This window comes from Myroides sp., assembly GCF_032073645.1.
Taxonomy (GTDB): domain Bacteria; phylum Bacteroidota; class Bacteroidia; order Flavobacteriales; family Flavobacteriaceae; genus Flavobacterium; species Flavobacterium odoratimimum.
Genome location: NZ_DAMANB010000001.1, coordinates 1 through 57,671, shown reverse-complemented (window position 1 = coordinate 57,671; position 57,671 = coordinate 1). Strand labels below are relative to the sequence as shown.

Annotated in this window: 49 protein-coding genes (1 of these 49 running past the window's edge); 21 read left to right on the top strand and 28 right to left on the bottom strand. The window is 31.8% G+C overall.

Features of this window, described 5'->3' with window-relative positions:
- The 4 genes from RT228_RS00245 to RT228_RS00230 form a co-directional block, all read left to right on the top strand.
- Window positions 1–259, top strand: the 3' end of a protein-coding gene (locus RT228_RS00245) for a hypothetical protein (protein ID WP_006266586.1). It extends 902 nt beyond the left edge of the window; the window shows 259 of its 1,161 coding nt (coding positions 903–1,161); its start codon lies off the left edge, out of view; its stop codon occupies window positions 257–259.
- A gap of 7 nt (window positions 260–266) precedes the next feature.
- Window positions 267–1,631 (top strand): S41 family peptidase, encoded by a 1,365-nt coding sequence (locus RT228_RS00240; RefSeq protein WP_006266587.1) that lies wholly within the window; start codon window positions 267–269, stop codon window positions 1,629–1,631.
- Between the two features lie 66 nt (window positions 1,632–1,697).
- Window positions 1,698–3,164, top strand: coding sequence for a DoxX family protein (locus tag RT228_RS00235; RefSeq protein ID WP_006266588.1), 1,467 nt, complete (start codon window positions 1,698–1,700; stop codon window positions 3,162–3,164).
- A gap of 78 nt (window positions 3,165–3,242) precedes the next feature.
- Entirely contained in the window at window positions 3,243–3,509 is a 267-nt protein-coding gene (locus RT228_RS00230) for a DUF6520 family protein (protein WP_036497217.1), read from the top strand.
- Between the two features lie 27 nt (window positions 3,510–3,536).
- Here the strand turns inward: RT228_RS00230 and RT228_RS00225 are convergent, their stop codons facing one another.
- From RT228_RS00225 to RT228_RS00215, 3 genes are read right to left on the bottom strand one after another with little or no spacing between them, the layout of a single operon-like run.
- The gene (locus RT228_RS00225) at window positions 3,537–6,098 is read right to left on the bottom strand and encodes an alpha/beta hydrolase family protein (RefSeq protein ID WP_006266590.1); all 2,562 of its coding nucleotides are present in this window, start codon (window positions 6,096–6,098) and stop codon (window positions 3,537–3,539) included.
- Entirely contained in the window at window positions 6,085–7,449 is a 1,365-nt protein-coding gene (locus RT228_RS00220; protein ID WP_006266591.1) for a RagB/SusD family nutrient uptake outer membrane protein, read from the bottom strand. Before RT228_RS00220 ends, RT228_RS00225 begins: the two co-directional genes overlap by 14 nt.
- Before the next feature lie 5 nt (window positions 7,450–7,454).
- Window positions 7,455–10,523: a SusC/RagA family TonB-linked outer membrane protein gene (locus RT228_RS00215; protein WP_313138337.1), complete on the bottom strand. Its 3,069-nt coding sequence runs from the start codon at window positions 10,521–10,523 to the stop codon at window positions 7,455–7,457.
- Window positions 10,524–11,710: 1,187 nt separating this feature from the next.
- Here RT228_RS00215 and RT228_RS00210 point away from each other — a divergent pair.
- Window positions 11,711–12,070 carry a helix-turn-helix transcriptional regulator gene (locus tag RT228_RS00210; RefSeq protein ID WP_313138336.1) on the top strand — a complete coding sequence of 120 codons (360 nt, stop codon included), beginning with the start codon at window positions 11,711–11,713 and terminating at the stop codon, window positions 12,068–12,070.
- Between the two features lie 401 nt (window positions 12,071–12,471).
- Entirely contained in the window at window positions 12,472–13,305 is an 834-nt protein-coding gene (locus tag RT228_RS00205) for an abortive infection system antitoxin AbiGi family protein (RefSeq protein WP_313138335.1), read from the top strand.
- Window positions 13,306–13,469: 164 nt separating this feature from the next.
- Here the strand turns inward: RT228_RS00205 and RT228_RS00200 are convergent, their stop codons facing one another.
- Window positions 13,470–15,764, bottom strand: coding sequence for a P-loop NTPase fold protein (locus RT228_RS00200; protein ID WP_313138334.1), 2,295 nt, complete (start codon window positions 15,762–15,764; stop codon window positions 13,470–13,472).
- Window positions 15,765–16,323: 559 nt separating this feature from the next.
- Between RT228_RS00200 and RT228_RS00195 the strand changes: the two genes are divergently transcribed.
- The 3 genes from RT228_RS00195 to RT228_RS00185 all read left to right on the top strand — a co-directional run bounded on the left by RT228_RS00195 (window position 16,324) and on the right by RT228_RS00185 (window position 20,109).
- Window positions 16,324–16,623: a helix-turn-helix domain-containing protein gene (locus RT228_RS00195; protein ID WP_313138333.1), complete on the top strand. Its 300-nt coding sequence runs from the start codon at window positions 16,324–16,326 to the stop codon at window positions 16,621–16,623.
- A gap of 97 nt (window positions 16,624–16,720) precedes the next feature.
- Window positions 16,721–18,034, top strand: coding sequence for a DUF3945 domain-containing protein (locus RT228_RS00190; protein ID WP_313138332.1), 1,314 nt, complete (start codon window positions 16,721–16,723; stop codon window positions 18,032–18,034).
- Between the two features lie 11 nt (window positions 18,035–18,045).
- Window positions 18,046–20,109, top strand: coding sequence for a DNA topoisomerase (locus RT228_RS00185; protein WP_313138331.1), 2,064 nt, complete (start codon window positions 18,046–18,048; stop codon window positions 20,107–20,109).
- Window positions 20,110–20,173: 64 nt separating this feature from the next.
- Here RT228_RS00185 and RT228_RS00180 read toward each other — a convergent pair whose 3' ends face one another.
- A complete protein-coding gene (locus tag RT228_RS00180; RefSeq protein WP_313138330.1) occupies window positions 20,174–20,365 on the bottom strand; it encodes a hypothetical protein in 192 nt (63 codons plus the stop codon).
- 183 nt (window positions 20,366–20,548) lie between these two features.
- Window positions 20,549–21,076 carry an antirestriction protein ArdA gene (locus tag RT228_RS00175; protein WP_313138329.1) on the bottom strand — a complete coding sequence of 176 codons (528 nt, stop codon included), beginning with the start codon at window positions 21,074–21,076 and terminating at the stop codon, window positions 20,549–20,551.
- A gap of 342 nt (window positions 21,077–21,418) precedes the next feature.
- Here RT228_RS00175 and RT228_RS00170 point away from each other — a divergent pair, with 342 nt between their 5' ends.
- Entirely contained in the window at window positions 21,419–22,624 is a 1,206-nt protein-coding gene (locus tag RT228_RS00170; RefSeq protein ID WP_313138328.1) for an SIR2 family protein, read from the top strand.
- A gap of 2 nt (window positions 22,625–22,626) precedes the next feature.
- The gene (locus RT228_RS00165) at window positions 22,627–24,363 is read left to right on the top strand and encodes an ATP-binding protein (RefSeq protein WP_313138327.1); all 1,737 of its coding nucleotides are present in this window, start codon (window positions 22,627–22,629) and stop codon (window positions 24,361–24,363) included.
- Between the two features lie 56 nt (window positions 24,364–24,419).
- Here the strand turns inward: RT228_RS00165 and RT228_RS00160 are convergent, their stop codons facing one another.
- Together RT228_RS00160 and mobC are read right to left on the bottom strand one after the other, a co-directional pair.
- Window positions 24,420–24,890, bottom strand: a complete 471-nt coding sequence (locus RT228_RS00160) for a JAB domain-containing protein (RefSeq protein ID WP_313138326.1) — start codon at window positions 24,888–24,890, stop codon at window positions 24,420–24,422.
- A gap of 200 nt (window positions 24,891–25,090) precedes the next feature.
- The gene (gene mobC, locus RT228_RS00155) at window positions 25,091–27,094 is read right to left on the bottom strand and encodes a conjugal transfer protein MobC (protein ID WP_313138325.1); all 2,004 of its coding nucleotides are present in this window, start codon (window positions 27,092–27,094) and stop codon (window positions 25,091–25,093) included.
- 166 nt (window positions 27,095–27,260) lie between these two features.
- Here mobC and RT228_RS00150 point away from each other — a divergent pair, with 166 nt between their 5' ends.
- The 3 genes from RT228_RS00150 to mobB all read left to right on the top strand — a co-directional run bounded on the left by RT228_RS00150 (window position 27,261) and on the right by mobB (window position 29,277).
- Window positions 27,261–27,728 carry a YbaK/EbsC family protein gene (locus RT228_RS00150; RefSeq protein ID WP_313138324.1) on the top strand — a complete coding sequence of 156 codons (468 nt, stop codon included), beginning with the start codon at window positions 27,261–27,263 and terminating at the stop codon, window positions 27,726–27,728.
- A gap of 109 nt (window positions 27,729–27,837) precedes the next feature.
- A complete protein-coding gene (locus tag RT228_RS00145; RefSeq protein ID WP_059051508.1) occupies window positions 27,838–28,275 on the top strand; it encodes a hypothetical protein in 438 nt (145 codons plus the stop codon).
- A 3-nt stretch (window positions 28,276–28,278) separates the two neighbouring features.
- Window positions 28,279–29,277, top strand: a complete 999-nt coding sequence (mobB, locus tag RT228_RS00140; protein ID WP_313138323.1) for a conjugal transfer protein MobB — start codon at window positions 28,279–28,281, stop codon at window positions 29,275–29,277.
- Between the two features lie 82 nt (window positions 29,278–29,359).
- Here the strand turns inward: mobB and istB are convergent, their stop codons facing one another.
- The 5 genes from istB to RT228_RS00115 form a co-directional block, all read right to left on the bottom strand.
- Window positions 29,360–30,091, bottom strand: a complete 732-nt coding sequence (gene istB, locus RT228_RS00135; RefSeq protein WP_258204726.1) for an IS21-like element helper ATPase IstB — start codon at window positions 30,089–30,091, stop codon at window positions 29,360–29,362.
- A 12-nt stretch (window positions 30,092–30,103) separates the two neighbouring features.
- Window positions 30,104–31,657, bottom strand: a complete 1,554-nt coding sequence (istA, locus tag RT228_RS00130) for an IS21 family transposase (RefSeq protein WP_038988475.1) — start codon at window positions 31,655–31,657, stop codon at window positions 30,104–30,106.
- Between the two features lie 221 nt (window positions 31,658–31,878).
- On the bottom strand, window positions 31,879–32,148 hold the full coding sequence (locus tag RT228_RS00125) for a hypothetical protein (RefSeq protein ID WP_313138322.1): 270 nt from the start codon (window positions 32,146–32,148) through the stop codon (window positions 31,879–31,881).
- Entirely contained in the window at window positions 32,138–33,211 is a 1,074-nt protein-coding gene (locus tag RT228_RS00120; protein ID WP_006257304.1) for an HlyD family secretion protein, read from the bottom strand. Before RT228_RS00120 ends, RT228_RS00125 begins: the two co-directional genes overlap by 11 nt.
- On the bottom strand, window positions 33,211–34,548 hold the full coding sequence (locus RT228_RS00115; RefSeq protein ID WP_058699282.1) for a TolC family protein: 1,338 nt from the start codon (window positions 34,546–34,548) through the stop codon (window positions 33,211–33,213). The genes RT228_RS00120 and RT228_RS00115 overlap by 1 nt, the downstream gene beginning before the upstream one ends.
- A 130-nt stretch (window positions 34,549–34,678) precedes the next feature.
- On the opposite strand from RT228_RS00115, the gene RT228_RS00110 reads away from it, so the two are divergent.
- Window positions 34,679–35,467 carry a helix-turn-helix domain-containing protein gene (locus RT228_RS00110; RefSeq protein ID WP_006257307.1) on the top strand — a complete coding sequence of 263 codons (789 nt, stop codon included), beginning with the start codon at window positions 34,679–34,681 and terminating at the stop codon, window positions 35,465–35,467.
- A 490-nt stretch (window positions 35,468–35,957) separates the two neighbouring features.
- Here the strand turns inward: RT228_RS00110 and RT228_RS00105 are convergent, their stop codons facing one another.
- Window positions 35,958–36,890: a hypothetical protein gene (locus RT228_RS00105; RefSeq protein ID WP_058699281.1), complete on the bottom strand. Its 933-nt coding sequence runs from the start codon at window positions 36,888–36,890 to the stop codon at window positions 35,958–35,960.
- 262 nt (window positions 36,891–37,152) lie between these two features.
- On the opposite strand from RT228_RS00105, the gene RT228_RS00100 reads away from it, so the two are divergent.
- The 4 genes from RT228_RS00100 to RT228_RS00085 all read left to right on the top strand — a co-directional run bounded on the left by RT228_RS00100 (window position 37,153) and on the right by RT228_RS00085 (window position 40,391).
- The gene (locus RT228_RS00100) at window positions 37,153–37,467 is read left to right on the top strand and encodes a hypothetical protein (RefSeq protein ID WP_058699280.1); all 315 of its coding nucleotides are present in this window, start codon (window positions 37,153–37,155) and stop codon (window positions 37,465–37,467) included.
- A 34-nt stretch (window positions 37,468–37,501) separates the two neighbouring features.
- Complete coding sequence (locus RT228_RS00095) at window positions 37,502–39,241, top strand: tetratricopeptide repeat-containing sensor histidine kinase (RefSeq protein ID WP_058699279.1); 1,740 nt, start codon at window positions 37,502–37,504, stop codon at window positions 39,239–39,241.
- Complete coding sequence (locus tag RT228_RS00090; RefSeq protein WP_006257311.1) at window positions 39,234–39,905, top strand: response regulator; 672 nt, start codon at window positions 39,234–39,236, stop codon at window positions 39,903–39,905. Before RT228_RS00095 ends, RT228_RS00090 begins: the two co-directional genes overlap by 8 nt.
- A 147-nt stretch (window positions 39,906–40,052) precedes the next feature.
- Window positions 40,053–40,391: a hypothetical protein gene (locus RT228_RS00085; protein ID WP_006260559.1), complete on the top strand. Its 339-nt coding sequence runs from the start codon at window positions 40,053–40,055 to the stop codon at window positions 40,389–40,391.
- 31 nt (window positions 40,392–40,422) lie between these two features.
- Here RT228_RS00085 and clpX read toward each other — a convergent pair whose 3' ends face one another.
- From clpX to RT228_RS00015, 14 genes are all read right to left on the bottom strand, one after another.
- Window positions 40,423–41,664, bottom strand: coding sequence for an ATP-dependent Clp protease ATP-binding subunit ClpX (clpX, locus tag RT228_RS00080; RefSeq protein WP_006257314.1), 1,242 nt, complete (start codon window positions 41,662–41,664; stop codon window positions 40,423–40,425).
- Window positions 41,665–41,667: 3 nt separating this feature from the next.
- Window positions 41,668–42,327, bottom strand: coding sequence for an ATP-dependent Clp endopeptidase proteolytic subunit ClpP (clpP, locus tag RT228_RS00075; protein ID WP_006257315.1), 660 nt, complete (start codon window positions 42,325–42,327; stop codon window positions 41,668–41,670).
- A 93-nt stretch (window positions 42,328–42,420) separates the two neighbouring features.
- Window positions 42,421–43,743: a trigger factor gene (gene tig / locus RT228_RS00070; protein WP_006257316.1), complete on the bottom strand. Its 1,323-nt coding sequence runs from the start codon at window positions 43,741–43,743 to the stop codon at window positions 42,421–42,423.
- A 97-nt stretch (window positions 43,744–43,840) separates the two neighbouring features.
- A complete protein-coding gene (locus RT228_RS00065; RefSeq protein ID WP_006257317.1) occupies window positions 43,841–44,197 on the bottom strand; it encodes a phage holin family protein in 357 nt (118 codons plus the stop codon).
- 32 nt (window positions 44,198–44,229) lie between these two features.
- Complete coding sequence (locus tag RT228_RS00060) at window positions 44,230–45,858, bottom strand: hypothetical protein (RefSeq protein WP_058699278.1); 1,629 nt, start codon at window positions 45,856–45,858, stop codon at window positions 44,230–44,232.
- Window positions 45,859–45,876: 18 nt separating this feature from the next.
- Window positions 45,877–47,130 (bottom strand): OmpP1/FadL family transporter, encoded by a 1,254-nt coding sequence (locus RT228_RS00055; protein WP_025125372.1) that lies wholly within the window; start codon window positions 47,128–47,130, stop codon window positions 45,877–45,879.
- A 321-nt stretch (window positions 47,131–47,451) separates the two neighbouring features.
- Window positions 47,452–48,231: a glutamate racemase gene (gene murI, locus RT228_RS00050; protein WP_058699277.1), complete on the bottom strand. Its 780-nt coding sequence runs from the start codon at window positions 48,229–48,231 to the stop codon at window positions 47,452–47,454.
- A gap of 69 nt (window positions 48,232–48,300) precedes the next feature.
- Window positions 48,301–48,816 (bottom strand): OmpH family outer membrane protein, encoded by a 516-nt coding sequence (locus RT228_RS00045; RefSeq protein ID WP_006257321.1) that lies wholly within the window; start codon window positions 48,814–48,816, stop codon window positions 48,301–48,303.
- 35 nt (window positions 48,817–48,851) lie between these two features.
- On the bottom strand, window positions 48,852–50,111 hold the full coding sequence (locus tag RT228_RS00040) for an OmpH family outer membrane protein (RefSeq protein WP_058699276.1): 1,260 nt from the start codon (window positions 50,109–50,111) through the stop codon (window positions 48,852–48,854).
- A gap of 32 nt (window positions 50,112–50,143) precedes the next feature.
- Window positions 50,144–52,810, bottom strand: coding sequence for an outer membrane protein assembly factor (locus RT228_RS00035; RefSeq protein WP_006257323.1), 2,667 nt, complete (start codon window positions 52,808–52,810; stop codon window positions 50,144–50,146).
- 12 nt (window positions 52,811–52,822) lie between these two features.
- Entirely contained in the window at window positions 52,823–53,563 is a 741-nt protein-coding gene (locus tag RT228_RS00030) for an isoprenyl transferase (protein WP_006257324.1), read from the bottom strand.
- The gene (locus RT228_RS00025; protein ID WP_016650181.1) at window positions 53,564–54,277 is read right to left on the bottom strand and encodes a DUF6089 family protein; all 714 of its coding nucleotides are present in this window, start codon (window positions 54,275–54,277) and stop codon (window positions 53,564–53,566) included. It abuts the gene before it with no gap.
- 138 nt (window positions 54,278–54,415) lie between these two features.
- Window positions 54,416–55,303: an NAD kinase gene (locus tag RT228_RS00020; RefSeq protein WP_006262819.1), complete on the bottom strand. Its 888-nt coding sequence runs from the start codon at window positions 55,301–55,303 to the stop codon at window positions 54,416–54,418.
- 1 nt (window position 55,304) lies between these two features.
- Window positions 55,305–55,973, bottom strand: a complete 669-nt coding sequence (locus tag RT228_RS00015; protein WP_058699274.1) for a CBS domain-containing protein — start codon at window positions 55,971–55,973, stop codon at window positions 55,305–55,307.
- A gap of 94 nt (window positions 55,974–56,067) precedes the next feature.
- On the opposite strand from RT228_RS00015, the gene RT228_RS00010 reads away from it, so the two are divergent.
- Together RT228_RS00010 and RT228_RS00005 are read left to right on the top strand one after the other, a co-directional pair.
- Window positions 56,068–56,781, top strand: a complete 714-nt coding sequence (locus tag RT228_RS00010; RefSeq protein ID WP_006262816.1) for a pyridoxine 5'-phosphate synthase — start codon at window positions 56,068–56,070, stop codon at window positions 56,779–56,781.
- Complete coding sequence (locus RT228_RS00005; protein ID WP_006257331.1) at window positions 56,781–57,551, top strand: alpha/beta fold hydrolase; 771 nt, start codon at window positions 56,781–56,783, stop codon at window positions 57,549–57,551. Before RT228_RS00010 ends, RT228_RS00005 begins: the two co-directional genes overlap by 1 nt.
- Window positions 57,552–57,671 lie beyond the last annotated feature (120 nt).

Here is a 57,671-nt window from a genome sequence, read left to right as displayed (position 1 = left end):
AAACAAAGATTTAATACCAAGAGGAAATTCTTTGTTATTTAATTTTCAGCGTTACCATATTTTAAAATTTAATACGGTGAATGTACTATTTGATAAATTAACCTTAGTAAGTATTGAAATGTCAAATGAGCTCTTCACATTATTAACCTATATTCAAAACAACCAAGTGAAAATCATGGATAGCTATTGTATTGATAATATTACGTATCAACAAAAAGCAATCGATGACCTATTAGAAAACCAAATCATACTAAAGTAAACCAATTATGAAATTTAAAATCTATATGAGAAGTCTTTTTTTACTTTTTTTCTCATCAATTACAGGATGTACAAAGGCTAATGTACCACAAGAGTGGCCTACAACGTTAAAAATGAAAGATATCGGTGTTGTACAAACCCATTTCGATTTTTCATTTAATAAACAAGAGAATACTTTTTTTGCTGAGAGCCCAAAAGGAAGTGATAAACTTATTTTAGGGGGAATGAAAGCAGGTGTGGCTCGTTTGTTTAATAAAAAGTTAGAGGGAGGGAGTTTAATAAAGATTCAAAAGGGAGAGATTAAGGGGGACTCTTTAAAAGGAGTTATGACCACAATGTTTGGTAATTTCTATTTTAGAGCTATTAAAACAAATGATAGGATAGAAGGGAAGTTACTCAATGGAAAAAAAGAAACAGTTGGTTTATTTAATTCAGATTTGAATCTAAAGATTAAAAAGAAAGATTATAAAGCAATTTGGAATGATATAGAAAAAATAACTCAAGATAAGATATATAATAGGTCTGTTTTAGATTCCAAGAAATGGCAGACTTTTAAAAAACATATGGACAATTCTTGTGAGAAGTTCAGAGATGATTTAGAATTTTTAATGGGGTTTTATTATTTCAGCAATGATTTAGGTTTTTCGCACTACAGTGCTTTTATTGCGTGGGAAGATTGGGATAAATATATAAAATCTCAAACTACAGATTTTTCACATAAGTTCTTAGATAGTGATACGTATTACCTAAAAATAAGCTCTTTTTCGGGCACTTCAGAAGATATGAATAAGGTTTTAGATCAAGTAGCTCAAAAGCAGTTTAAAAACCTTGTAATTGATTTAAGAGATAATTCCGGAGGAAGTATTGAGGCAGGAATGACTTTCGCAGAACGACTTGTGAAACAGGATATAGTAGGAGGGGTGTTTCTTACAAGAAAATACTACAATACAAAAAATAGTTTACCAACAAAGCAAGAACTGAATCAATATGATGTTTTTAGCAAAGCAAACTATGAGTTGCTCTTAAAGGGAATTTCAGAAAAAGAAGGTATTGTTTTAAAGGTTGAAGCTAAAAATACAATACCTTATCAAAAGCTTTATTTTTTGGTAAATCAAAAAACAGCAAGTACTTGTGAGCCTATTCTACAAGGCTTTAAAGAAAATAAAATGGCTATAATCATTGGCGAGAAATCAGCTGGTAAAATGCTAAACGCAGAGGAGTTTAAAATCAGAGATGGTTATACACTTTTTTTACCCACAGCAATGTATGTTACAAGTCAAGGAAAAGTACTTGATCAAATAGGTGTTGAACCTAATATTTTGGTGAAAGAAGAGCTTTCAGAAGATATCATACTAAAGTATATTAAAAATTAGGTAAAAACACGTATTGTTTTGGTATTTAGCTATTTGTAGGTTTGGATATCCCAAAATGCCAATACTATGAAAGCCAAATTCTCACTTATTGTACAATATTTCTTTGTATTACTTTTTGTTTATGCAGCTATAAGCAAACTCATCACTTTTGAAGCGTTTCAAGTTCAACTGACTCAGTCCCCACTATTAAGCGCTTACGCTACTACAATAGCTTATTTGGTTATTATTGTTGAACTTGTTATCGCTTTGTTCCTAACATTAAAACAGACTAAGACTTTAGGATTGTATCTTAGTTACGGATTAATGGTAGCTTTTACTATTTATATCTATTTGATATTAAACTACAGCGACTTTATTCCTTGCTCTTGTGGAGGCATACTTGAAAAGATGGGATGGACAGAGCATCTATGGTTTAATATCATCGTATGTATTTTGGGATTATTAGCCATCTACTTTCAAGAAAATGATAAAGAGAATAATAAAACAAACAAAAATCGTTTTATTATATCTTCTATATTACTAACTATACTAAGCATAGGTATCGTTATTCTACTGTTTCTCTCTTCAGAACACATCATAAAAAAAGAAAATCCATTTATCAGAAAATTTGCTTCCTATGCACTCAACTATGTAAATGAATACGATTTGGAATTAAATTCATATTATCTGATTGGACTACAAAATGATAGTATTTATCTTGGAAATAGTACAGCACCTCTTTTTTTAGGTAGTTTATCTACGAACTTAGATACATTAGTTTCTAGTTCACTACAATTAGAGGATAGTGAAAAAACTTATTATAAAACAAGGTTGCATATAATAGATTCTCTAGTTTACTTAACAGATGGAGTAGTTCCTTTCATTTATAAAGGTAGATTAAAATCGAAAAAACTAGAGAGACAATCTTCAAAGTATTACTTTTCTTTATCTCAGCCTATAGCCGAGAATAGTATAATTGTTAGAGCCAGAAGTAAATCAAAAGGGGCAGATGTCTTAGGGCTTATTGATCTTGAAAAATTGAGTATTGATCTAAACGATAGTTTACTTACTAAACAAATAGATGGAGTTTTTGATACCGATGGTACTTTATTATACAATCAGGAATTGAATAGAGTTATATACACTTATTTTTATAGAAATGAATATTTGGTTATTAAGCCAACATTAACCTTAGAATATGCTGGGAAAACAATAGATACCATTAGTAAAGCTCAAATAACAATTTCCTCTTTGCAACAAGAAAAACAGATGCTAACCCCTCCACTTACAACAAATATGGGAACAGCTACATTTGGTAACTATTTATTAATTAATTCAAATTTAAAAGGGAAGAATGAGGCTAAAATTAATTGGAGAAATACTTCTGTGATTGATGTTTATGATTTGAGGGATTCTAGCTACCAGTTTAGTTTTGTAATTCCAAATAGAAAAAATAACAAACTAGTTGAATTCATATTTAACGATCAGTATTTATTTGTTGTTTTTGACACCTATATTAGAAAGTATGAATTAAATCTTGATCGATTTAAATAATATTCCATGGCCAAGGACAGGGGGAAAGACTGAAAAACCTGTAAGAATAGAGTAGGTCATTAATCAAATTTATTTATTATGAAACCAACCATTAAAAATGTAGTAATGCCAGTAGCAGCATTTGCTATTGCAATTGTAGGTGCTTTTGCAAGTAATATTGATACAAAAGCTGATCCTAACGATAGAGATGGATATAGAGAAATAAATAATATTTGTACAAATACAAATATTACTTGTTCTCTAACTGAAAATGTACAAATGTGTAAGGACGGAACTCATGATCTATATTTATGGGAATCTGATACACAATGTGTGTTACCGTTATTCAAAAAAGTAGCTAATTAATAATAAAAGCGTTGGAGAAATCCAACGCTATTTTTTTAAGTTTTTCTCAAAAAAGGACATTATTCTATTTGATAGGTCTTTTTGATGTTCTGGTATAGTTAGAATATGCCCATCATTGGGATAAATTAGTAAAGTATGTTGTTTGTCTAAATTTCTCATAGCTAGGTGAAAAGCAATGCTTTGTTGTTTATTGACTGAATAATCATTTTCTCCAGTCCAGGATAATACGTTGGAATTTATGTTGTTGACAAAGAAAATAGGAGAGTTGTTGAGATAACCTAAGTAGTTATCTTGGGCACTAGTGGCCATTCTCATTTGATAGTTTAAGTACCTCCAAGTTTGATTAGTATAAGTATTGTTGTTATCTAAAGTAAGAGAAGCAAATATGATATCAAAGTTAGCTGCACCAGATACAATAGCATGGAATATATCTGTTTGTGTGGCTATAAAATTAACTTGATAGCCGCCAAAGGAATGACCAATTAGACCAAGGTTATTAAAGTCAATGTAGTCATTTACTTCTAATGCTTTTATAGCTGAGATTACACAGTCAACAGCTGATTTACCAACATTACCAATTTCATAGGCTATATCAGGAAAAAAGACAAAGTATCCATTAGAAGTATAATTAATGGAGTTAAACCCACTAGGATTATACAAAGTAGGTATGTGATAAGCTTGGTATTCAAAGTTTACCTGTTTTTCATAGACATGAGTTATCATAGGATACTTTTTATCTTTATTAAAAACAGTAGGGTACAGTAAGAGTCCTTTTAGGCTATCACCTTGAGAGTTGGTATAGTAAATAATTTCTTTTTTAGGATAAGTAAAGTCTTTTTGAAAATCATTGGTTTGTAGTAATCTATTATTATGCTTTTTATTTTTAAGATAGATTTCAGGTGCAAGGTTACTGTCTTGTATCCTATAGAGTACGCTATTAGGACTAATCTTTTTAACATCAACTAGCTTATGTGGTGTTTCAAGTATTTTCGTAAGCTGATTATTTTTATAGGTAAAGAGTGAGTGGTAAAAGTTTTTATTGATACCTGTAAAATAGAATCCTTGTTTTATATCAATTATAGGCTGATATGTCAAATAGAAGTTATTACTATATTTGAGATGATTAGCAAATTGTTTGATTGTCAAAGTATAATTTTGATGTTTTCTAGAAACAACTTTATGAATTTTACTTGTTTTAGGATTATATAACCAATAAAATTGATTTCCAGTTAACAAGAGTGTGTTATCTGTAGTCCATATAGCATAATCTAGTAATAAGCTATTATCAGGTTTGTATTGGTTTGCTGCAGTGAAGGAATCAAATTTGTTAATAGGGATTTTAGTTGTTGTCTGAGTACTTGTATTATAGATATTCCAATTGTCTTGCCAGTAGTAAGACAGGTACTGATTATTTGGAGATAAACTCAGATTTTTACTTAAGTTATTTATTGGAAAACGATTGACAAGTAAGTGTTTTGTTTGATTTTCTATATCCAGTATATATATATCGCTACTACCTAATCTACTGTATTTACTATCAAATTGATTTTGATAGTATTGTAAGGCAAAATTAGAGTTATTAAGAATTATTGTTTGTATGGAACTAGGTTGACTTAGAATATTAATATGTTCTTGTTTTAAATTGTAGCTTGATAGTATGGGAATGTTTTCAGGGTTCAATATCTTTTTTCTTGGGTATTCTAAGGTATCGTTAGCATGCCAGACTTGAACCTGGTTTGTTTGCACAGATTTGTTTGTTTTCTTTTGTATTGTAAATAGCAGAGAATTACTTTGTTCATTAAATTGAAGTGATTTGTAATTCAAATGGTCAACAATGAGGTATTGTCCAAATTCTTTGAAGGATTTTAAATCGATTGTACTATTAGTCAACTTTTGTAAATCTAAGATATGAATCCTATGAGACTTTAAAGTCCCATAAGATTCATTGTCTTCTTCTAAAAATGCTAGCATCGAATTTTGACTATTCATAGTTAGTCTTTTTCGTTTTAATCCACCTGCTTGACAAATAGTTTTAATCGCTAATTTATCCTTTATCATTTGTGCTATTTGTATACTATTATCAGATGTTATCCATATTAGTATATTTTTTTGTGCACTTACAAACAACTCTTCTAAGGATGCAGTTAGACTTACTTGATTACTACTTCTATTAAATAGAGAAATTGTTTTCTTTGCTTGATTGGTAGTAACTATGAACTGGTCATCAAAAATAAATTTAGCATCTTCTCCTTGCAAAATTTGCACTTTTCGATCCTCTAGATTTGTATAATAGGTTTGAGCGTTGTCATTTTGAATTAAAGCAAATTTTTGTTGGGCATCAAACGCTATTAGTTGACTGTTCCTAAAGGCTTGGATTTTATTATCATTTGTGTTTTTAATAAAAAGGGTATCTGTTATATTGGGGTAATTGATGTTCCAATAAAACCATTTTTCATTAGAGGAGATATCATAATTTAAAAGATTGCTCCAAAGCCTATAATCAGTTATTTGAATTTGTTTAGGCTCTTGTGAATAAGCAAGTATTGAAAATGTAAAAACCAGTATTAGAAGTGGATTAATAGCCTTCATTTTGAGGTAATAGATTAGGGTTAATACTTATTTCTTTTAAGGGGATAGGGAAAAGTTTATTATTAGTTTTCCAGTTATGTTTGTTTTTACTTAATATGGCATCTACTTGATTTGTTCTTATTAGGTCAAACCATCTGTGTCCTTGTTCAGAGAAGAACTCTAGTTGCTTTTCTTTAAAAATTGCTTCTTGAATATCAGTTTGATTAGTTAAAGTGATTTTTTGTGTATCAGACTTTAAATGAACGGTGTTCAAGTCTTGTAAAGCAAGATCTAGTGTGTGATTGCTTTTAGCATAAGCTTCAGCTCGAATTAAATAGAGTTCTTCAAGTCTTAAAACAATGGTATACTCTTTAGAGGTAGTAGTGTTTCCTTTAGCTTTATATTTGTAAGGAATTTTGAAATTGCCAATGTCTTTTGTCCAAAGTTTCAACCTTTGATCCCTGGAAGAAAAGCTGTTAATTAAATTTTCTGAAATTAAGTAGGTTACTGGTGGTGTTTCCAAGATAAATGACATCGCCTCTAGCGTATTATTTCCTGTATTACCTGATTGTAATTGCCAGATTGTTGAGCTACTTTCTTTTAAAAAGAGCTTGTCTATTGTTTCTAGTTGATACAAGGAGTTTGCATTAATGACCTTTGTAGCCCAAGAGATAGCTTCTGTCCAATTTTGCTGAAATAAGTAAACTCTAGCCAGTAGTGCTTGAGCACTAGACTTATTGATGCGTGTTTTTAATTGAGTAGGATAGGTTTCAAAGAGCAATTGCTCAGCTTGCAATAAATCTTGAGTTAATAGTCTGTATACTTGCTCTTGGTTAGTTCGTGAAACTTTATTATTAAGGGTATAATCTGTAGTTGTTATATAGGGAATATCTCCAAAAAGATTGGTCAAATTAAAATGTAAAAATGCTCTTAAGGTTAAGGCTTCTGCATATACTTGATTTTTATAGTTATCCTCAAGTTTTGAAGACTTTTCAATTCCTTCAATAAAGGAGTTTATAGAGTAAAGTATACTATAGTTTCTAGACCAAATAGAGTAGAAAATGTTTGTATTGGCAGTTATATTGTAGTTAAATAGATTCGAGTAATCATTTACCGAACTACTGTTATAAGTTAGATCATCCGCATATATTGAACAGATTTGAGTGGCACTTAATGAATTTCCTCCCATTAAACTATATTCTCTTATTTGTGAATAAATAAAATTTAAAGCACTTGTTGCAGTTTGTTGATCTTCAAATACAACGGGTCTTGTTAATTGATTTTTAGGTAAATCAATTTCAGTATAATCTTGGCAGTTAGATAGTAATGCAAGAATAATTATACTTATAGCTATATTGATTAAATGTTTCATAATTCTTAAAAATTTAGTTCAGCTCCAATTGTGAAGGTTCTTGTTGGAGGCAAAAAATTAAAGTTGGATGTTTCAGGATCAATTCCTTTAAAAGGAGAGATAGTTAATAGATTATATCCTTGAAAGTAGATTTTTCCCTGTATGTTATTATTTATAATTTTTGGAATCATATATGAAAGTTCAAGACTCTTGAGCTTAATAAAACTTGAGTTTTGAGCTAAATAGTCACTTTCAATAAAGTAATCATAATAGGCTTCAGTAAGTTTGGAGTCTCGACCAGAGGTGTATTTTTGAAAATCATTAGAAGGGGATTGATCAAAGTTGTTTTTCACCATTTTCGGTTGATTAATCATATCCCCAGCAACACCATTTGTTAGATTATATAAGATTGAGGTTTGCTTGCTAAAGGTGAATAAGAAACTTAAAGACCAGTTTTTGTAGCTTATATTATTGGTAATTCCACCATAGTATTTAGGATTTAAATCAATAAGTGATTCTCTATCATCTGTATAGGTTAGTTTTCCATCCTCATTAAAATCTTTGAACTTATATTGACCTGTAACTGGATCAACTCCTTGATAGTGATACATTTTTTGTATTTGAGTAGATTTACCAATCACATATTGGTTTGCATAAGGAGAAGATTCTAAGTTTGGAAATTTTAAGAGTTTGTTTTGTTCAAAAGAGACATTAAAAGAACTTGACCATTTCCAATCTTTTGTATCTATAATCTTACCAATAAGGTCTATTTCGAGTCCTGTGTTTTGAACCTTCGCATCTAGATTTGCTTGAATTGTATTAAAACCTGTTGTTGCAGCCAAAGGCAAACCAACTAACTGATTTGATGAAGTGTTTTTATACCAAGCGGTGTTTAGAACTATTTTATCATTAAAAAAGTTTAGATCTAATGCAACTTCAAACTTTCTATTGATCTCCCAGCCAAAGCTTGGATTGTATAATCTACTGGGTTGTATGGCTACACTACCATCGTAATAGGCTAAACTATTAGAGTTTACTGAGTAGGTATCTAGATATTGATAATCTCCAATTTGATCACTACCAGTTGTTCCATAACTAGCTCTTATTTTAGCAAAGTTTATAATATCTGAAGCCTTAATATTTTGATTGTTAATCAGAATCCAAGCAGCCCCAATTGCTCCAAAATTTGCAAAACGATTATTATCTCCAAAACGACTTGAACCATCTCTTCGGGCAGTTAAGTTAATGAAACCTTGATTTTTAAATTGATAATTTATTCTTGAAAAGAATGCTTGATATCTGTATTGATTTAATAAATGAGAGTTTACTCTTATACTATTAGCTGCCCCTATACTTTCAATTAGACTATTACTAATAAAATTGCTTGCAGTTAGATTTAGTATATCTGTGTTTTGCTGTTGAAAACTACCTCCTAATAGTACCTGTATATTGTGAATACCCCAACCTTTGTTCCAAGAAATTTGCGGCTCTGTAATTAGTGTATTTGTATTACCTTGGTTTAGATATAATGAAGAATTAGTACTTGTTCTACCATATTTAGGATTATATATGGTTGAGGGTAATGTATTGATTTCATAGTTATTGTAATTTATGTAACCAATATTAATTTTTGCAGTAATACTTGGAGATAATTGATAGCTTAGGTCACCACCAATTGTAAAGCTTTGAGTTTTATTTTTGTATATGCTATTGGTTCTTGCTAATGGATTTTCCCAAGTACCATCTTCCCAATTAAGAGTACCATCAACATTGTATAATTTAGGAGCATTAGGACTAAGTGAATATGCTTGTTTAGTTAAATCAATAGAGGGAAGTTTATTATCATTTTTTGAATAAGAAGTTGAAAATAATAATTTAAATCGTTCATCTTTTGATGTATGATTCATAGAGGAAAAAAAGCTTAGTTGCTTATAAAGAGTATTAGCTTTAAAAACAGACGATTCTTGTTTTGTTGTCGTACTGATTAAGAATCGGGTGTTTGCATTTCCACCAGTTACCTTTAGGTGTACCCGATTAAAATGAGCTGTTTCACCAAGTAGCTCCTTTCTCCAATTTGTATATCTATTTTTATCCCAAACGCCATTTACATCATATGCATCTACTGGATAGTCTAGTATATTATCATTAGTAAATGCTGTTTCTCGCATAGATAAATACTCTTGTGTATTCATCATTTTCATCCGATTAATTGTGTGTCCTACACCTGTAGAACTATTAAGTGTAAAATGTGTACCTCTTTCCTTGTTTTGTTTAGTTGTTATCAAGACTACTCCATTAGCTCCTCGAGAGCCATAAATAGAAGTAGCATCAGCATCTTTGAGTATTTCTATACTTTCAATATCTTCTAAGTTAATATTGTTTAGCGGTGAAATTCCCCCTTGAGGAATAGATCCTCCTGAGATTATTGAGCTACTCATATTATCTGAGGGTATAGGTATCCCATCTATTATGTATAATGGATTATTTGCAGAAGATCTAAGACTATTATTTCCTCTTATCTTTATTGAGTAGCCACTACCAGGTACACCAGATTTTTGAGAAACTTGTACTCCTGTTATTCTACCTTGTAAAGTTCCTATAAAGTCTTTAACAGGTGTTTTCTCAATATCTGTTTGCTTAATTTTAGCAATACTACCTGTACGCTCACGATCCTTAACGGTATAATATCCTGCATTAACCACTATCTCGTCAAGTGTATTATTATCTTCACTAAGGGTAATATTAAGTGAACTACCACCAGTGTACACAATAGACTGATCTTTATAACCCATCATTGAAAAGGTTATCTTATCACCAGAAGTAATATCAATGGTGTATTTACCATCTAAATCAGTTGTAACTATTGTAGTCCCAACGGTCACTATAACGCCCCCAAGAGCACCAAAGGAATCTTTTACAGTACCTGTTAGTTTTATAGTTGGTTTTTGTTTTGTATCTTGTAACAAGTCAGATACGCTAAAAAACAAATGTTTATCATTTGATACGGCATAGATTGGACAGCTTAACAAGCCAACTAATAATATTAGTGATATAGCTGTCCTACAATTAGAAAAGATTAAAATTTGAGTTTTCATAATGTTTATAATTGATTTTGATATAAATGCTTTTAAATCATTAAGATTCTTATTGCCGTAGTACTTAAACAAGCCCTATATCAAAAGGTTAGTTAATTGGTAATATTTAATTCATATATATTTTTATAAAAACTATCCCCAAGCTCTAAAGCACGTCTCCCAAAATGCAAACTAGAGCAAAGGGATAGTCATGGACTTTTAGCACGACTTAAAATCCCTTTAAGCCATACTGTTTTTGTTTGTTTAAATGCCTACTAAGGACTAAGCCTATAATTAACCACCTAGGCTAAAGCTTATAGCAAGCGGTTTTTCTCCATAATTAATAGTTTTAAAGGGTGATTAATAAATAGCACAGTAGGAGAGACTTGTTTCATAGCTTTTTTTCCTTACTAACTAATCTTTATTGCCTTTTAGCCGAATGGATGAACGAGCTATATTTATGTATGATAAAGGCAATAGTTATCCTGTACGCATCTAAAAACTGTTTTTAGACCTAGCGTAAAATGTGTTATAACTCTAACTAAATAGGTAATAGGGTAGCCATCCAACATTAAAGAGTTAATGCCAAATCAATCTACATCGATAAGATTTAGTTAAACTAAAGTTTAATCATAGGCTAAATGTGAGTTTAGTTACTACTTGTTTGTTGTTTAATAAAATGTAATAATTGAAAAAATCTCGAATAGAATCATTCGATAAGTCCATTAAGGATAGATAAGGTATTGCAAGCATTCATAAAATAAGAACACTAAACAAATCCACCTTTGTTTTAAACCTCTATATACCTAATTGGGAGACGGTATGAATAAGAGGTATGTAGTATGTTTAATATAAAGCGAAACTTAAGAATTTCAATAAAGTGAGAAGTAAATCCCAAACCTATATAAAATAAGTTGGCATGGGTACTCACATTATCCAACTTGAGGTACTGGCATACCTGTACAATGAATAAGTGAGCCCATGCCTAGGTCATGGGCTAAGATACTTATTTTCTCATTGTACTTAAATAGAAAAGTGCCAGTTTTCAAGTTGAGAAATAAATAAGCTTTAGCTTAATATTTTTAAATGTCATTAAGACGTACAGATTAGAATGAATGTAATCTGATATTATTACAAATATATGCAAATTTCTTATTCGATACAAATTTGTATCGAATAATATATTATACTTTAAAGATTTTTACTATATGAAAAAATATACTGAAACAGAAATTAAGATTATTAATATTCATATAGGGTTAAAATTAAGATTGGCTAGACTGCAAAAGAATCTTTCTCAACAAGACTTAGGTCTATTAGTAGCTAGTGAGAGTGTAACTATTGGTAGATTAGAAAGAGGAGAGCATTTTAGTAATTGGGCTCTTATTTTTAAACTTGCCAATACTTTAAATGTGATTTTTATTGATTTATTTCAGCTAAAAGATCGAGAAGTTTTGATCAACTTGAAAAATGAGTGTTTTACTTTAGAGACTAAGCTAAATGAGGATAAAAGAAGGTTTTATGCTAAATATGAAGATAGAATAAACGCTCTATATTACAATGATTAATATACCTATTGAACAGAGATAGCTTTTTCAGTTTTTATACCTTCATGTTTTTTCTCAATCCTCTTCTTCTCACTCCTGTAAACAAGAAATAGAAGAATACTAAGGAGGATTAAAGCATAGGCTAACTATTTACCTAAGCGTTCTATGAAGCGAATAAATATAGAAGCTTCAAAACTTTAGAAACCTTCTAAACCAGCTATATTTCGTCTATAAAATTTCCTTCTATTTATCCAATATATAAGCCCAAATCCAAGGAGTAAGGATAAAATCGAGTACTAATAAGAAAGTTGGCATTAGAATATTATTAAAATATCGATTGATATTGTATTTATCTACTAATGTAGTAAATTTATATTATTCTCATTTAGAGAATTATATATTCATTTAAAAAATATTTCAATATGCTAAAATCAATGGATTCTCTTTTTCACTTTACAAAAGATTTAGATGTATTGTTTTCTATTTTAACTACTGGATTTACAGGAAGCTTTTGTAAGGAAGTATTTAAATATGGTGATTCAGAACTAGAACAATATGTTCCAAAAATTTCGTTTTGTGATCTTACAGAAAATACGTTAAGTGAGTATAAAAATTATGGTAACTATGGAATTGGTATAAGTAAAGATTGGGGAAAAGAAAATAAACTAAACCCAGTTTTATATTTGGAAAACAATTCTTTGATATCAAAGTCTTTTATAGATGGGATTAATAGTAGTAGAGGTGCATATGGTTTTGTGAATTCAACTTGTTTAGCTCTTGGAGAGACTTGGAGAGCTCATCAAAATAATGATCAACATCTATTATCTTCTTTAAATATTAATACTGATGTTGCTTGGGAGTATCTTAATGTACTACAGGCAACAAAAAATGTTTTGGATTACAATAACTATAGTATGTTATTTATAAAACCTTATGATGGTTATTTATTAAGACAAGGAGTAGAACAGCATTATTGTTTTTATGATGAGCGTGAATGGTGCTATGTGCCTGAAATGAACGAATTTTTAACTAAATACAATAAAAATCAAGAGCAATTTTTGGAGTGGAGAGGTAATGGAGCAAAGCCTCTTTTAGATGATTTAAAATTGAATTTTAAGTTTATTGATGTAACACATTTATTAGTTAAAGATGAATCTGATGTAACAGAGCTTGCAAATAAAATAAATCAGTTAGATAATTCAATAATAAGTATTGAAGATAAAGAACGATTGAAATCTTTAATTAAGATTTTTTAAAATAGAATTTATTTACTTATTGGCAGAGCTTGGCAGATTTATCTTGCCAAGCTTTGTTCTTTTGTAATCTTAGCTAATAAATTTAATTAACCCATTAAATTCTAATGTTAAGTAAATTATATCAATAAGTTAGAGTTTAATTATAGATTAAATGTAATTTTACTTTATTTAATAAAATTCATTTTTAGAGTATTTAATTTTTTTAAAACAGGAGGATAGGTGAAATCAAACTCAATAAATTGTCCAGCTTTATTTACTTCTTTGGCAAAAACTAAAAATTCGTCTAAAAATTCACAAGGTTGCTCTAGCTTATCTTTAAAAGCATCAGATTCGAGATAATTTATAAAATTATCATATGAACTAAATAATTTAGGTAGAAAATCATTTGGTAGTCCGGCTCTTAAGGAATCCTTGTCTCTTCCATACCAATCTTGAGGTATTACACAATAGACTAAAAATTCATTACATAATTTTGGTATAATTGTATATAATAGTTTGCACTTGTTTTCTTCAATAATTTTTTCAGTCGATTTCCATGAATTAGAACTTAGTTGTTTCCAATCTTTAATAAAACATAGTTTATAACAATGCCAAAAATTTTTGTCTATGCTAGTAATTGACTTTGAGTCATTTTCAAAGCAATAAATTAAATACTCTTCAATTTCATGTTTACTAAAGGGAATATTAAAATCAGAACTTGTGCCGTGTTCATCATATAAATGTTTTACAAAATCGGTTTCAAAGTAATAATATTCCTTTTTTTCGTAAAATATTGATCGAAAAAAAATTTTAATTTCACTCTCATCTTCATACCAAGATTTTCTTATAAGTTCGTTCTGGTAATTACTTATGTTAAGATCTAAAAAATAGAAATCAATACTATAATAATTTAAATGTACTGAAACAGATTTTAAATTAGCAATATAGAAAAGAATTCTAATGAAATTTTCATATTCTGTTTTGGACTTTATGTCTTTGTGAATCTGTATTTTATAGATAAATAAAAGTAATCCGCCTAATCTGTCTTGTATATAGGCTTTATCAACAATATTCTTTTTCTCTTGATATGATGCTTTCATAAATACATCAAATTCGGCATTTGTAATTTCTGAATCGCTGATTTCATCTTCAAAATAACGATAGTAATTATGTCCGTATATTAATGAATTACGGTCTATATTATTTGTTCCATTGCTTGGATTAAAAATTCTTTCACAAATTAGACTTATAATGCTTAGATCTTCTTCACTAAAGACTTTCAATGAAGTAATGTCCCCTTTTAATAATGAACCTTCAAACACTCTACCAAAGGAAGTAAAAGAATTGTCTTTTCCCTCGTTCTTTCGTAAGGTAAAATGTGTATACTTATAATTTCCCATGGATTTGTCCTTGTTGACCTCAATATATGCTTCTTTATTAAAAAGTAACCTATATACATCATAGTATGAAAATTTCAAAAGTTTTATCAGTATAAAATCTTCTAAGTAAATATCATTTTTCACTTTTTCGATACTGATTTTAAACTCGTTTAAAAATCTTTTTGCATTTCGTATGTTGTTTATGGATGTGAAAATATTTTCATCATTATATAGAATAAAGGTATCTAGATATTCAAAAAAGGCTTGTATATCATGTTGTCTTTCAGGAATAATTTGTAATATTTTTTCTTTTATAAATTTATTAATTTGTCCTTGTGTAATTGGGGGTAAAGGAAATTCCTTCAAAAAAATTTTCTCATAATATTTATTTGAAAAAGGAATATTATATTTCTCCAGAGCTTCATTTAAATAGGCTTTATCATATCCAACAACATAATTAAATACATCAAATGAGGCTGTATTTCGAATTAATTTCAAAACTTCAAAAACTTCATTTGGCTGCAATCGATCTAAATCATCAAAAAATACAATTACTTTTTTATCTAATTTATTTAATAGGTTATTAAGAGTATTAAAATCCTCAGATAAACTATTATCTGGAATCACTTTAATAGCATTTAGTAATGTTTCTGTTACAGAGTTTTTATTTATAGATAAGACGTTATTGCCATATTTCTTTATTTCCTTTGAAATATCAAGACTATAAATGCTTATTTCTTTTTCAACAGTATTAAAAAAATCATTAATAATTGAATTGATAGAAATATTTAGCCAACTATTAAAGTGAACAATGATATACTTATTATCGTCTTTGAAAGATTTTTCAATAAAGCCCATAAAAGAAGTTTTTCCATTTCCCCATTCTCCAACAATTCCTATGGCTAAAGAAGTTTTAGATTTGTTGCCTTTTATTAATCGTGATACTTGGATTGCTTTTTGTCTTCGATTTAAAATATCTTCATCAGGATTATTAATAGGGCTATCATCAAAGAAATCAGACTCTTCACTATTTGAACGCTTATTTTGCCCCCAAAACCCTAAAAGTAAAATTGCAGGTATTATCGCTAAAATAAAAAGCACATCGAAATATTTTATTTTTGGGAGATAATACATTTCTAATAACGAACTTTCATAATTAAGACGTATATAGATACAAGCAATTAATAAAAAAAGGGAGTAGACTATATAACTGTTCTTTAAATAAAATCTGATTTTTGATTTTGAATACGTCCAAAAAGATAAAAGAAGAATAACAGTAAATACTATAATATCTGAGATTTTGGATTGATTGAAATGTATTAAAATAGTATCAACTATATATTTCTGATAATTTGGAATAAAAAAGTTCCAAAAAAATATTAGAATTAACGTTATAAGGAATAGATTTTTATATTGATTAAAGTATTTCATAATTTGATTTTTACAAATTTAGTAAGAAAATATTGACTTTTTTTAAGATTTTAACCTCTGTTTTGTAAATGTTTGTGGTATTGTGTTACTTGTATTATGTTGATATTTAGTTTTTTATATAATAAAGAATACCAGCCCATTGGCAGAGCTTGGCAGATTTATTCTGCCAAGCTTTGTTGTTTTGTAATGTTAGCTAACAAATTTAATTAACCTATTAAATTCTAACATTATGAATATAGATCGTACAGAATTCCTTTTATGGATGGAGCGTATTATGACACGCTTCGATCATTTGTCAGAACATATAAAAGACCTGCCTATAAAAACTCAAACTATAGATGGAGAAGAGCTTTTAGACAGTCAAGATGTAATGGCACTTTTTAAAATAAGCCCTCGCTCATTACAGCGTTACCGCTCAGATGGTAAACTCCCATACTACACTATTAGTGGTAAACTCTACTATAAACGTTCTGATGTCAATCAGTTTATCAGAGAATGCTTTAAAAACCCAGTAAGAAGAAGTAAATAGCAGCTAAAGGCCAAGAGTAACCATTAAAGCATGCTATTTACTTATCAAGGTCTCTTGGCTTTAGTTTTAAGTTTTTAATCATTTAAAACTAGGTATTATGAGTACAGAAACCACAGAAAGACAAGTAGAGCATGATGTGCTTCTTGTCAATGACAAAACAAAGAATAAGATTCAAGTAGTAAAGGGATTAGATAAAGATGGTAAACTTGAAACAGTGCCAGCTACTAAAAAGAATCAAAATCAATTTTTAAAAGTTGATCGTAATGGGGATTTCTTTTCCAACTTCTTTTCTAATTTTTTCAGCCAACTTAAAAATCCAACGCAGTTTACTTTCTTTAGAGTTCCGGAGCTTTTGACCATCAAGATGGCCAATCAAATGCAAAAAGAACTCAATCAATCAGGACCTACTCACGAGCTGTTTTTAAAGCACCAAATAACAGAAGTAGGTAAGGAACCAAAGAAAGAAAACAAAGTAGCTGAACCAACAAAAGAAGAGGGGCAGTACAATTCCAATAAGTTTGATATTAAGGACGTTGATTGGGATTCACTATCAAGACTTGGCCTATCAAAAGAAAAACTTCAAGAAATGGATCTTTTGGAACCACTTTTACAAGGCTATAAAACCAAGGATTTAGTAGCTGTGAACTTAGACTTAGGTTCTGCGGTGTTTTCTTTGGATGCAAGACTATCTCTACAAAAGAACGAAGAGGGTAAGGTGGTCATGGCACTAGAAGGTGTAAAGAAATACCCAAACTTAAATGTTCCACTTTATGGACATGAGTTTTCCAAACAAGACAAGCACAATCTTTTAAAAACAGGAAATATGGGTAGGGTAGTGGATCTTGTCCATCCAACAACTAAGGAGAAGATACCATCGGTAGTGAGCGTTGATAGACTAACTAATAACCTTGTAGTAACAAGAGTTGAAAAAATGCAACTACCACAAGAGGTAAAAGGGATTGTCTTAAGTGAAGAGCAGCTTCAAACTTTAAAAGATGGTAAACCGCTACTTGTAGAGGGCATGACCTCTGCCAAGGGAAATCTTTTTAATGCAGAAATTCAGTTTAATGCTGCTAAGGGGCATATTGAGTTTTTGTTTGACAATACCAATAAAAAAAGTCAGAATCAAGCACAAAATCAGTCTCAACTATCAGATGATCTAAAAACCTTTAGAGGGAAAGAACTTACTGAAAAACAGCAAAGTGATTTACTAGAAGGCAAGGCTGTTTATATCAAAGATTTGTTGGATAAAAGAGGTAATCCTTATCAAGGATATGTGACGTACAACAAAGAAACCAAGCAGACGGACTTCTCGTTTCAAAATCCAAATAAAGAAGAGCAACCAAAAGCTCAGACGCAGTCAGAAAAACAAGCGGATGAGCCAAAGAAAAGCAAAGGACGTAAAATGTAAAGCTAAAGACTATGATTGTAATTCTTGCAGAAAAACCAAGTGTGGCTAGGGAGATAGCTATGCTTGTTGGAGCTAAAGCAAAAAAAGATGGCTTTATCGAAGGAAATGGATACTGTGTTACTTGGGCTATTGGTCACTTAGTATCACTAGCTATGCCAGAGGATTATGGGTTTCAAGGTTTTAAAAGAGAAGCTTTGCCAATCTTACCAAGATCTTATTTGTTGCTTCCAAGAAAGATCAAAAAAGCAAACAAATACACTCCTGATCCAGGAGCTTTAAAACAGCTTAAAATTATTGATAAACTGTTTAAAGCATGCTCTGAGATTATTGTAGCCACTGATGCAGGTAGGGAAGGAGAACTTATCGCAAGATATATTTTTCAATACCTAAACTGTAATAAACCTTTTAAAAGACTTTGGATTAGTTCACTAACTGAAAAAGCTATTAAAGAAGGCTTACAAAATCTTAGAGAAGGAAGCGAATTCGATGGACTTTTTAGAGCAGGTCACAGTAGAAGTAGAGCAGATTGGCTTGTTGGTATAAACGCTTCTCAAGCACTTACTGTTTCAATGAATGATTCGGTGTATTCTCTCGGTAGAGTACAAACACCAACCCTCAGTCTTATCTGTAAACGGTATTTAGAGAATACTTTTTTTAAGAAGCAACTGTACTATCAAATAGAACTTATTCATCAAAAAGACGGTATACTATTTAAATCGCTCTCAACTGATAAATGGGAAGATAAACAAAAAGCAGAACAAGCTTTAAAACTCATTGACAAACAAAGTGAGGTTAAAATACAAAAAGTAGAAACCAAAACAATAAGAGAAGAGTCCCCATTTCTTTTTGATTTAACCTCACTTCAAAAAAGAGCCAATGAACTCTTTGGGTTCTCAGCAGATGAGACTCTCAGCATTGCTCAGAGCCTGTACGAAAAGAAGTTTATCACGTATCCAAGAACTTCGAGTAAATACATTCCAGAGGATTTATGGGCTGAGGTTCCTAACTTATTAAAGGTTCTTTCAGATGATAGTAGATATAGTAACCTGCTTCTAAAACTAAAGATGGCAAGGCTTAATAAGAAGATAGTAAATGATTTAAAGGTTACAGATCACCATGGACTATTAACCACAGATAGACTTCCTTCAGCGATTAACGCTAAAGAAGAGAGCATTTATCATTTGATTGCTCAAAGAATATGGGAAACAGTATTTGAACCTTGTGTAAAAAAGCAAACAGAGGTAACCTTAAGTAGTTTGGATTATGAGTTTAGTTTTAAGTCTTCTTCAATAATAGAACTTGGATGGAGAGAGGTAAGAAAAGAACTTTCTACTACTGATGAGGTAGTAATAGATTTACCTGATTTACAACAAGGCGAGAATCTAAAAATTAAAGAATCAATTGCTCTTGAAAAATCAACAAGACCAAAAGCTTTATATACAGAGAGTTCACTTTTATCAGCTATGGAAAATGCCTCTAAAGAGGTTGAGGATAAATCACTTCAGAGCGTTATTAAAGATATAGGAATTGGAACAGCTGCTACAAGAGCTTCTATTATTGAAACGCTTTTAAAAAGAGACTACATCATAAGAAAATCGAAATCCCTTGTCCCAACAGACAAAGGTCTTAAAGTATATGAGATAGTCAAAGACAAACTTATCTCTGATGTATTGTTAACAGCTAAATGGGAATCTGCTTTTAAAGATATTGAAGAGAATAAAACTGATATGGAATACTTCCATAGACAGATAGAGGATTATACCACAAAGATAACAGCAGAGCTTTTAGCTATTAAACCAGTTAATGAAACAGATCATCTATCTTGTCCAAAGTGTAAACAACATACACTTCAATTAAGAGAAAAAGTAGTGAAATGTTTAGAACCTGATTGTAATTGGGTATTGTTTAGAGAGGTCTGCGGAATTAAACTTTCAATGGATGATATCACTGACCTAATACAACAAGGTAAAACCAAGCTGCTAAAAGGATTGATAAGCAAAGCAGGGAAGAAGTTCGATGCTTACCTTATTTTAAAAGAAGATTGTACCACTGGATTTGAATTTAAAAACAAGTAACTAAAATTAAATAAATCAAAAGGAGTTATCTAAAAATTAGGTAACTTCTTTTGATTTATACCTATTAGTGTTTATGCTTTTTAACATGTTTTTTCTGTTGCCCTGGAGCATAAGGCTTAGCTGACTTTGATCCTGTTACTTTCTTCATTTGTCCAGGAGGAACGTCATTGTTTCCATGTGATTTTATATGTACAGAACAAGAAGCTAAAAGTAAAGTGGCCAAAACAGTTGTAGCTATTAGTTTAATTTGTTTCATGTTCTTCTGTATTAATTAGATAATAAGCACCTGTTTTATTGTGCCAGTAAATCAGATATTAAACAATTAAAAAACAAAGGTAAATAAATTTTTAATCCATAAATTTAAAAGAATCTAAACAATAACAAAAGAAGCTATCTGATTCAGATAGCTTCTTTGACTAAATAACTAATTAAGAAATAATCAGTTATTTCTAAAAACATGACCGCTTTCATAAGTATAATCACTCATAAAAAGATCTCTAGCAAAACTCTCATAATCAAAGTAAGTTTTGACAAAATCAGATAAATTATAGCAGTCTTCAACTATCTGGTAAGCGAAGTCTTCTTCACTGTTATAATCTCCTTGATAATCATCTTCAAATCCTTCGTATAAAGAGTCTATATCATTCGATCCAATATTGTGATTACCTATGCTTATCCAAGCTGAAAAAGCTTCTAAAGTATTATACTGTAAATCTGATACTTTTTCAATAATTGAAAAGATATTTTCTGAAAGATTACTTTCTGAGACTAACTCAGATGGAATATTTTCCCAATCTTGAAACATAAACTCAGGATCTGTTTCATCGGCGTGTAGTTCTGAGCAGAATTCATAAAATTCTTCAATGGAGCTAAAGTTGTTTAATTCAATCCAATCTCCTTTTATTGAACCATTATTATACTTAGCATAAGTACCAACATAAACTTTTGAGTGCATTAAATATTCCATGATAAATAGTATTATGACCTTAGGGTCTGGTTAATTTCATGGCACTACTGTTTTTGGTTTTTAGCTAAGAGCAAGTTTTACAAAATAAATACGCTCAAGCCTTGAGGAAGATTTATTGAAGTAATTCAAAGGACTTGAACTTGATGGGCTAAAAAGCTAAAAAACTTTGCTTATTGAAATACCAGAAATGTGGTTGTAATAGATAACATATGGTATAGTGTTACTGTTTATACTTGCTCTTACTGGAAAGTATAGCTAAATATCAAATTATTAGGTTCTTTATTGTAGAAAATGCTATAATGTTTAGTAATTTAGATTCCTTATCTTAAAACCTACTTACGAATGAAAATATTATTACTAAATAATAAAAGTTCTGTTTCTTATGATGAAAGTACTCTTGATGATGTAAAAGTTTATATAGATGGAGCAGAGCATCAATTTGAAGACGAAAATCAAAATAGAATTGATTATGCTATAGCAACTAAAAGAAAAAAATATGCTAAAACTTTAAATTATCAGGTTGAAAATTTAATTTTATTGACAGGAGCAGGGTCTTCTATAGATTGGGGGATTGATGGTAAAGTTGGTCAATCGATGGTTAGCTTATGGGATGGTGTTGAAGTAGAATTAGGTACTGAATTATTCGGTAAATTATTAGAAGTTATCAAGTATGATGACAAATGGCCTGATGGATCTATTGTTAAAAATCTAGAGAAGGTTTTATCAATGGCAACTCCTGCAATACCCTATATTGATGAAGGTGGAATTGATTTAGTAAATTGTGTGGATAGAATAAAAAATTTTATTAGAAATGCTTGTATGTTAAATCTTCCAGATAATGCGCCACATTCTATTTTGTTGAATAAAATGACAAAGAGAAAGGTTACACTCCCGAGATTTAGATTATTTACATTGAATTATGATACAATGTTTGAGCAAGCAGCGAGTAGAAATAATTTCACAATAATAGATGGTTTTTCATTTGGGATTCCTAGAGTTTTTAGTGGAAGAAATTTTGATTATGATATAGTAAGTAGAAATCAAAGTAGAGTTAAAGAAGAAGATAATTTTATAGAAAAGGTTTTTCATTTATACAAGTTACATGGTTCAGTAAATTGGGAGAAAATCGGCAATAAAATTTATCAACGTGAAGGAATCGAATCTCCTTTGATGATTTATCCACATCAATCGAAATATGAAAGTTCATATGAACAACCTTATTTTGAAATGATGTCACGATTTCAAAATAGTTTAAGAAAGGAAAATGTTTTCTTAGTAACTATTGGATTTAGCTTTGGTGATAAACACATTGTTACTTCTATTATTGAAGCATTGGAACAGAATCCAAGTTTTCAGTTGATGATAATTAATCGTAGTATCGATGAAAATAATGAAAATTTGAAACCCTTCATCGAAGCAGCTAAAGTATATTCTAATATTTCTATAGTTGCTGAAACTTTTGAAGATTTTGCAAATAATTATCCTGATTTACAAACTTATAATCATGATACAAATAAACAAATAGTTATAAACTTACCAACTGTTTAAAAATGAAGATAAATCCATTTCAACATAGTCATTTTTTAGGATATGTTAATCATGTATCACCTTCTTTCATAAAGATCCATTTTCCATCTTCAATTCTAATGAAGTCTTTTTACCATAATTCTGAAATTTTAAAAGGTGGCCTTGTAGGGAATTATGTTGTAATTGAAGGAGAAGACAAAGGATTCCTTTGTAAACTGTTGGAAATTTCTCTGCCTGAAAAAGAAAGGTTGGAACTGAGTGAGAAAACTTTCTCAACTAAAGAGTTTCATCCGACAGGAAGATTGGAAGTATTATTATCCTTCGATTTATTTAATCCTTTAGACATTGAAAAAGGAGTTAATTCTTTGCCTTTGATTGGATCAAAAGTTTTTATCTGTTCTTCTGAATTTTTAGCAACACATTTTAAGAAGTTTGGTGTTAAGACAGAAGATTTAGAAACAGCACCCACGATAAAATTAGGAAATCTGATTTATGATAAAAATGTTCCTGTTGATTTGTCATTACAATCGTTATTTGCTAGACATTGTGCTGTAGTAGGAACCACTGGTGGAGGTAAGAGTTTCACGATAAGTAAGTTTATAGAAGGAATTATTGAGACAAACTCGAAAGCAATTATTATTGATCCAACTGGTGAATACGGAAGTTTTGATACAAATATAAAAGTTGAAAGTACTAAACTTATTACAGATAGTTTTTTTCCTTATCAAAATCTTACAATAAATGATTTATTTGTTTTATTTAGACCATCTGGTCAAGTACAGCAACCTATTCTACTTGATGCAATAAAGTCTTTAAAATTATCTAAATGTTTAATGGATAATAAAGCTGCTCATACATATCAAAATGATGGTTTAAATGATATTTTTTCATTCAGAGCACAAAATGTTTTAATAAATAATGGACTAATTATTAAACAGGATCAATTTACAGCTCCATTTAATAATGCAAGTTATACTTATAAGACCAATATAGAGAATTTTAATCTTAATGATTTTGACATTTCATTATTACACAAACAGATAGTTAATGAATGTTTTCAAGTCTTTAATAATCGATGGTCAAATAATAGAGATGAAAGAAATTTTAGTAATTCTACTAGTTTAATTATTAGAGTAAATAATGTCATTTCAAATGAGAAATTTTCAGGTATGTTTGGTTTTAATGCTCCTGTAACATTAAATCTCATTGATATCATAGATATCTTTCTTACAAATTCAGATCAAAATGTATTGCGAATAAGTTTCGAGGACGTTCCTTATGATTTTCAAGCAAGAGAAATTTTAGCAAATGCTTTGGGAAGATATTTATTAAATAAATCAAGAACACTTGTGTTTAGAGATAAGCCATTGGTTTTATTTGTTGATGAAGCGCATCAATTTTTAAATAAAAAAGTAAAAGATGAATATTTTGAAAGTACTGAATTAAGTGCTTTTGACAGTATAGCAAAAGAAAGTCGAAAGTATGGGTTGTTTTTATGTTTAGCGACTCAAATGCCTAGAGATATACCAATTGGAACTTTAAGTCAAATGGGGACATTTGTAACTCATCGGCTTATTAATCATTATGATAAAGAAGCAATTTCAAGTGCTTGCTCTACAGCTAATAAGGAAACATTGTCGTTTCTACCTTCATTAGGCTCAGGTGAAGCTATTATAATGGGAGTGGATTTTCCTATGCCGTTATCAATTCAAATTGATAGACCATTAATAGAACCAAAATTTGATACTCCAAAATTTTAAATCGTTACAAAATTTTATCATTAATAGGATATTTTTGACGTAAAAAGATGAAAGCGTCATAAGGCGCCTTCATCTGCAAAAGAGTAGTAACTCTCAGGTGTTATTATTAAATGATCTAAAAGAGCAATATCAAGAATATTGCTGGCTTGTTTAATCTTTTGTGTGATTTGTCTATCCGCATCACTCGGTTGTAATTTTCCTGAAGGATGATTATGTACTAAGATAAAAGCTGTGCTTTTAGATTTTAAAAGAGCAGCAAATATCAATCTAAGATCAACGACTGTTCCAGTTATACCACCAGATGATATCTCAAGTACACCAAGTACTCTATTATTATTTGAAAGCATAAGTACTTTAAATTGTTCTAATAATTCAATCTTATTTTCATCCCATGCTTTTAAAGCTACTTCAAAAGCAGAGTAAGAAGAGTCTATTCTTGGTCTTTCAGATGCTTTAACTTTAGATTTGTAGATTAGTTCTATCTCTGATGCCACTAACCAATTGTTGTTTAAAACTGTAGATTCCATAATATTATATTTTTAAATTAATTATGGAGCAGCTACAGGTAATACTTAAGCAAGCTCAAAAAGCAACGCAATAAAGCGAAGACAAGGTCAAGCATTTATGGGGGAATTTTTTGAATGCGAACCGCGAAGTATTACCTAGCTTAGTGATATTATTGATAAAAAATAAAACCATTATAAGTCCAAAGGATAAAAAGAAAGGTTTACTTCTTCTTATTAATCAAATGAGCCAATTCAGGATCATTTTCAATGCGTTTTAATTCTGATTCAATTATTGATTCAACATCTAGTTTAACTTGCTTGTAATTGGCTTGAATCGTCTCGTTTAAGGTATTATTACCCTTAGCATCTAAGAACGATGTTATCTGAGGTATCTTTTGATAAGCTTTCATTTCTTTAGAAACTTTGTCATTATCAACAACTATCTCAGCATGAAATATTTTTTGCTCGATACGCTCATCAAAATTATCAGATACAGCCCCAACAAACATTCCTTGGGTAAGGGTTGATATCTTAGAGGCTGGGATAAGTGTATCAAGCTGGGTAGAGAAGGAGGTAGAACGGTCGTTTCTATTAATGGATATACTTTGACGCTTTTGAAGTATTTTACCAAAGCGTTCTGATAAAGCTTTAGCTGTATCGCCAACAACTTGACCTGAGAAGATATTACCAACTGTGTTTTGAATTACTTTACTTTCTTTATCTCCGTAATCTCTGTTAAGCTGTGAGAAATCTTGAAACCCTAAGCACACTGCTACTTTATTACTACGAGCAGTAGCAATAAGGTTATCGAGTCCTCTAAAATAGATAGTAGGTAATTCATCAATAATTACTGAACTTTTAAGTTGACCTTTTTTATTGATTAGTTTTACAATACGCGAGTTATAAAGCCCAAGAGCAGCAGAGTAGATATTCTGTCTATCTGGATTATTTCCGACACATAGTATTTTAGGCTCTGCTGGATTATTAATATCCAAAGAAAAATCGTCTCCTGTCATTACCCAATATAGCGATGGTGATATCATACGAGAGAGTGGTATTTTAGCCGAAGCTATTTGCCCTTGTAATTGATCTTGCGCTCCACCTTCCCAAGCATCCATAAAAGGAGAGAGGTAGTTCTCTAAATCAGAATAAGAGGTAAGGATAGTAAATACATCAGCATACTTCTTATTTAAAAGTTCAATAGCATGAGGGAATGTACAATACTTACCATTTTGATAAATCTTCAAAAACCAAATAATAGCTGCTAAAAGGATGATTGGAGATTCCACAAAAAAGTCACCTTGTTTTTGTATCCATGAGCGGTTAAGGTTAAGCATAATGGTATAGGCCGATTCATAAGCATCAGATATATCAGTCATAAACGATGGATTAATCGGATTACAACGATGACTACGACTTGGATCATCAAAATTTATCACATAGAACTTAGGTGCAATAGCGTATTTTTCTTTGTGAAGTAATAGATGATTATATGCGATGGTCGATAAATCATCAAACTTAAAATCGTAGATATACATAGAGAATCCTTTTTCAATTTGTTGTTTGATAAAGTTATTTACCACTGCATAGGATTTACCAGAACCTGGAGTACCAAGTACGATAGTTGCTCTAAAAGGATTAACGATGTTTATCCAACCACTATTCCATTTGCTTTTATAGTAGAATCTTGAAGGAAGGTTAACAGAGTATTCATTTTCAATAAGACGAGTCTCTTGCATAAAACTTTCATTCTCAAAATTAAACACGTCTTGCATGAGGTTATCATTTAAGAGCCTACTAATCCAAGCGCCAGAGACAAGAAGCAAGATATAGCCTAAGAAAGTACTTGCTATATACAGTATAGCACTCCAAGAATATCCAAAATCAAGTAAAAAGAAATTGAAAAAGAACAAACTAAAACCAATTGTAAAAACAAAAGTGATTTTAGGAACTGTTATCTTTTCATGTTTTACGCCTTTGCCTCCCCACAGGCTTAAAGAGAGTAAAACCAAACAAAAGAGTTTCGTATAAAGTAAATGAGAAAACAGTCCTGCTGTTTGATTAAAGTTAACTAGTATTCGATCTACGACATGGTGGGTAACTCTAAGGCTTGAAAAGAAAGAATAACAGTACCAGTATAAGTGTATAAGCATTACTATAATACTTACTGCTCGCATAAATGCTAGGATTTTAGCAAGAGCTTTTAAATCGTCTTCTGATTGCATAATAAATGTAATTAAGATTAACGATTTAAAGTAGCAGTATATCAATCTAAAAGCTTGAAATTGGAATTATAAGGTATTATTTGGCTTTGATAAATAGCAAGACAGCACTATTAAAATTTGTCAATTGTATTATAATTTCTATTTTTAAAAACCAATATTAATTATTATGAACCATTTAAAAGTGAAAGACTATCTAAAAAGCAAGGGCTTTGAAGATCGTTTTATTGAATTTAAGGAGAGTACAGCCACTGTAGATGAAGCTGCAATTGCGATTGGTTGTGATAGTGACCAAATAGCAAAGAGTATAACGCTTTATGCCCCAGAAGAGGGAGCTGCTATTCTTGTCGTCGCATCAGGAAATAGTAAAATAGATAATAAAACTTTTAAAGACACTTTTGGTATCAAAGCCAAGATGCTTAAATATGAAGATGTAGAAGAGTTAGTAGGTCATAAAGTTGGGGGAGTCTGTCCTTTTAAGGTAAAAGAATCAATCAAAGTCTATTTTGATGAATCTTTAAAAAAACATCAAGTACTCTATCCAGCAGGCGGTAGCGCTAATACTGTAGTCCAATTAAAACAAGAAGAACTACTTGGTTTGTGTGATTTTGTTGATTGGGTATCTGTGACAAAGTAGATTAATACAAAATTGTTTGCTATGTAATTCCAAATACGACCTCTAAGAGCCATTAGAAGTTTAGCGATATAAGTATTTCTTATTTTGACAAGAATCAAAGTAAGACACTATGGACACTATACAAACTACCACTAAAAACAAAGGAGGAAGAAAACTAAAATCCAATCCTAAAAAATACAGACATGTTTTCAGACTCACCGAATCTGAAAACCAGAGACTGCTTGCTTTGTTTACATCATCAGGAATGACAAACAAAGCAAGCTTTCTTGTTTCTATGCTTTTAGATAGACAAGTTAAAACAGTCAAAGTAGATGTTGCTGCTTTGCAATATCACGGATTACTAACTAAACTGTTTAATCAATTTAGAGCAGTAGGAGTAAACTATAATCAAATGGTAAAACTTTGTAACCAGTACTTCTCAGAAAATAGAGCCAAACGTTCTATTTCAAAACTTGAAGAGTATACCAAAGATTTATCAAAACTTTGCTATTACATTATTAGGCTTACCAAAGAGTTTGAAGACAAGCACTTAAATACTAATCTATAAGTTATGATAGCTAAGATTGGTAAAGGAAGTAATCTTATTGGAGCTTTGTCCTATAATCAATTAAAAGTTGATAAAGGACAAGGTTCTGTTTTGTTTACAAATAATCTACCTGAACCAAATACCACTTCAAACTACATCGCTCAACTTTACAAACACTTTGAACCTTATCTACTTTTAAATAACAAGACAGAGAAAGTTGTAAGACATATTTCTTTGAATCCGAATCCCAATGATAATTTAACAGACGAGACCTTAAATGAAATAGCGAAGCAGTATATGAATAGTATGGGCTATGAAAATCAGCCATATATTGTCTATAAGCATAGTGATATAGAAAGAGAGCATATTCACATTGTTACCGTTTGCACAGACTTAAAGGGGAAGAAAATAAATGATAAATACGATCATCTAAAATCAATGAAAACTTGCCGTGAAATTGAAAAGAAGTTTAATCTAACCTCTTCTATAAATCAAAAAAATGAGGAAACAAAACAGATTCAATTTACACCAGTAGATTACACAAAGCACAATTTAAAAGCTCAAATAGCCTCGGTTATACGCTACTTACCCAAGTACTATAACTATGATAGCTTAACAAGTTACAATGCTTTATTATCACTCTTTAATATAAGAGCAGAAAAGGTTGAAGCAACTTATAATGAACAACTAAAACAAGGTTTAGTTTATTTTGCAATAAACGAAATAGGAGAGAAGGTAAGTAATCCTTTTAAGGCTTCCCTTTTTGGAAAAAATGCAAGTTATCAAAATCTTGAAAGTCACTTTAAAACATCAAAAGAAAAACTAAAATCTTTACCTAATAAAGAGAATCTTAAACATATAATTGAGATAGCGTTAAATACAACAAATTCACAACAAGAGTTTAAAGGAGAACTTTTAAATCACGGAATAAACGTTGTTATTTTTCAAAACAAAGACAATCGTATCTATGGTGTAACTTTTATTGAATATTCCACTGAAAGTGAACAGCCTATTCCGGTGTGAAAGTGAACAGTGTATTCCAGTGTGAAAGTGGACAGTTCTTCGCCTTGTTTTTTAGTAGTATAAATATAGCTAAAAAGAGTTATTATTTTTTGATTATTTTTCTGAGAGATTCTCCTTCTAATTCAAAGCGAATAGCAGAGTGAATTATTCTATCTAAAAACGCATCTGCAATTGTTTTTTCTGAAAATAAATCATGCCATGCTTTTACAGGTAATTGTGAGCAAAAGATAGTTGTTTTATGATGATTACGATCCTCAATAATATCCATTAGTATAAGTTGCTTATCACCAGTAATGGGTTGTAATCCAAAATCATCTAAAATAAGTACATCAGTGACGCTTAATTTTAGCAATTCTTTTAAATAACTACCATCAGCTTTAGTCATAGCCAAACGATGTAATAATTTACCTAAATTGTAGTATTTTACTTTATAACCAGCTACACAGCTTTGGAAGCCTAGTGCAGTAGCTAAGTAGCTTTTCCCTGTTCCAGTACAACCAGTAATAATGATATTTTGATTTCGATCAATAAAACTACAATCAGATAATCTTATAAAAGTATTTTTATCTAAGTTTCTCTCAGCAGTAAACTTTACCTCTTGTAAACTAGCTTGATAGTGGAATCTAGCATTTTTTATAAGCCGCTGAGTCTTATCATTATTTCTTTGGTTATCTTCTGCCTCAACTAACCAGGCTATAAACTCGTCATTGGTAAAAGAGTCTATAGCTTTAGTTTCTAAGGATGATTCATAGGCTCTTTTCATACCATTAAGCCTAAGTTTTTGCATTTTTTCAATTGTTGCATTAACATTCATAAACATAAAGATTTAGTTAAAATAATTATTCCCTCTGATATTCTCATGTTGGGGTATAGCTTGTAAGTTTTGTTCTAATTCCTGTTGATCTAATCCGTTTTTTAAAATATTTTCAATAGCCTTATAGCTTATATGTTCATAAGCTAACGCTCGTTTACAAGCTAAGTTTAGTCTAGAATTTCCTACTTTACTAGCAAAGGACAAAACAGCTATACATGATTTAAAGCTCTGTTCTACAAAGGTTTGTTTGTGCAGTATTTTCCCAATAAAAGCTTTTGTTTCAGGGCCTATTTTATTGGCCCAACTAATAAAATACTCTTCACTCCAACCTGCATTATATTGACTTTTTGGCGGTAAATGCTCCTTTAAGGTTGAGTATCCACTAGTTCTCCTATTACGAGGATGAACAGCAATGCGTTGATAGTTATGATAGATTTCAACAATATTTTGATCTACAATAAGAGTTACTTTCTTTCCTAAGTACTGATATGGAACACTGTAGTGGTGTTTGTCCTCTCTAAAATCAACGTGATAGTTTTTTAATACAGTAGCTGTTTTATAAGTTTTAATTGGATATAAATCGATTGGTAAAGCTTTAAGAGCTTGTTTTTCAAAATCCAAGAACATCTCTGTTCGGCTGCTTTGTTTCTTCTGAAAAGGATAGTCATTGTAAGGCTTTAAAAGTTTTTTAATAGCTGTGTTTAGCTGATTTATACTGAAAAATATCTGACCATGTAGTTTGGTGTAGATTCGGCTATAGGTAATATTAACTGCCATTTCCACTGGAGATTTGTCCTTAGGTTTTCTAACCCTAGCAGGCATTATAGTGGTATCATAATGCATGGCAAATTTTAATAGTTGCTGATTTAATTCCGGTTCAATACGGTGTGGTTTAATTACTGCTGACTTTAGGTTATCTGGTACAATACAATTAGGTACACCACCAAAATAGTGTAATGCATTTTCAATACTTTTTATAAAATCAGGGGCTTTTTGACTTGCACAAGCCTCTACATAAGTATATTGACTAGCGCCTAGAGTGGCTACAAAAACTTCTACTTTACTAATATTTCCTGTTTGTGGGCATACAATTTCTAATTTTTTGCCAGCATAGTCAATGAATAGCTTTTCACCTGCTTTATGCTCAATAGGTACATAACCTTTTCCTTGAGCACACCAATTACTATAAGCCTCACAAAACCTACTATATTGGACCCCTTCAGGGTATTTCTCTTTGTATTGCTCCCATAGTATTAACCTTGTAAAACCTACTTGTGGTAACATTCTATCTACATAGGGAAAATACTCTAGTAGATCTGTAGTAACCTTATCGTTTTTGATTTCTGTCAGCAGATTAGGAGTATGGAATAAATCTGCTAAATCTTTTTCACTTAATTTGTCTAATTCACCAAAACTAAGCCCTGATTTACAGATATTATCTACATATTTAATCAATGTAGTTCTTGAAATTCCTAAACTAGATGCGATTCTAGAATTAGAAATTTCTTTGATTTTCATCTTAATGATACTTTTTATCATGGTCGTTGAGATAGGTTTATTAGCCATAACTTTGTGATTTTTAATCACAATTTACACTAAAAAACTAAGCTCAGAACTGTTCAGTTTGCACCGGAATCATCTGTTCAGTTTGCACCGGAATCACCTGTTCAGTTTAGACCGGAATCACCTGTTCAGTTTAGACCGGAATTACCTGTTCAGTTTAGACCGGAATCACCTGTTCAGTTTAGACCGGAATCACCTGTTCAGTTTAGACCGGAATTACCTGTTCAGTTTAGACCGGAATACCCATTAGTCGCTAAATACGTAAAGAAACGTCGTTCTAAACTATAAAAAGAGACAAAACCTGCATACAATAGAGATACAGAAAACTGAATGTCTCGTGGATCACATCCAAAGTATCCTGCAGCTGCTGTAGCATTAGCAGCTGGCAGAAAAAACAAGACAATACTCGGCATTAAAAGTACAAAAAGAATGACGTGTATCATCCACTCTGGAATCCAATCAACGAATAACTGAGACGCTTCGTTATTTTGCATTAGATTGTTTTTTAGCTATAAAAACATTGACATTCATCCCCGCTTTTAATAATTCTTCCGAATCAGCAGGTGATATTATTTCTATACGTACAGGAATACGCTGTACAATCTTTACAAAGTTACCTGTGGCATTATCTGGTGGTAATAAAGAAAAACTAGAACCTGTAGCTGGGGCTATAGAAATAACCTTTCCTATAAACTGCCTATCAGGATAGGCATCTGCGACTACCTCTACCTGATGCCCTATCTGTATATTGCGTATTTGTGTTTCTTTAAAATTAGCAATAATCCACTTCGGTGTTTCATCATTAACGATATAGGTAAGCACCTGACCTACAGAAATCATCTGACCTAAGTCAATGCTCCTCTTCCCCATTCTCCCTCTATAAGGCGCAGTGATAACGGTATAACCTACAGTCAGATTCTTATACTTCTCAAGTTCTTGTAATCGAGTAATCTCTTTTAACAAAACTTGTTTCTGTGCTTCAATATCTGCTATACTAGCTGTAGCAGCTCGAGCGTGCTCTACACTAGTATTATAATCACTCTGTCCTATATTTAATTGTGCCTGCTTCTCCTCTAGCATTTGTGCAGTAGCTGCATCTTCTTCATAGAGTTTCTTATATCGCTGATAATCCAACTCCTGTTGATGATATTTAGATTCCCTCCCTTGAATTTGGCTCTTTGCGGCGGCGGCTGTTTGAGACAATGTATATTGACGAGCGTCTAATTCCTTTATCAATGCATACTGTTTCGCTATCTCAGCAGAAGTAGTCGCTTGATCATAAGTGTACTCTCGATTATCCACCACTAATAGGGTATCTCCTTTATTCACTATTTGATTCTCCTCAAAGCGCACTTCTGTTAAGAAACCTCCTACTCTAGAAATAACAGGATTAATATACTCTTGTACTTGAGCATCATTGGTTTGTTCATATTTCCAATACATCCATAGTGTGTGAATTCCCCAAAGACTTCCTATCAAAATAATAATAGAAGCTAGATAGCGCGTAATACGTGTGATTAGGCGATCTGTAATTTTAATACGAGTTTTAATATCCATTATAATAAGCCTTTAGCGAATTGAAGAGTATAGTATTTATAAATGCTGTCTAACTTGGCAGCTTCTAGTTCAAATTGTGTTTGTAAATGTTGTACATCAGCATCTAATAAATCTGTAAGCAAAGAGATTTTATTAAAATAAGTACTCTTAGTAATACGTGCATTCTCTGCCGCATGTTCTTTATTCTTCGTACATACCTCTATCTGTACCAATGATTCTTGATATCTTAAATATGCTTGTTGTACCTCTTCTTTTATTTGATCTTGTACATATTGATGTTGTAACTCCTCTTTCTCATGTTCTAAAGCACGACTGCGAACCTTGTGTACATTCTGATATAAATTAGAAATAGGAAATGATACCTGTACTCCAATAGTCCCTAAACTGTACCAACTAGGATTATACGGATACAAGAATATCTGTGGATTAGCCATAGTGAAGTTTCCTATTAAGCCAATACTAGGTTTAGTATTAGCTTTCACCTTTTTCTGTTCGATTTCACTTAATACCAAGCTCTCCTCTGACAGCAGGTGTTTAAACCCATGTTCTAAGGCAATATCTAAAGCCTCATCATAAGATTCTAAGAATAACTCTTCATTGAAGGAATCTTGTGGTTTAATAAAATCTGTATCCTTACGCCCTGTCAATATAACCAGCTTTTGGTTTTCTATAGAGAGATCATTTTGGAGTTGTACTAAGGTCATTTCTCTCTTCGAGATTTCCATAGTCGCACGAAGAACATCACTTTTTAACACTACTCCATTCTTATATAAATGTTCTATTTCGATTAACTGCTCTTTATGTTCGGCAATATCTTGTGTAATCACTTTTTTAAAACGAGTTAGCTTCGCTAAAGCCAAATAACTCTTGATCGCCTCTAACCGAACTTCTGATTTAGTCATATCTGCCTCAATATTCGCTTTAGCTTCTAAAGTTTTTCGCTCTTCTATTTCTAGATTTTGTCTATTGCCACTATATAGATTTAAGTACATAGACACTCCAGTATTATAGAGCGTATGTATCACATCATGTTGTTCGGGTTTATTAAATATTCCATTTGTATAGACAGGGATATTACTTGCCTTTTCTACTTTACCGAAGGCATTAAACACAGGATATCTACTGATGCGTGCATCATCCGTATTCTCTTTTCTAATCTGTAGTTCTTTGGCTTGAATCAAGCTTCTTTTACTACCAAGATCTGTTTGTTCCCAAATCTCTTGAATACTGAGTTGTATTGTATCCTTGTTGGAAATTGATAGAGTAGTACTCTGACAATACCCCATAGTAACACAGCTGGTGAGTACAGCTAATAAGTGGAAATCCCCAAGTTTCATACGTTGTTTTTAAAATCGGACAAAAGTAAAATGAGTACGATATATCTTGTATTTCTTAAATAGTCATTTTTTTATTCAAAACAGACAAAATCATTATATACTTTTGCGCTCATTAAAAAGAAACACTACAATGAAGATCATCGATTCCTTAGAGTTTATCGATAGTATAGAAGAAGGCGTATTTATCAATCATGAGAAATCGACAAAAAGATATCCTTTACATCAACATCAAAAAGGACAACTCACATATGTAGAAGGAGGGATAACTTATGTGACTGTAGACAATGTCACTTATGTTGTACCAGCGAAGTACTTCTTTTGGATCCCTGAGGGAGTACCACATATATTGAGATTAAGTAACTCTGCTACTGTTCTTCACTCCTTGTATTTTTATATCTCTGATGATGATAAAGATCCTTTTTATACTACACTAGGGATATATGCCGCTTCAGATCTATTAATAGAGATGATAGCTTATACGGTGTGTTGGCATGATAAGATGGTCAATCAAGACACGCCTAATTTTGTTTTTCTACAAGCTTTAAAAAATATTCTACCCACTTTTATCAATAAGAATATACAGTTACAACTTCCATTTAGTGATAATCCACGCATTACTAAGATAACAGACTATCTAGACAGTAGTTTTGGACTTCCATTAACATTGACTGATATCAGTAACAAGTTTAATATGAGTGAACGCTCTGTATCACGCCTCTTCCAAGCTGAATTACAAATCTCCTTCTTACAATACTTAAAAGCATTGCGTATCGTGAAAGCCATAGAACTACTGATGAAGACTGAGCACTCTGTCAGCGAAATAGCCAATACAGTAGGATATGTTACGCTAGGAGCGTTTAGTAATGCCTTCTGTGAGTTTACAGGAACACGTCCATTAGAGATGAGAAAGAATAAATAGTGATTCTACTATACTGTGTTTTTACTTACTTTAGAGTATTCAATCCTTATGAATAGGTTAAAGCAGAAATAAAAATTAAATTCTTTAAATAAATACACACGTTTTAATTTCGTTGTTAATGAATAGGAAAAGAGCGTTTCGCTTGCACTTCTTAGGGGATTGCTAGCACATTCCTAGGGGTTTCCTTGCCTAGAAGGTGCTTTTGTCGAAGGAATGTGCAAGAACCCCTCAAGCAATCCCCTAGCAGATCAAAACAAAACTATCTTTAACTCATCAATAAACACTGATCAGAAATAGAATTTTAAGTACTTTATTTTAAATTCGGTAATGAGAGATTTTATTATTCCGTTGTTTAAAATACTTTTATTTCACTTCTTCTGTACTTACAAAAAGCTAATTATTAATCAAACTTAGGTGATTATGTATCGGAATAATCGGAATCTACAATAAAAAGAGGTTAGACAGTCTTTAGTGATGTCTAACCTCTTTTTTATTTACACTTAGAGTAGATGTATTTATTTAGATGATATTGCGTGATTGGTCTTAAAGACTTACCAGAGATAGGATGTACCCCTGTTCCTGGGTTATTAAAATAATCATGTTTTCCCTCTCCAGTCTTGACAAACCATACCTTCGGTTTTCCTTTCCTAAAAAACTCGGTATCACAATCAACACTTATTTGTTTAAAATTCTTCAGTATGCTTTTATCATAAGGGACAGGCTCATTACTTACCCCTGCAAAACTCTTTATTGTAGCCTCACCACAGTCATAAGCCACATATCTATCTCCTTCCCACTTCATACATTCATCATTTGATAACATACTACTCACTAAACTACCAACACCTAATAAGCCTATTATAATCACTGTGACAATTAATAGATTGCGCTTAAGTTTATTCTTCGCTGTAGTAGTAGGCAGAGATTCTGCAAATGATTGAACAGGTGGTATATGATCTTCAATAGTTTTCTCTTCTACTGCTTCTCTTTTCTCTTCAACAATAATTGAATCTGTTTGTTCATCAGCTATAATCTCCTCTTCTATATCTACACTACTCTTTCTAAACTTGCCATAAGGCCGTAGTTCATAATCATACATTAAGGCCACCATTTCTAGTACAGCATGGTTCTTAGATGTATCAGTTTTTTTGCCTAAAAAACTCTGAATAGGTTTAAACCATCCTAATTCAAATCTATTAATACTCTTAACAATATCATTTAGCTCTGTGCTATCACCTCTAAAAAAATCTTTAAGAATTATTTTATCGTCAGGAGATAAATCTTCTTTACACAGTCCAATACAATAATTTCTCAATTGTGCAGGTGATGGAGATAACAGAACTGTGTACTGAGGTAAATCTTGAACTTTATTAATATGTTTTTTTAAACTATCTGTATAGTCATTAATCGTTAGTAAGGTCATAATTATAATTCAATGTAAAACGGAATTATCAGAATCATCGGAATCATCAGATTTACAACACATTGTACCCTAAAAGTCGCCTTTCCTTTGCTGTGTCGAAAATCAGATACGTGTTGTGATGTTTCAAAAGTACAAAACATTTATATGGGTTGTTTACTCGTGATACTAAAATAACAAGGAAGCCATTTTATGTCACTTAAACAACTCGCTTCCCTCAGCACCACATCTCTTTTTCAGGACTTAACTTTTTAATTACTAAACAATGAAAAAAACAGTAAAAGTAGCAATGCTATTAGGCGTAATCACATTATCAATGGTAAGCTGTGATAAAGATGATAACCAACTTCAAATGAAGAAAGAGGTTAAAGTGAATGGAGTGGATCAGGAGATGGATCATGACTGGGGACATCCACCTATTAAACCTCCTAAAACAAATAGTTTAAATATTGAACAAGAAGTAGATCATGACTGGGGACATCCACCTATTAAACCTCCTAAAACAAATAGTTTAAATATTGAACAAGAGGTAGATCATGACTGGGGACATCCACCTATTAAACCTCCTAAGATTCAATAATAATTTATTGAATAAATAGTACTAAATTCGAAGAATGAAAAGACAAATTCTTACTTTTTATTCTTCGAATATTGCTTTACTAGTAATAATTACATTACTCTTAACATCATGTTTTAAAAAAAACAATGATGTTAAGAGTAATGATAATATAACTTTAGGATACTATCATCAGCATCTTGGAGATAGTTTATATACTAAAAATCAATTAAATAATGCTTTCAAATCTTATTTAACATCCAACAATCATTTTAGTTTAGCAAAGAAAAAAGAAAGCATTACTTACAACAATCTACGCATAACTACAATATATTTAATTATTGGTGACCCAAATAGTGCTCAAGAATTAATTACTCAAGAACTATTTGATATCAAAAATAAAGACGAATCTTTTAAAACATATATTTATAATACATTAGGAATCTGTAACGCTGAATTAGAAGATTATTCAAACTCTATAAAATATTTTGATAACTCATTAAAATTCACCAATTCACCTGATTCTAAAAATATTATTTTAAACAATATCGCATCTAATTATATTAGTTTAAAAGAATACACTAAAGCAATTGATATTCTACAAGACATTCTTTCTTCTAATGTATTTAAAGAAATGCCGTTAGAGCAAGCACGAGTACTTAATAACTTAGGAAAAGCTCTTTACTTACAAGACAAATCACAAGGATTAAAAGAATTAGAAGAAGCCTTAGCTATAAGACTAAACGATATCAATCAAAATGACATCTATAGAAGCTATATCAACCTAGCAGAATATTATACCTTAAACAATAATTATCACTCTGCACACAACTATGCCTTAAAAGCTTATGAAATTACCACAACTAATAAAAATAAAAAAGACAAACTACAAGCTCTTGAATACCTCATCAAGTCTAGTACAGAAAGTCCCTCTAAGTATTATGCCGATTATATAGACCTTTCTAAAGAAATCGCCACTGAGACTCAGCAAGCGAAGAATCAATTCGCTAAAATACGTTATGACTTTGAACAACATGAACAAGAGAACATTAAGCTAAAACTTGATTTACAACACAGTGAACTAGTATCTGCTAGAAGTAAAAATGCTCTTTATATAAGCCTCCTTTGTTTATTAGCAGGTGGAGTGATTACATCTTTTATTTACAGAAGAATAAAACATCGTCATAGAATAGATAAGATTCAACAGTCTTACTTAACAGAAACTAAAATTGCTAAAAAGATACACGACGAATTAGCGAATGATGTATTCAATGCATTAACGTATACACAGAACTTTAATCTTGAAACTCCAGAAACAAAGAATCATTTACTATCTGATTTGGAGTCTATCTATAAAAAAGCAAGAAATATTTCTCTGCAACATAGCTCTATTGCAACGGATGAAACCTTTGTTACCCATTTGACTAATTTATTCAATGAATACACTACTGCCAACTGCCAGATTATCATCTCAGGACTTGACAACTTTGATTTTTCTCTACTTGATAAGAATCAAAAGATAACCATCTATCGAGTAATACAAGAATTATTAGTCAATATGAAGAAACATAGTATGGCCACTATAGTAGTATTCAAATTCAGTGAAGATAAAAAATACTTTAAAATATTCTATTCTGATAACGGCGTAGGAATCTTACAGGAAGATATTAAATCAAAAAATGGGCTTTCAAATGTGGAAAACCGTATTACTAATATTGAAGGAACATTTATATTTGATTCTACTAATAAACTGGGTGTAAAGTATAATATCCAATTACCGAAAAAAAATTATGTTTAAAAAGATATTAGTTGTCGAGGATTATGATAGTATCAATATTGGTATTGTACAAGCCCTAAGTGACAACATTCCGCAGGTCGAAGTATACAGTACTAAATACTGTGATGATGCTTGGCTAAAAATTCAAGGTGCTAAGAACAATAACTCACCGTTTGATTTAATCATCTCTGACTTGTCTTTTCAAGAAGACTATAGAGAAACTAAACTAAAGGGAGGAGCAGACTTAATCAAATTAATACGTGAACAAGATGACAATCTTAAAATCATTGTCTATTCTATAGAAAACAGATTTATAGAAGTAAGTGAATTAATAGATGATTTAAAAGTCAATGCTTATATCAGCAAAGGGAGAAATAGTATTAAAGAACTACTAGCGGCTATCACCTATATCCAACAAGAGGAAAAACCTTATCTATCACCAGATATCAAGGATGTAAAAGATAATCCTGTCACACTAGTACTTCAAGAGGAAGATTTAACTATTCTCCGTCTACTAGCAGAAGGGTACTCTCAAAGTGAAATGAGCCATAAGTTTAAAGAAGATAATTTATCGATAGCAAGTACAAGTAGTATCGAAAAGAGAATAAGCCGTTTAAGAGTTTCTTTTAATGCTAAAAACACAACACACCTTATTGGTATTGTAAAAGATATGGGGATTATTTAAACCCGGACTCTCCTCCATTAGCCAAATACTGAAGTAAACTCTAGTATTCATAAATATTTTTGACATAAATATTCACTAAATGAGGTTTTCCGTAATACACTGTCATTTATAGCCAGTACTTTTACCTTCCATAAATCATGCTGTATTATGCAAAAATATGTTTATCTATTAGTTATCTCTTTCTTTCTTCTTTTTTCTGGTTGTAATGAAGGGCGATATACAGTAATGGAGCCTACAGAAGAAGATAAAGCTTACCAAGTAGAAATAGACTCTATACTGACTATTTACAGTCAACATGCTTCTATCTACTCAGAAATATACCCGAAAGCGCTATATGGTAATAAAGAGGCCTTAAAAAGATACTCTGATCTCATGTTAGATATTAATGTATTAGATAATAAATTAAATCTATTAATTAATCAGAACAGAATAACATCCAACCAACTTAAGAAATATATGAAATTGAGAAAACAATTTACTCAATAAAAAAAGCAGGAAGATCTTTCCTGCTTTTTTATTATGATGCAACTTCTAATCGTTGCAATAAGTTTTTATTTAATGCCTGAGCCGTGTAGTCTTTATCTACATTTAACTCTTTTACTCCATCTTGGCTAGGTAACTCGTACATAGCGTCTGTTAGAATAGCCTCACATAACGATCTCAATCCTCTAGCACCTAACTTATACTCTAGTGCTTTATCCACAATATAATCTAATGCCTCATCAGTAATAGAGAACTTAATACCATCCATTTCGAATAGCTTTTCATATTGTTTTATTAGAGCATTTTTAGGTTCCGTAAGAATTGCACGCAATGTCGTCTTATCTAATGGATCCATATGCGTTAATACAGGCAACCTTCCAATAATCTCAGGGATTAATCCATAGTCCTTAATGTCCTTTGGAATAATATACTGCATTAGGTTAGTACGATCTACTTGATCTCCTTCTACTGTAGACTTATATCCTACAGCTTGCATATTTAATCGTTTAGAAATAAGTCTTTCAATTCCGTCAAAAGCTCCTCCTGCTACGAAAAGAATATTCTTTGTGTTTACTTCAATAAACTTCTGATCTGGATGCTTTCTTCCTCCTTTAGGTGGTACATTTACTATACTTCCTTCTAGAAGCTTTAATAAAGCCTGCTGAACTCCTTCTCCTGACACATCACGTGTTATAGATGGGTTATCACTCTTACGCGCGATTTTATCTATCTCATCTATAAAGATGATACCACGTTCTGCTTTTTCTACATCGTAATCTGCAGCTTGTAAAAGTTTAGTAAGAATACCTTCTACGTCTTCTCCTACATAACCAGCCTCTGTTAATACTGTCGCATCTACAATAGCTAATGGTACATTCAACATTCTAGCAATTGTTTTTGCTACTAATGTTTTACCTGTACCTGTCTGTCCCACCATCAAGATATTACTCTTTTCGATTTCGATATCTTGATCATCTCCATTCATTTCTTGCAGAAGACGTTTATAGTGATTATAAACAGCTACAGACATTACTTTCTTAGTTTGATCTTGTCCTATGACATACTCATCTAAGAATGCTCTTATTTCCATTGGTTTCTTAAGTAATAAATCACTTGACAAATCACTTAAATGTTTTGACTGTTGTTCTTCTAATACTATACCATAAGCTTGCTCTACACAACGGTCACAAATATGAGCATCTATACCAGCAATTAGAATATTTGTATCAGATTTAGCACGCCCACAGAATGAACATGACATTTCTTCTTTAGCCATAAATTATTTTCTAATTAAAACCTCATCAATCATTCCATATTCTTTAGCCTCTTGTGCAATCATCCAGTAGTCACGATCACTATCATGATGTACTTTCTCCATAGATTGTCCAGAGTGCTTAGAGATGATTTCGTATAATTCATCTTTTAATTTTAATATCTCACGAGCTGTAATTTCGATATCAGAAGCCTGTCCTTGTGCTCCTCCTAATGGTTGGTGAATCATCACTCGTGAATGTGGTAATGCAGAACGTTTTCCTGCAGCTCCAGCACATAATAACACAGCTCCCATTGATGCTGCCATACCTGTACAAATCGTTGCTACATCAGGTTTGATTAACTGCATTGTATCATAGATACCTAATCCAGCATAAACACCTCCTCCAGGAGAGTTCACATAGATACTAATGTCTTTCTCGTTATCTACACTTTCTAAGAATAATAACTGCGCCTGTATAATATTCGCTACATAATCATCAATAGCTGTTCCCATAAAGATAATTCTATCCATCATTAATCGTGAGAACACATCCATAGAAGCAACGTTCATCTGTCTTTCTTCTATAATGTAAGGAGTCATACTACTAACGATTTTATCGTAGTACATACTATTTATTCCTTGGTGCTTTGTAGCAAATTTTTGAAACTCTTTACCAAAATCCATATTCTTCTTCAATTTATTTTAAATACTATATAAAAAAATAAGCGCCTCTCTTTAACAGAAAGACGCTCAAATATACTTATTTTTTTCCGGATATTATTCTCCGTACATTTCCTTAACGAAATCTTTGTAAGATACTTCTTTTACTTCAGCTTTTACTTTATCATTAAATAAAGCTAATACTTTTTCATTCATTACTTGCTCAGAAATACGTCTAACTTCATCTTGGTTAGTCATTACTCTAGCAACAATATCTTCAACTACTTTAGCTTCAGGATCCATTTGTCCAAACTGAGCCATTTGATCTTTAATCAACTTAGTAGTATATTCTTTAATTTCTTCGAAGTTTAATTGTAAGTCATATTGAGACATTACTTTTCCTTCTACTAACTGGTAACGTAAACCTTTTTCTGATTTTGTGTACTCAGCAGCAGCTTCTTCAGCAGTCATTGGAGTCTCACCTGCATCCATTAACCATTTAGTTAAGAAAGCAGCTGGTAATTCAAATGAAGTATTTTCTAATAAATGTTCGTAAACATCATTTAAGAATTTTTGATCTGCTTGACTAGCAAATTGCTTTTCAGCATCTTCTTTGATTTTTTCTTTTAATTGCTCAACAGAAGTAACAACTCCTTCTCCAAACAATTTATCGAATAACTCTTGGTTTAATTCAGCTTTCTCTGTTTCATTGATTTCGTTGATAGTAAATACTACATCAATTTCTAATCCGTGAACTTTATCATGATCAACAGCTAAAACTTCCATTAATTTATGGTCATCTTCGAATAAACCTTTAGTACTTACAGTAACTTGGTCACCTACTTTTTTACCAATAAATTTCTTTTGGTTCGTTTTAGTTCTGATATCGCTTACAGCAATCTTAACTTCATTATTGATTCCCTCTTCTTCGTTAGCGAAAGTACCTACCATTTCTGATGTTTCTTCTACTACCTCTTTAGAGATCATTTTTCCGTATTGTTTTTGAATAAACTCAACTTGCTCGTCAAGCATAGCGTCATCAGCTACAACTTTGAACTTCTTGATTTTATTTTTACCTTCTAAGTCTAAAGAAAACTCAGGAGCTAATCCTAATTCAAAATCAAATTTTAATACATCTGCATCCCAGTTAATATCATTAGCTACTGGTAATGGATTTCCTAAAATATCTAATTTTTCTTCTACAAGATAGTTACTTAATTTTTCTTGCAAAATTTTGTTTACTTCTTCGAACAATACAGCTTTACCATATTGTTTTACGATTAAACTCATTGGAACTGCACCTTTTCTAAATCCAGGAACGTTTGCGTTCTTTTTGTAGTTAGATAAAACGTTATCTACATTACCTTGGTAATCTTCTTTTGCAAGCTCAATAGTTACGATTGCATTAAGAGCATCTACATTATTTCTTGTAATATTCATTTTTGATGTATTTACATATAAAATTGGGTTGCAAAAATATATTATTTTTACAACCCAAACAACTTTTTAAGTAATTGTATTTCAACTATTAATTTTTTTATCCTCTTCTAGGCTCATCTTTTTGTAAAAACCCATTTACTACAGATTGACAAAATGTCAAGACAACACTAAATAGTAATGCAGTCCAAAATCCACTTACCGTAAATCCATTGACAAAATAGGCTGCTAACTGTATGATAACTGCGTTAATTACAAGTAAGAACAATCCCATAGTAACAATAGTCGCAGGTAATGTCATAAACACTAAAATAGGTCTTAAAAACATATTTAATATCCCTAGCGCTACTGCCACCCATAGTCCAGTAGTAAAACTCTCTACAAAAACTCCTGGTAAAATATTTGCTAATAAAACAACTAAACCAGTAGTAATTAATAATCTAATGATAAATCCCATATTTAATTTTTTGTTTAAAATTAAAAAGAATTTTACTTATTACCAACCATTAATGTTGGCCCAGGGTATACAGCAGGATTAACTAATGGTATACTAGCCTTATAATGTTTATTAATAGATCTTAAAATCTCTGAAGCTATAAATGCATATCCTCTTCCATTTAAATGTACTCCATCTAATGAAAACATAACGGTATTTAAATTCCCCATTCCTTGGAAATAATTAGCTGTATAGATTTGACCATCTTCTACTCTAAGTCCAGAAACTGCTTTATTTAAGATATCATTCATATCAGCTACAGCTAATCCTTTACTAGTAGCTGTTGCTTTAATAATACTATTAAATTGAACTGTAGCGTCTTTGATATTTGCTTGTTCTGTAGGGTTAAGTACAAAAGAATCACTGATAGGGAAACTAACTCCTTTTTTCAGCATAGCATCCATTGTAGGATTTCCCGTTGATTGAGGTAATGAAGCTCCAATCTGTGCCTTACTTGTTAACAGCATTAAGTCTTTTGCAGTAGCATGTCTAGCTTGTCCATAAGACATCGCGATAAACTTGATTTGCTCAGGTGTTAATTTTACAGGAAACAAACCTGCCCCTACTACTTGTGTTAACCCTCCTTCTAATAAAGCAGACATATCTGCCAAAGTTTTATCTTGAATCAAAAGTGGGTTAGCTGAAGTTTTAGATATCAACTGAAGTCTATCCCCTTGACCTCCTTTTGCTAAAATTTGCTTTAATAATCCTATTAGACTATTTAGTTGATCTATATTCCCTTCACCGATAAGTTTAGGAGATAATGGATTATAAGGTACTGTAGTGAAAAATGGAATAGCGGTCACATCAGGAATAGTAGCTACTATACCTTTTGCACCTTCAGAAGTTAGTGTATTTGTAATTTGCTCGTATACTTGCTTAAACACTCCTGCATGAGTAATATCATTTGAACCATACATAGCAGGATTAGTTCCCCCTGCTTTATTTTGATCCACACCTTCTCCTCCTGAAGTAGCATATGCTAATACATCATTAGCTCCAATCCAGTTCGTAAAGAATGTCGGTTTTAGGCTCATCGCATCACCTAATACTGTCGCATTATCAGCTGTAGCCGTACGTACAAAGTATGGGTTAGCGGTAGCAGGAGTAGTTAATAACCCTGATGGATTACCATAACCAGGCGCTATTAAATGGAAAGTCTTAGCACCAGGTACACCAGCATTGTGATATGCTTTTTTCTGTTGCTTAGTTGCTTCTATAGTTACTGCTCTATCAATATTCTGAGGCCCTATAGCTTGTCCATCTGCTCCAGGCATCATATTAACAATCATTCTTGTTGGAAAGCCCGGATTCGCTTGCCCTGCAAATAATAAACCTCCGACATCATTCATATCATCTTCAAATGATGGTTGAGTAAACTCGCCACCACCAACTATTTTAAATTGGGTTGCTAATATATTTGGAAATGAGTTCTTCTGTCCTGATTTGAAAACAGTACCGTCCATAAATCCAGCAGTAAGAGAGTTTCCAACAGCTACATACGAACTAAAGTCAGCTTCTCCTGCATAATATGTTCCTCCATCTATTTCATCTTTGATAGAAGGCTCACATGATGCTAATAAAGCAATGGCAGGTAATAATAATAAATATCTTTTTTTCATGATTTCTTTTTAATTAAATTAAAAACTATAGCTCACACCAAGGCCTCCACTAATCACAGAAGACTTATAAGTTCCTCCAAAAGACACATTCTGACCATCTTCCATAAAATAATCATAAGAACTATTTGTATCACTAAAGTGTAAGTAAGTCAATGACATATCGATTGCTATACCATTCTTAAACTTATAACTAAACCCTCCTGTATAAGCACGAGAATCATTACGTGGCGTTTCTGGGGCAAAGTATCCCTCTTGTACAGGACTTTCGTCATAATACCAACCAGCTCTAAGTGTTAACTGATCATTCATTGTATACTGTAATCCTAAACGATATGTACTTGAATCTTTATAATTACGAGGATTTACAGATGTTCCAATTGTAGGGTTATCCACAAATTCTATCTCTAATGCTTTATATGCATTCCAGAATGTTCTATTATAATCAAAAGCAAATAACCACTTATCCCAAGTATAAGATGCCCCTACTGCTAATTCTGCTGGCAAAGGCATTTCTGCTTTAATTTTTCCATTTTTAAACAATCCTTGACCATATCCTGGTACATCATAGAATTTTGACTTACCGCTCTTTTCATCCATGACAATTTTAGAACGATAGTTTAATCCTAATCTTAGATGATCATCTACATTCACCATATATCCAGCTGTCCATCCCCAAGCAGTAACGTTTTTAGCTTCTACTGTTACATTCGTTCTATTTCCTTGCTCATCAGTCATGCTACGAGACAAGTTTTTATTAAATGTCACTCCACCATTTACGAAAATAGGTCCCCCTCCAAAACTGAAGTGTTTACTAACTTTAATAGCTACAGTTGGTTGAAAATAGATTGCTTTTAAATCAATATTATTAACTAAGTGTGAACCTTGCCAATCTTTATCCCATTCTACTTTACTACCGTATGGCGAATAGATAGCTAGACCAACTGTCATCCAATCAGTAGCCTTATAAGTACCATATGCATAGAATGGTGTTCCTGGATTACGAGTTTCATTCTCCCATCCATAAGTTTTATTCTGAAATTTAGTATCAGCGACTAAAACACTAACACCTCCTGAAAAATTAAACTTATCTTCCAAATAAACAGATGCAGCAGGGTTGAAGAATAAAGATTCCGCACCACTACTTATGACTGCTACTCCCGTATGTCCCATTGCAAGTTGTTTATTTCCTTGCATTGCAACTCTATACCCCCCAGCAAAAGCTGAAGTCGATATCAAAGTAAGTAGAGACAGTGATAATATTTTTCTTATCATAATTAACTGTTATTTATAATTCGTTTATTTCAAATATATACAGTTCTATTAGTTTTACAAATATTTAAGCCTATTTTTAACATTCATATTTTCACTTTTTAATTATTATTAAAATATAACTCAAATAAACTCATTTTAATACAATACAATTAACAAATTAAAAGAATTATGCATGCATACATTAACAGCACATATATTTAAAAATCAACAACATCTTGCATTTTTATCAAACCATTGATTATCTAACAACAAAAACAGTCAATAAAAAAGAGATATACACTCGGTATATCTCTTTTTACAATATTTCTTAATTTACATAGACTAAAATTTTCTATACTCCACTATCCCATTATTAGGAACAAATGTTTTAAGAATAGAGGTATCTGTATTACTAAAAAAGTAATTAGTTCCTTTACTTTCTCGTGTTGTAAGTAAGTCTAATTCTTCAAGTATTTTTTTCGTTTGTTTAGCAACTGCTTTACCAGAATCTATAATCTTTATTTCTTTAGGAATAATAGTTTCTATAATAGGAATTAGATAAGGATAATGTGTACAACCTAAAACTAGAGTATCTATTCCTTTCTCTACCATTGGTTCTAAATAAGAACGAAGTAAATCCTTCATCTCTTGAGAATGAATTCCTCCATTTTCTATCAAATTAACTAGATTATAACCTATTTGCTCAATGATTTCTATATCAGGATACATCTTAACCTTAGAAGTAAAGAAGTCGCTTGTAATTGTTCCTTTAGTGGCCAATATACCTATTTTAGAAGTCTTCGTTAGGATAGTAGCTGGTTTAATAGCTGGTTCGATTCCGATAATAGGAATATGACATCTAGCTCTCATCTCGCTTATTGCATTGGTCGTTGCTGTATTACATGCTACTACTACAATCTTACAATTCAGAGAGACTAAATACTCAACATTTTTAAGAGATAAATCTATTATTTCTTGTTTTGTCTTGATTCCATAAGGAGCATAAAGCTGATCACCTATAAAGATAGTATCTTCGTTTGGCATCAAGAGATTAATCTCTTGCCAGATAGTTGTTCCTCCTATTCCAGAGTCAAATAAACCTATAGGGTTGTTCTTAGTCATATACAAATATAAAAAAAACCACTCTTTAACAAGAGCGGTTTTGATTATGATTATCTAGTTAAACTAAAATTAATTAGCTCCTAATTCTTTTTTTACATCAGCTAAAAGGTCTGCACCTCCAGCTAATAAAACTCCAGAACCATTAGAAGAATCTAATACATAGTCAAATCCTTTAGATTTTCCTACTTTCTGAATAGCTGCCAAAGCTTTTTCTACGATAGGTTGAGTTAACTCTAATTCTTTCTTACCGTAATCTTGTTGAGCTGTTGTTTGGAATTGTTGAATTCTTTGTTGTAATTCATCGATTTCTTTAGCTCTTTCTTCATTTTTAGCATCTCCTGCAGTAGCAGCTTCTGCTTGGTATTGTTGAATCTTAGTTTGGTAAGTAGACATCATTGTAGAAATTTCTTTCTCGTATCCCTCACCTATTTTCTTTAATTCAGCATTAGCATTTTTCATCGCTGGTAATTCTGTCATTAAAGCTCTTACGTCGATATGTGCTACTTTAGATTGAGCCATTACCGCTGTAGTACTAACTCCGAAAAACATTGTAGCTGCAATTAATAAAGATTTCATTTTTCTCATCTTTCTCGATTTTTGATTTATATTTTATTGTTATTCTACTTTTTATTAGCTTCTTCAGCTTTCTTTCTCGCTTCTTCTTGCTTTTGCAAGATTAATAACTTTCGGTCCTCTTGTTCCTTTAAGATACGCTGTCTTCGCTCTTCTTGCTTACGTAGAGACTCATCTATTAACTCTTGTCTCCTTTTCAACGCCTCTTCCTGCTTACGCTTTTGCTCTGCTTCTCTTTTTTCTTGAGCTATTCTACGTTCTTCTTGTAATTTCTCGATATCCACAGAAGATTTTTTCGACTGTTGATCTAAAGCTTGTTGTTTTCTTCTCTCTAACTCCTCTTGTATCAGTCTATCTCTTTCTGCTTTACGTCTATCTGACTCAGCTTGTTGCTCCTCCATCATTTTTAGACGCTCTTGAGTTGCCTGCTCTCTGTTCTTCTCATTTTGAAGACGTTTATCCTCTGCTTGCTGTTGACGCTCTTGAATCAACTTCTTCTGAGCTTCGATCTTATCCGCTTTTTCTTGTTTCAGCTTCTCTTGCTTCTCTATCTGCTGTTTGATTTGTTCCTCTTTTCTTCTCTGAAGTTCTTGCTCTCTCTGATAGTTAACATCGTTTGCTAGCTCTTCTTTTCTCTTCTTCTCTTCAATTCGCATGATACGTTCAGCTTCTTCTTTACGTCTCTGTTGCTCTTCACGTCTACTCTGCCTTAGAGACATTGCATCCTCTTTCTGTTCTTCTTCTTCGACAGCTTGTGCTTCTGATTTAGTCATACCTTGCTTTCTACGGGCAGTAGCTAGTCTACGTAAAACTAAGTCGCTAATATCGTGTTTTTTTGTAGCAATCACCATAGTAGCTTCAGAATTTTTATCTAAAACGTAATCAAATTTACGAGCTTCAGCAATATCTTCCACTACAGCAAAAACTTGATCTTGTATTGGTTTGGCCAACATGATCTTTTGTGTAATCAGATCACCTGACGTTCCAAATCTTTTTTGTTGATATTGAAAAAGCTCTTCCTCTAATATTGATATCTCCTCTTCTTTCTCTTCTATCAAATCTCTAGTTAAAAGAATTCGTTCAGCAGCTAAATTATCTTTTAGCTTTTTGATTTCAGCCTTTTTTTTATCAACATCTCCTTTCCACGTATTCGCTCTCTCATCTAATTGGGTAGTAGCCTGTAGGTACTCAGGTGTCTGACTTAAGATATACTCCATATCGATATAGGCTACACGAGCGCTACCACCTTGAGCCACTACTGATACTATTCCAAAAATACTAAATAATAAAGTTAAATACGTTTTCATTCTAAATCAAGTTTTATGATGTAACTAGTACATTAAAACGATTGCCCAAGAATAAAATGTGTTTGGAATCCACTCTTCTGAGTAGTACCTGGTACAGAATCGAATCCATATCCAAAGTCAATACCTAACAATCCGAACATTGGCATGAACACACGAACACCAAAACCAGCAGAACGTTTTAACTCAAACGGACTATAGTCTTTAAATGATGCAAATGAGTTCCCTGCTTCTGCGAAAGTCAACACATAAACTGATGCACTTGGCTTTAATGTAATAGGGTAACGTAATTCTAACGAAAATTTATTATAAATAGTACCTCCGATTTGTTCTCCTCTATCATTATATGGAGTTAATGTCTGATTTTGGTATCCTCTTAACTGAATTACCTCACGACCATCTAATGAATAATTCGCTAGTCCATCACCTCCTACATAGAATCTTTCAAACGGAACTACTCCTCTATTATTGTTATAAGCTCCCATATATCCAAATTCTCCTAGTGCACGAACTACTAATTTATCATAGATAGTTGTATACCAATCTCCTTTGAATTTTAATTTATAGTATTCTAACCAATTAAATTTCTTTTGGTCTACTTTAGCCACATCTGCTGTAGCATCTTCCCAATTATTAACTGGTCTATAGCTAGAATCTAAATAAGTTCCTACAGGGATAGTCGCTCCAGTTACTGGATCTATCGCTCCTGCTTTTGCTCTTAATTTATATTCTTGTTGATCACCAAGATTTTTATAATCCACATTGTTAAACAACGAATATGGAGCAGTAAACTTACCACTAACACTAAAGAATGAACCAAACGTTGGGAAAATCGGGTCATTACCACGATTATCACGTCTTAATTCAATCTGATAAGCTAAGTTACGAGAGTCTCCATCTCCGAATGTAAATAATCCTGTATTATAATTTTTCATATTATAATATTGAAAACTCAAAGTATGAGATAATACAAAGTTATCATCTGGCACACTTAATTGTTTAGCAATACCAAATTGCAATGTTGTAATATCAAATCCTCTACTTCTATCTGTACGACGATTTACATAATCATAAAGATTCTGTGTACTATATGCTACTGTACCAAAGAAGTTAATAGGCTTACGTCCTCCGAACCATGGCTCAGAGAAACTTATACTATAGGTTTGATAGTAAGTACTTCCTTGTAGACGTAGTGATAAAGATTGTCCATCTCCCATTGGGAAAGGCTTATAAGACTTCTTATTAAATATATTTCTCAACGAGAAGTTATTAAATGATAGTCCTAATGTACCGATGAATCCTCCACCACCGTATCCTCCTTGTAACTCAACCTGGCTTGATCCTTTTTCAGTTACTTGCCAATCGATATCAACTGTTCCAGAGTTTGGATCAGCATTTTTCACATCTGGAATAATAGCTTGTGCATCAAAAATATTTAATCCTCCTAATCGTCGGATTGTTTCCATCACTAAAGATTTACTCCATATCTCCCCTGGACGAGTTCTTATATCTCTATGAACTACGTGGTCATGTGTATTATCATTACCAGAAACTGTAATATTATTAAACCTTGCGATAGGTCCTTCCACAATTCTTACCTCGAAATCAATTGTATCATTAGCTGTTCTAACCTCAACTGGGTTTACGTTAGAGAATAAATATCCATTATTCTGATACACATTTGATATATAATACCCATCAGGATCAGTCTTATCATCTATACGTTTATCCAGTAAGACTCCGTTATAAACATCTCCTTTTTCGATACCCAATACCTGTTTTAATTGGCTATTTGTATAAACAGTATTACCAATAAAACGAATATCACCGAAGTAATACTTATTCCCCTCAGTAACATCAATATTTATACTTATTCTATTGGTTTCAGGATTATAACTTGTTGTATCAGCAATTATACGAGCATCTCTATAACCATTCTCTTTATATTTACTAACAAGCTTATCTAAATCCTCTTCATATTTAGCTTTGATAAACTTAGAAGGTTTGAAAATGCGCAATGGATTGAAAGGACTACGTTGCTTAGTCTCCTTCATTGCTTTTTTCAATTTCTTATCACTTAATTGCGTATTACCACTAAAAGCTATCTCTTCTATACGAACTTTCTTCCCCTTATCTATTCCAACTAATAGTTCTACTGTTCGGCCTGTCGAGTCAGCTGGAATAGTATTTAACGTTACTTTTGTATTATAATAACCATCTTTCTTATACTTATTTAGTAAGAAATACTTAGTAGTAGACAGAAAGTTATCATTAACAATTTTACCTCTATTCAGTTTTGCTTCTTTGATAAGAGCTTCAGACTTTGCCTTTTTAAAACCTTTAATCTTTACACTTTTTAAACGAGGCAGCTCATTTAAAGTTAGTTCTAGATTAATAGTGTCATTTACAACAGATGTTTCGTAGAAGTTAATATCAGTAAATGAACCAACCTTCCATAACTTTGTAAGAGCATGCGAAAGCTCTTCTCCAGGCACAGCTATTTTTTGGCCTTTAGAAAGCCCTGTAAAAGTAACTATCGTTTGTGGGTTTAAGCTATATTTTCCTGTCACTGTTATATCTCCTAAGGTATAGATTTTAGGAGCTTCAAAAGAAGGAGCTTTTATACTGTCCTGTGCATGCACATGAGAGTATACTAGACCAGCAATAAACAGTGCAAAAAGAGATGTACCTTTTTGAAACATTAGATTCGTTTTTTATTTTATTTGTTCACTTGTTTTTCCAAACCTTCTTTCTCTATTCTGATAAGTAAGAAGGGCTTTATAAAGTTCCTCTTCCGTAAAGTCCGGCCAGAGTACCTCTGTAAAATAAAGCTCAGAATAAGCGATTTGCCATAACAAAAAGTTACTTATTCGTTGCTCTCCACTTGTTCTAACTAATAGGTCAACATCAGGTAGATCACTCGTGTAAAGATGATTATTTATAACTGATTCATCTATATCAGCCTCCGAAATTAAGTTATTTTTAACTTTAAATGAAATTTCTTTTACAGCTTTTATTAGTTCAGCTCTAGAACCATAGCTCAACGCTAATGTTAAAGTCATTTGAGTATTGTCTTTAGTCTGATCCAATACGTCTCTTAATTGAGCTTGTACTTTTTCTGGTAATAAAGATAAATCACCAATAGCATTAAGTTTAATATTATTTTTCGTAAAAGTAGGGAGTTCCTTTTTTAGTGACTTCACTAATAATTTCATTAACATATCTACTTCCAATTTGGGACGATTCCAATTCTCAGTAGAAAACGCATATAAAGTTAAATGCTTAATTCCTAACGTAACGCATGTGCTAATAGTAGTACGCACGGACTTAACACCATTCTCATGGCCTAGCGTTCTTAGAAATCCTTTTTGTTTTGCCCATCTACCGTTACCATCCATAATGATGGCTAAGTGATTAGGTAAGTTGTCTGTGTTAATCTGTTCTTTCAAATTCATTTAATCTGCACAATAACATGGGTTATTTCCAAAAGTATAACTTATCGATATACCTGAGTAAAAAAACCAATCATTTCCGTTTTTACCAAAACCATAAGACTTTTTATTTGCTTCTGTAGGACTACTTCCATCTAAATTATTAGTGAAAGTATAATGTGCAGCTACTTCAGCATTCAGATTTATCTTAGGCGTAAGTCTTAATTTTAACCCACCCGCAAAAGGTATAGTCATTGAATTTTTCTTACCTCCTTTTACTAAATCTACACTTGTCGACTCAAATCCTTCTACAGGTGTACTTGGTCTAAAGTAAATATCGTTATATCTTATACCTGATACGCCAACAAAAAGGTATGGTGTAAAACCAAAATTCTCTTGGTGTAAATCGAATTCAAAAAAATTAAATTCAATACCTACCGACAATTGTTGAACAGTATTTGTAAAACTATATCCTCTTTCTTTTCGGCTTCCCATATCAGATTTAGCATCATCTCCTCCTATTTTATGGTGAGAATAACTAACTCTAAAAGAGTGCCTAGGGCTTCTATTCCAACGATAAAAAACATTGTACCCCATATCCTTTGGTGCTATATATTGAGTAGAACCAATATCTCCTACATAATTAGAACCACCAAGCCCTACACCGAATTCGTGAATCTGAGCTTTAGCTATAACTGTTGTAAGTAGCAGTAATAGAGATATAAGAATTTTATTCATTCTGTTAAAATAATTTACAAATATAGTAATATAGACCTTTCAAAATCTATTTTTTTCTCACGGATTGCCCAAATGAGGTTAAGCTATTTTGTTCTAAACGTAGAAAACCCTTAAAAAGTATATAGTTTGTTGACTTTTTTAATTTCTCTTATCCTCTCCCCACAGTAATTTATTTCTCAATGTCTTAATAAAACTTTGAGTAGGAAACTCCACTAAATCTACTGTGAAAGGAGCTTTAGTAATAATTAATTCTGTATCGTTGTCCACAGCTTTTGTAGTCGTGTCAAGTGACACTAAGAACTGTTTCTCTCTAGAACTTACTTTTAACTTAATTGTTAAATTATCTCGGATAACCAACGGTCTCACATTTAAATTATGCGGTGCCAACGGAGTTAACACAAAACATCCCGTCTCAGGTTCTATTATCGGCCCTCCACAGCTTAATGAATAACCAGTAGACCCTGAAGGTGTAGATATAATCAATCCATCTGCCCAATAAGTAGCTAAAAACTCATCATCTAAATAAGTTTCTACTGTAATCATAGAGGTTGTATTCTTTCTTGATACAGTCACCTCGTTTAAAGCATACTGAATATCAAAAGCATTATTTTCTTGAGGTAAACAATTTAAGCTCAACAAAGATCTTTTTGATCTCTTAAACTTATTTTCAAACAACAAAGGAATATGCTCCTCTAAATTATCGTGTTGTACATTAGCTAAAAAACCTAACCTTCCTGCATTAATTCCCACAATCGGGATATCCGTATTTTTAATAAAATTAGCGGCGCGCAGCATTGTCCCATCACCTCCCACGCTAATAAAAAAATCCACTTCACTAGTCAATGGATTATTCGTTCCAAACGTTTGGTATTCTTTATCAAGAATATCTTGTTCATTCAATAGACTGTAAAACTTTTCTTCAAATACGACCTCTGTGTTTTCGTATTTTTGAAATAAGTTAAATAACCTACGTACTATATTTTGTACTATAGGTTTGGCAGTCTGTCCATAAATCGCAAACTTCATATTATATGTTTAGATATTTATTAAGGTATTCTGTTCTTTCCTTTAGATCATTAATATGCGTATCTTCAGAAAGTGTACTGACTATCTCATAACCATAACGTCTTAAGTCATCTAAAATAACCTTTGTATTGACACTATTAGTTTTAACTAATAGTTGAGTATTATGATTGTTGTTAGACAATAGTAATAGACCTATCATTTTAGCATTGTTACCTTCTACTATTTGTGTTATTTCTGAGAAGCTGTAATCTAAATGTCCTTTTTCAATGACAAAAGTAGTACCCTTTTCATCAAAAAACATTGTTTTACTCCATTCATTTAACAAATATTCTTTAGAATATATTCCTTTTATTTTACCTTCTTCGTCTAATAGCGGAATAGTATTCGTATCACACTGACTAAACAAATCAAAAAAATCAAAAGGATTCAAATTCGAAGACTCTAAAAGGTAGAACTTATCTAAATCATACATAACATCCTGAATAGTGCTATCGAGATCAGCTGTATAAATATCCTCTGTATTGATATTGCCAATCCAGATTTCATCTTTATTCACCACAGGAAGATGAGAATAATTACTTTTTTCTAGATAAGGAAATACATCTTTAATAAGCGTATTCAATTTACAGATAGGATAATCTGTGAGTAGAAAGAAGTCAGGAGATAACATAATTCAAGGTTATTATTTAGAAGTGCAAAATAATCAAAAATAAAACAATAGACGTTAATTATAGTTTGTATTTTTGTCTTTAAAACTTAATTTTATGACTAAGCTATCTGTTAATATCAACAAAATTGCTACTCTAAGAAACTCAAGAGGAGGAGATGTTCCTAATTTATTGCAAGTAGCCAAAGATGTACAAAAATTCGGAGCTCAAGGAGTAACTATACACCCTAGACCTGACGAAAGACATATTCGTTATCAAGATGCACGTGATTTAGTAGACGTAGTCTACACTGAATATAATATAGAAGGTAATCCTATGGATAACTTCTTAAACTTAGTATATGAGTGCAAACCTACCCAAGTAACATTAGTTCCCGATGCTGTAGATGCACTTACTTCTAATGCTGGATGGGATACCATTAAACACAAAGCATTCTTACAAGAAGTAATTCAAGAGTGTAAATCACGTAATATTCGTACTTCTATTTTCGTAGATCCAGTATTAGAAATGGTAGAAGGTGCTAAAGTTGTAGGTGCTGACCGCATTGAGTTATATACTGAAAACTTTGCTGCTGAATATGCAAAAGGAAATGAAAACGCTATCATACCTTATACTCAAGCTGCTGAATTAGCAAACCAACTTGGATTAGGAATTAATGCAGGACACGATTTAAGTCTTGACAACATTGAATTCTTTAAAAACAATATTCCTAACCTACTAGAGGTTTCTATAGGTCATGCCTTAATATCTGAATCTCTTTACCTAGGATTAGAAAATGTAGTAAATATGTACATCAGAAAATTACAATAATGGCAGATATATTATACTCTAAAATAGAAGGCGAAGGTATCCCTTTAATTGTTATGCATGGATATATGGGAATGTCTGACAACTGGAATACTTTTGGTAAACAAATGGCAGAAGTAGGTTACGAAGTACACCTATTAGATCTTAGAAATCACGGTCGCAGTTTTCATTCTGACGATTGGTCTTATGATTTTATGGTAGAGGACATCGTTCGTTATATGGATTATCACGCTATATGTGATGCTATCATATTAGGACACTCTATGGGAGGAAAAGTAGCGATGAAGTTAGCCACTCGTTACCCAGCTAAAGTAGAAAAACTAATTGTAGCAGATATTTCACCGCGCAGCTACGCCCCACATCATCAGGATATATTAGCAGCGCTTAACGCTGTTGACTTCTCTACTAAACCAAGTCGAAAAGAAGTAGAAGAAACCATCGCTTCTCATATTCCCGAAATCGGTACACGACTATTCTTATTAAAAAGTTTATACTGGGTAGAACCAGGACAACTAGGTTTCAGATTCAATCTGAATGCTTTTAATCAAAATGAAGATGTAGTAGGTGAAGGTGTAGAAGAAGGTGCTGAATACACAGGAGACACGTTATTCATTAGAGGGGGAAACTCTAAGTACATTCAAGAAAAGGATGAAGTTCTTATCCAAGAACACTTCCCTAATGCAATCATTAAAACGATTCCAAATACAGGACATTGGTTACATGCAGAGAACCCACAAATGTTCTTCGATATCGTTAAAGAGTTTCTAGGATAGACAAAAAAATATCACTTATAATAAAGGTCTAATACTTCGTCAGTATTAGACCTTTATTTATATATAAACAATAGCGTCCTAAACATTTAAAAAAAGGCACAAAAAAAGAGAGTTAATTTC

What these genes read in the sequence shown, in the direction of transcription:
- RT228_RS00240 (WP_006266587.1), top strand. Translation starts at nt 267, where the DNA reads ATGAAATTTAAAATCTATATGAGAAGTCTTTTTTTACTTTTTTTCTCA.
- RT228_RS00235 (WP_006266588.1), top strand. Translation starts at nt 1,698, where the DNA reads ATGAAAGCCAAATTCTCACTTATTGTACAATATTTCTTTGTATTACTT.
- RT228_RS00230 (WP_036497217.1), top strand. Translation starts at nt 3,243, where the DNA reads ATGAAACCAACCATTAAAAATGTAGTAATGCCAGTAGCAGCATTTGCT.
- RT228_RS00225 (WP_006266590.1), bottom strand. Translation starts at nt 6,098, where the DNA reads ATGAAGGCTATTAATCCACTTCTAATACTGGTTTTTACATTTTCAATA.
- RT228_RS00220 (WP_006266591.1), bottom strand. Translation starts at nt 7,449, where the DNA reads ATGAAACATTTAATCAATATAGCTATAAGTATAATTATTCTTGCATTA.
- RT228_RS00215 (WP_313138337.1), bottom strand. Translation starts at nt 10,523, where the DNA reads ATGAAAACTCAAATTTTAATCTTTTCTAATTGTAGGACAGCTATATCA.
- RT228_RS00210 (WP_313138336.1), top strand. Translation starts at nt 11,711, where the DNA reads ATGAAAAAATATACTGAAACAGAAATTAAGATTATTAATATTCATATA.
- RT228_RS00205 (WP_313138335.1), top strand. Translation starts at nt 12,472, where the DNA reads ATGCTAAAATCAATGGATTCTCTTTTTCACTTTACAAAAGATTTAGAT.
- RT228_RS00195 (WP_313138333.1), top strand. Translation starts at nt 16,324, where the DNA reads ATGAATATAGATCGTACAGAATTCCTTTTATGGATGGAGCGTATTATG.
- RT228_RS00190 (WP_313138332.1), top strand. Translation starts at nt 16,721, where the DNA reads ATGAGTACAGAAACCACAGAAAGACAAGTAGAGCATGATGTGCTTCTT.
- RT228_RS00185 (WP_313138331.1), top strand. Translation starts at nt 18,046, where the DNA reads ATGATTGTAATTCTTGCAGAAAAACCAAGTGTGGCTAGGGAGATAGCT.
- RT228_RS00180 (WP_313138330.1), bottom strand. Translation starts at nt 20,365, where the DNA reads ATGAAACAAATTAAACTAATAGCTACAACTGTTTTGGCCACTTTACTT.
- RT228_RS00175 (WP_313138329.1), bottom strand. Translation starts at nt 21,076, where the DNA reads ATGGAATATTTAATGCACTCAAAAGTTTATGTTGGTACTTATGCTAAG.
- RT228_RS00170 (WP_313138328.1), top strand. Translation starts at nt 21,419, where the DNA reads ATGAAAATATTATTACTAAATAATAAAAGTTCTGTTTCTTATGATGAA.
- RT228_RS00165 (WP_313138327.1), top strand. Translation starts at nt 22,627, where the DNA reads ATGAAGATAAATCCATTTCAACATAGTCATTTTTTAGGATATGTTAAT.
- RT228_RS00160 (WP_313138326.1), bottom strand. Translation starts at nt 24,890, where the DNA reads ATGGAATCTACAGTTTTAAACAACAATTGGTTAGTGGCATCAGAGATA.
- mobC (WP_313138325.1), bottom strand. Translation starts at nt 27,094, where the DNA reads ATGCAATCAGAAGACGATTTAAAAGCTCTTGCTAAAATCCTAGCATTT.
- RT228_RS00150 (WP_313138324.1), top strand. Translation starts at nt 27,261, where the DNA reads ATGAACCATTTAAAAGTGAAAGACTATCTAAAAAGCAAGGGCTTTGAA.
- RT228_RS00145 (WP_059051508.1), top strand. Translation starts at nt 27,838, where the DNA reads ATGGACACTATACAAACTACCACTAAAAACAAAGGAGGAAGAAAACTA.
- mobB (WP_313138323.1), top strand. Translation starts at nt 28,279, where the DNA reads ATGATAGCTAAGATTGGTAAAGGAAGTAATCTTATTGGAGCTTTGTCC.
- istB (WP_258204726.1), bottom strand. Translation starts at nt 30,091, where the DNA reads ATGAATGTTAATGCAACAATTGAAAAAATGCAAAAACTTAGGCTTAAT.
- istA (WP_038988475.1), bottom strand. Translation starts at nt 31,657, where the DNA reads ATGGCTAATAAACCTATCTCAACGACCATGATAAAAAGTATCATTAAG.
- RT228_RS00125 (WP_313138322.1), bottom strand. Translation starts at nt 32,148, where the DNA reads ATGCAAAATAACGAAGCGTCTCAGTTATTCGTTGATTGGATTCCAGAG.
- RT228_RS00120 (WP_006257304.1), bottom strand. Translation starts at nt 33,211, where the DNA reads ATGGATATTAAAACTCGTATTAAAATTACAGATCGCCTAATCACACGT.
- RT228_RS00115 (WP_058699282.1), bottom strand. Translation starts at nt 34,548, where the DNA reads ATGAAACTTGGGGATTTCCACTTATTAGCTGTACTCACCAGCTGTGTT.
- RT228_RS00110 (WP_006257307.1), top strand. Translation starts at nt 34,679, where the DNA reads ATGAAGATCATCGATTCCTTAGAGTTTATCGATAGTATAGAAGAAGGC.
- RT228_RS00105 (WP_058699281.1), bottom strand. Translation starts at nt 36,890, where the DNA reads ATGACCTTACTAACGATTAATGACTATACAGATAGTTTAAAAAAACAT.
- RT228_RS00100 (WP_058699280.1), top strand. Translation starts at nt 37,153, where the DNA reads ATGAAAAAAACAGTAAAAGTAGCAATGCTATTAGGCGTAATCACATTA.
- RT228_RS00095 (WP_058699279.1), top strand. Translation starts at nt 37,502, where the DNA reads ATGAAAAGACAAATTCTTACTTTTTATTCTTCGAATATTGCTTTACTA.
- RT228_RS00090 (WP_006257311.1), top strand. Translation starts at nt 39,234, where the DNA reads ATGTTTAAAAAGATATTAGTTGTCGAGGATTATGATAGTATCAATATT.
- RT228_RS00085 (WP_006260559.1), top strand. Translation starts at nt 40,053, where the DNA reads ATGCAAAAATATGTTTATCTATTAGTTATCTCTTTCTTTCTTCTTTTT.
- clpX (WP_006257314.1), bottom strand. Translation starts at nt 41,664, where the DNA reads ATGGCTAAAGAAGAAATGTCATGTTCATTCTGTGGGCGTGCTAAATCT.
- clpP (WP_006257315.1), bottom strand. Translation starts at nt 42,327, where the DNA reads ATGGATTTTGGTAAAGAGTTTCAAAAATTTGCTACAAAGCACCAAGGA.
- tig (WP_006257316.1), bottom strand. Translation starts at nt 43,743, where the DNA reads ATGAATATTACAAGAAATAATGTAGATGCTCTTAATGCAATCGTAACT.
- RT228_RS00065 (WP_006257317.1), bottom strand. Translation starts at nt 44,197, where the DNA reads ATGGGATTTATCATTAGATTATTAATTACTACTGGTTTAGTTGTTTTA.
- RT228_RS00060 (WP_058699278.1), bottom strand. Translation starts at nt 45,858, where the DNA reads ATGAAAAAAAGATATTTATTATTATTACCTGCCATTGCTTTATTAGCA.
- RT228_RS00055 (WP_025125372.1), bottom strand. Translation starts at nt 47,130, where the DNA reads ATGATAAGAAAAATATTATCACTGTCTCTACTTACTTTGATATCGACT.
- murI (WP_058699277.1), bottom strand. Translation starts at nt 48,231, where the DNA reads ATGACTAAGAACAACCCTATAGGTTTATTTGACTCTGGAATAGGAGGA.
- RT228_RS00045 (WP_006257321.1), bottom strand. Translation starts at nt 48,816, where the DNA reads ATGAGAAAAATGAAATCTTTATTAATTGCAGCTACAATGTTTTTCGGA.
- RT228_RS00040 (WP_058699276.1), bottom strand. Translation starts at nt 50,111, where the DNA reads ATGAAAACGTATTTAACTTTATTATTTAGTATTTTTGGAATAGTATCA.
- RT228_RS00035 (WP_006257323.1), bottom strand. Translation starts at nt 52,810, where the DNA reads ATGTTTCAAAAAGGTACATCTCTTTTTGCACTGTTTATTGCTGGTCTA.
- RT228_RS00030 (WP_006257324.1), bottom strand. Translation starts at nt 53,563, where the DNA reads ATGAATTTGAAAGAACAGATTAACACAGACAACTTACCTAATCACTTA.
- RT228_RS00025 (WP_016650181.1), bottom strand. Translation starts at nt 54,277, where the DNA reads ATGAATAAAATTCTTATATCTCTATTACTGCTACTTACAACAGTTATA.
- RT228_RS00020 (WP_006262819.1), bottom strand. Translation starts at nt 55,303, where the DNA reads ATGAAGTTTGCGATTTATGGACAGACTGCCAAACCTATAGTACAAAAT.
- RT228_RS00015 (WP_058699274.1), bottom strand. Translation starts at nt 55,973, where the DNA reads ATGTTATCTCCTGACTTCTTTCTACTCACAGATTATCCTATCTGTAAA.
- RT228_RS00010 (WP_006262816.1), top strand. Translation starts at nt 56,068, where the DNA reads ATGACTAAGCTATCTGTTAATATCAACAAAATTGCTACTCTAAGAAAC.
- RT228_RS00005 (WP_006257331.1), top strand. Translation starts at nt 56,781, where the DNA reads ATGGCAGATATATTATACTCTAAAATAGAAGGCGAAGGTATCCCTTTA.